Below are 48859 nucleotides of genomic sequence, written 5' to 3'. Positions count from 1 at the left end.
GCGAGGGGACGATCCCCTCGCAGGCCCTTTCCGCGTTTAGGGTGCTGGCGCCTTGCACAGTGGCATCCTTTAATCGGGTAGTCGCGGTTGTTTGCTTGGTGAGGATGTCGCTCGATTTTATATATGTGTGTAGTCAAATAAGCGTCGACACTTTCGGCAGCAGGTTTTCGACGCTAAACGCAAAGACATGCCGACCGCCTTCGAAGGTGCCTAATCTGATAGATGCTTCGGTTTCTACTCAGAAAGACAGGAAAGGCGATGATCAACATGTCCACCGTCAATTCTATACGCCAGCATCGCCGCGACGGGTTCAGCATCTCGGATATCGCCAAGATGAACGGCGTATCGCGCGACACCGTCTACAAGTACCTCGCCCAAGACGACTTCTCCCCGAGGCCGTCCGCGAGGAGGAGCGCCCCGAGCAAGCTCGACCCGTACAAGCCCGTCATCCGCCAATGGCTCGAGGACGACGCCCGGAACTGGCGCAAGCGGCGCCACACCGCCAGGCGCATATGGCGCAGGCTGGTCGACGAGCACGGCGCCGACGTCAGCGAGTCCACCGTCGGCCGCTACGTCGCCGAGCTGAGGAGGCGGGACCGCACCAGGGCGAGCGGTTCCTCGACCTGGTGCGGGAGCCCGGCCAGGCCCAGGCCGACTTCGGCGAGGCCGATTTCTACGTTTCCGGCGTCCGCACCCGCCTAAGCTTCTTCGTGCTGTCCTTCCCATACTCCAACGTCGGCCTCGCCCAGGTGTTCCCCGGCGAGAACGCCGAGTGCGTGTGCCAGGCGCTCAAGCAGATATTCGAGCACGTCGGCGGCGTGCCCACCAGGATCGTCTTCGACAACGCCGCCGGCGTGGGCCGCAGGGTATGCGGCGGCGTGCGCACCGCCGAGCTGTTCGGCAGGTTCGCGGCCCACTACGGCTTCGCCTACTCGTTCTGCAACCCGAACTCCGGCCACGAGAAGGGGTCGGTGGAGAACAAGGTGGGCTTCGTCAGGCGCAACCTGCTGGTCCCCACGCCCCAGCTGACCAACGCCGAGGTGTTCAACAGGAACCTGCTGGCGAGGTGCATGGAGCCGGCGCGCAAGCCCCGCTGGATCAAGGGGGAGCCCGAGGAGCAGCTGTTCGTCGAGGACCGGTTCGCCATGCTGGGCCTGCCCTCCAAGCCCTTCGAGGCCGTCCGCTACCTCAGGCCGGTCGCCGACAAGAAGGGCAAGGCGAAGGTCGACGGCCCGCACTTCTACTCGACGAGCCCCGCCTTCGCCGGGCAGGAGATGCTCGTCGCGCTCGGCGCCACGAGCATCCGCGTGTTCGACGTCGACGGCGCCTTCGTGTGCGCCCATGCCCGCGCCTACGGCGGCGCGTCCACGGATTCCACGGACCCCGCGTCCCGGCTCCACCTGCCGTGCCAGAAGCCGGGCGGATGGGCGAACTCCCGGGTGAGGGCGTCGATGTCGGACGGGCTGAGGGGTTATATGGACTCCCTGGGCAGGGACGAGCTGAAGGCCGAGCTGCGCCTGATGCGCGACGAGGCCGCGAGGACCGGGTGGTCGGCGACGCCGCAGGCCGTCGAGCTCGCGCACGCGGCGACGAGCCGCGTCGACCGCGCCAGCGTGGCCGTCAGCGCCGCCCGCATCGCTTCCGGGGAGGGCGCCATAGCCTACGACGAGCCCATCGACCTCGCCGAGTACGACGTCGTCTTCGGCGGGAAGGGGGCGTAGCCGTGGCGTACATCAAGCAGGACGACGCGGCCGCGGTCAGGGCGCTCATGAGGTCGATGTACTTCTCGAACGGCACCATCGACGGGCTCCTTGCGACGGCCACCGCCGGCCAGGCCTCCGCCGTGCGCGGGCCGATCGCCTCGGAGCTGGAGCTGCGCGACAGGAGGAAGAGAGAGCGCCTGGTCAGGAAGGCGAGGTTCCCGCAGGTGAAGTCGTTCGAGGGCTACGACTTCTCCCAGGTGGCCCTGCCGGAGGGCTACGGGGTCGACGACCTGAGGTCGCTGGGGTTCGTCGAACGTGCGGAGGACCTCGTCTTCCGCGGCCAGACCGGCCGCGGCAAGACCCACCTCGCCATCGCCATGGGGATGGCGTGCGCGCAGGCGGGAAAGGAGGCGAGGCTCTTCACCGCCGCCGAGCTGGTGCTCATGCTGGCGAAGGCGAGCGGGGAGAGCTGCCTGGAGCCCCTGCTGAAGGACATCGCGAGGGCGAGGCTCGTCATCGTCGACGAGCTCGGCTACGTTCCGCTCGACCGGGAGGGGGCGAGGCTGCTGTTCCAGGTGCTGGGCGATTGCTACGAGAAGCGGAGCCCGGTGATCACCACCAACGTCGAGTTCTCCAAATGGGGCGTCGTGTTCGGCGACGACAAGCTCGCCTCCGCGCTCATCGACCGCATCATGCACCACGGCAGGCTCGTCGAGTTCAACGGGACGAGCAAGAGGATGGAGCATGCGCTCATGCTCGGGAGGGCCGCCGACTAGGCGGCACGGACACGGCGGTCGGCAGCTTTGCAGACTGCGTCGAAACCAGGACGCAGAATTTGTCGACAAGAACTTGACGAAACACAAGGCATACTAATTGTTTGGCAACACAATCATGTTTCGGTGTTGCTTTGTTTAGATGAGGAGTTGCTATGACCGAGCATATGGGCACTACGTGTGTGCAGGGTGGTTATCGTCCGGGCGATGCGGAGCCGCGTCAGATTCCGATTTATCAGTCCACTACGTGGAAGTACGATACTTCGGAGCATATGGGTAAGCTGTTTGACCTGGAGGAATCTGGCTACTTCTATACTCGTTTGCAAAATCCGACCAATGATTATGTTGCTGCGAAGATTTACGAGATGGAGGGCGGCACTGCTGCAATGTTGACTAGCTCCGGTCAGGCTGCCAACTTCTTTGCTGTATTCAACATTGCCGGTGCTGGCGATCATGTTGTTGCTTCCAGTGCTATTTATGGTGGCACCTATAATCTTCTTGCTCATACTATGCACCGTATGGGTCTTGAGTGCACGTTTGTGAGTCCTGATTGCTCTGATGAGGAGCTTGAGGCTGCTTTCCGCCCGAATACTAAGTGCGTGTTTGGTGAGACGATTGCGAACCCCGCGCTGGCCGTTCTGGATATCGAGCGTTTTGCGAAGGCGGCGCATGCTCATGGCGTGCCGCTGATTGTGGACAACACGTTCCCGACGCCGGTGAACTGCAACCCGATTAAATGGGGTGCGAACATCGTTACGCATTCCACCACTAAGTATATGGATGGTCACGGTGCGTGCGTGGGCGGCTGCATTGTTGATGCAGGCACGTTTGACTGGATGGCGCATGCTGACAAGTTCCCCGGGCTCACGACTCCGGATGAGAGTTACCACGGGGTTGTGTATGCAGAGAAGTTTGGGCAGGGCGGTGCGTTCATCACGAAGTGCACCTCGCAGCTTATGCGTGACCTCGGCTCGATTCAGAGCCCTCAGCATGCGTTCATTTTGAATCTTGGGTTGGAAAGCCTTCATGTTCGCATGCCTCAGCATTGCAAGAATGGCCAGGCTGCCGCTGAATTCCTGCAGGCGCATCCGAAGATCAGCTTTGTTAGGTTCCCGGGTTTGGCGGGCGATCCGTACTATGAGTTGGCTCAAAAGTATATGCCCAATGGTACGTGCGGCGTGGTGTCCTTTGGTTTTGAGGGTGGTCGCGTTGTGGCTGAGCAGTTCATGAAGAGTCTGAAGTTGGCTCAGATTGCCACGCATGTCGCCGATGCTCGCACATGTGTGCTGCATCCGGCTAATGCTACGCATCGCCAGATGAATGACGAGGAGTTGGTGGCTTGCGGCATCTCTCCGGATATGGTGCGTTTGAGCTGCGGCATCGAGTCTACCGAGGACTTGCTGGCCGATTTGGAGCAGGCGCTCGCAACGGTGTAAGGCGGTTTTAAGGTGTCAGCTTGCGGGGGTTTGTGCCGTAATGCTGCGTTAATTGCTTGACTTGTGTCAGTGGGCAGTTGTTTAAGGGTTTCGTAGCTTTGCGTGATTGCTGTATTGGCAATGTCGTTGTTGATGTCGTTTGCAGCTTTCCCGCTTGCGCTCGATTCTCTTGCTTTGCGTTAAAGGGCGTTTTGTTCGAGCTCTTGTAGTCGCGAATTTGCGCCGCTATCGTTTCGTAGGCTTTCCCGCTTGTTCTTGCAATGGCTCAATATGCTTGTATATTTTGAAGGCGGTCTGCCGGTACTGTCCGGCAGACCGCCTTTTGCATAGGTTGGAGCGTTCTGGAATACTGCATGTGGTGCGTATCGGGAAGCCACAGTTTGCGAAATATTCCAAGAGGGATGTTAGTAATGGCTTTCGGCTTAGATCCATGCTTGCTGGCTTTATCGGCTTGTAGAATCAACGGCGGGGCCAATTGATGGCTCGGGGAAAGCACAGCTGCAGCGTGGTTTATGGTGATGTTATTCGCGGTACCGGCGATTTGATTCGGGATGCGAGATGGGTTGATTTCTTCCTGAGCTTGTTTCTGGTGTTTTGCCATGCGGTTTGAGTTGAGCCGTGGTACCGTTGGCAGGATAGTTGAATTTGAGCATGAATAGAGATTGGTGAGCCTGATGAAGAAGTTGCTGTATATCGATAGTTGTGTACTGCGTGAGACTTCGCGTACGAAGCGGATTGCTGATGCTCTGGTCGAGCATTTGCTGTCCACTGGCGAGTACGTTCTTGAGCAGCTTGTACTTGAAGATCTTGGTCTTCTTCCGCTGACGTCGAAGACGCTGGCGCGTCGCAATGAGTTGCGGTATGCGGAGCAGTATGACGACGCCATGTTTGACTTAGCTCATCAGTTTGCCGAGGCGGATGAGATTGTCATTGCCGCGCCGTTTTGGGAGGGTGCTTACCCGGCGTTGCTGAAGGTGTATTTCGAGCACATTAGCGTGGTGGGCATTGTGAACCGCTATACCGATCATGGCCCTGTTGGCATGTGTCGGGCTAGCGAACTGCATTATGTTACTACGCGTGGTGGTTTTGCGACCGATGAGCAGGACCTGGGCTGGCAGAACGTGAAGGGTTTGGCGAAGGTCTACGGCATCGAGCATGCTGACTGCATTAGCGTGAATGCCACCGACGTACCTACGACTGATGTTGATGAAGCAGTAGCCGCTGCGATTACCAGTATTCCTGCGCTTGTTGGGGAGTAGGATTGGCCTGAGCTCGGTTGGAAGCTGCTATCGGGCAGGCTTGGGATATCTCTCAGTGCGTTCGTTTGAGCATTGGGTGGTCTCATACGTGCTGTCTTTGCGTGGCGGGGTCATTTGAGTGCGCGAATTGCGCTGTGGCTCTTCTGGAGCATTTGCCCAGGTTGCGGTGTGAGCGTTGATATGCCGCTATCCAGACTCTTTTTTCTGCTGAGATTGTGCTTCTCTGTGGCTACATGATGTTGTCGCCGATGGATTTGCGGAGTTGGCTGCTATCGAAAGGCATCTATGTTTTAAGCGCAGCACTAAAACCGTTTGCCGGAACGCTGGTGGTACGGGTTGCGCGTAGCGGGGCGAAGAATCATGATGGATGCAACCAACTTGTTGATACCGCTGCTGTGCTATGCGAATGGGGCTGGTGGGATATGAATTACTCTGAGATCAAATATTTCGATATCGCCAACGGCGAGGGCGTGCGCACAAGCCTGTTCGTGTCGGGGTGCCGTCATGGGTGCCCGGGTTGCTTCAACCCCGAGCAGTGGGATTTTACGGCGGGGAAGCCGTTTTCGCCTGAAGTGCAGAATGAGATTCTCGAGAGCCTGGCGCCGGAATATGTTGACGGCTTGAGCCTTTTGGGCGGCGAGCCCATGGAGCCGGAAAATCAGCGCGCCTTGGTCGATTTCGTCGAGCGAGTTCATGAGGCGTATCCTGAGAAGACGATTTGGTGCTACACGGGCGACCTGCTTGAGGATTTACAGAATCCTGAGAGTTCGCGCCACACCGAGGTGACCGATCGTTTGCTGGCGGCTATCGATGTGCTGGTGGATGGCCCGTTTGTGCAGGCGCATCATGATATCACGCTGCGTTTCCGGGGATCCTCGAACCAGCGCATCATCGATCTGCCCAAAACCTTGGCTTCGGGAAAAGTTGCTCCGTGGCGCGACGACCCGCAGTTCGTCAGCCACGTGATGGTGGCCAGCGACACGGAGGAGCCGCAGGAGTAGCTCTTTTATCTTCTTGCCTTTAACGTTGCGAGTGCGTCGGTGGGCGTGAACGTGGCGACAGCCGCGTGCTTGATCAGCTGCTCGTCATTGGTGACAAGAAGCGTCGGGCTTTCCTTTTCCGCAGCGACAAGAGCCAGGTTGTCCTCGAAATCGCCGTGAACGGTGCGCGGCTTTGCGGCACGCCACATATCGGCGCGCACGATGCTCGCTGCAACGTTGCTCTCGCGCATGCGGTTGACTGGGCTTCAGGCGAATTCGTTAGCCACGGCGGCATCGTTTTGCACTAGCGTTCTCTTCTGCTGGCGGATGCGCCCTTTGCATCATCGCCAACCATCAGATGGTATGCGTCTTTGGTGATGCGAATAACTTTGAGAGCCTTGTGCGCTGTTCATTAGAAACCGGTCGCCGTCTTACACCGTCTGTGCAGTACAGCATCACCACGTAAAATGGCAACAAGAATTGCAGGGCGACCGCGTAGCGTTCCCAGTACCAGATCGGGGAGGCGACCAGCAATGTGGCGATGATCGCGGCGGTTGGGACCAGTGAAACGAACCATGCCGATTTCTTGCAGTTGAACAGGGCGATTACCGCGGAGAGGGCGAACCAGGAGAGCCATCCGATGGGAATGAAACCCTGGTCGGTGCACAGCAGGCTATGCACTGCGTCATTGCCGAGCTTGTTTTGTGGATAGATTTCCCATGCTTCGAGACTTGCCGGATCTTGGCTGTTACGCGGTACCCCGGCTGCGATGTTCCTATTGTGCGATAACACCTGCGGTTGATTAATGGACCAATAGCCCACGGTTTGCAGTTCCCACGATTCGAGATACGTTACCGGGTTTTCGATTCCCATGGACAGCCAATGTCGCCAGAAGCCGTCCGACAAGGCCTCTTCGTTGAACTCGGGGTTCCATTTAACGGAATCCACGCATGTTGGCGTGTAAACGGTTTCATAGAGCTCCAGGGGAAGCAGCTCGTTGAGGTAACGCTTGTCTTCGTCCGACATGATTCCACCGGTTGCGGCGACGCGCGCCATTTGGTTGAGCGGGATGCCGACCCCCTCTGCTTTTGCGGCGGGTGTGACGCCCAACGCGGTAAAAACAGGCCCGGTGAGCAGCAGCGCCGCGATCGCCGTTGCCGCACCGATGGCAGCGGGTTTCTTGTATGCGCTCCGGCTTCGCAGCGCCATCGCGGCCAATACGACCGCGAGCAGTATCGCCGCCAAGATCCCGTTGCTTCTGAACAGGCATGCGACCAGGCACGAGAGGGCGAATGCAGGCAGCCAGGCTTTTTCGGTTTGAAGGACGTGCCCCTTCGATGCCGCCAGGTCGAAAATCAGCAACGTCAACATCAACACGGCCGCGGAGAACAACGGGTCCCTCCACATGGCAATGGTGTAAGTTGCGAAATAGGGGGGTATGCCGAAAAACGCTAGCAGGACGAAACGCCATATGCGGCGGCATCCCGTCCGCTGCATCACCCATTGGACGGTCGTCGCGAAGCACAGCGAAAGCACCACCATCTGGATGATGGTGAACAGCGCGCAACCTGCGGAATTCGACAAGCCCAGCATGTGCGCTACGAACAAGCATGCCTTCACGCATAGGGTGAAGGCCAACGGATGGTGATTGCTATAGTCGGAAAAACCCAAGGATTGCGACAGCGACGAGACGGAATCGCCGAATATCAGGCCCGGCCAATATGCCAGAAGATAAGGCAGATAGAGGGCGAACAGAATGACGCTCATAAGCAGGATCGGCTTTCGGTTGAGCCGCGCGACTTCAAGTGAGGGATTTTTGCCTTTGTAGGCTTCCGATGTCGGGAACAGCAAGGCTAGCGCCAGCGTACCGATAGTGAAGCACAGAATGAATACGAATGCGAACAGGGCTAGGTCGCCGTATCCGTAGGGGCTGATTCGGTTGACTTCCCAGGTGCTGTATTCCCCGCCGTCGATAACGATATGGTCCGACGCGATGACCGACAGCGACAAAACCGCCGAGTAGAGAAATAACATTTCCCAGGTGAGCGGCCTCACGCGTTTCCGAATGGAGCCTATCGAGATCATGCGTCTTTCGTCCTTGCTTTGGTGTGGGCTTTCCCGGTGCGCGGGCCGCGCTTCCGGTTCTTGCTTTTATACTAGTGCAATAATCGGAATCACGCATTGGGGAGTATATGAAGCGAATCTCGTTTTTAGGCTTGTGCCGCGGGTATGGCAAGGCGCATTTCGCGTTTTGCGTAGCCTTTGAGGGGAAACTGGTCGCGCGCGCCTTCGCGAAGGGCGGGTCCGACGTTCCGCGAGAGCTTCGCGTGTTCACCCCAGGCGCGTTTTGCCCTGCAGATACGCGGATAGCCATCGTTTCCGTCCCTATGCTCGCGATGTCCGTGACGGTGGAGCTTTCCTCGCCCGCATCGAACGACAGTGCCAGCGTGAGTTGTCGTGCGGCGTATAATCCGCGGCTTTCCGCCGTCCAATCGAAGTTGTTCTCTCATTCGAATCATGAGCTTGCGGAGCTGATGAGAAGCCTTGACGACCGTCAGGTTCCCGGTGAGCCGTTCGCAAGGTTGACTGGCGTGTACCCATTCGAAGGCAGGAACGTGTGGCGGTTCGTGTGCCGTTTCCCGCGATGCGATGCGCGCGATGCCATTGCCGTGCAGGTGGTGGATGGGCGGATGCAGGCTGTAGATTGCGCTCCTGTGATCATGGAGGATCACGTTGTGCCTGTCTCCGCCGCCAATGGCGCTTTGGAGCGGATCGTGAGTGTTTCGGTGCCGCTGGATGCTTCCATCGAGCATGCTTGCGTGACGTTTGCGCCACAGGGTGCGCCGGAAGCAGGTGCTTTTGCTTGCGGGTATCCCAGCGATGTGCGGGCCGCGCGGGGCTATAGCACCTGGCTTGCCTCGGGGGTGTGCGCGTCGAAGAACTATCGTCTGTGGTCGGCGGCACATCGCGCGACGGGCGCTGAGCTTTCCCTGCAACGTTCCACGCTTGGCGCGTTGCCGCATCCGCTGATCAGCATTGTTGTGACCGTGTTCAACCCGCCGCTTAACTTTTTGCGGGATTGTGTGGAATCGGTTAAGGCGCAATCCTACGATAATTGGCAGCTTGTGCTGATGAACGCCAGCGGGGAAAACGAGGAGGTCGAGAGTTATTTGGCTTCGTTGGATGACGCTCGCATTGTTATACAGGCGATTGCGAACCGCGATATCGCAACGAACACGAACAAGGGCATCGAGCTGGCCGAAGGCGACTACGTGGCGTTTCTCGATCATGATGACGTGCTCGAGCCCGACGCGCTGTTTCGCTATGTTGCCGCATTGTCCGATAACCCTGATATCGATCTTTTCTATTCCGATGAGGACCGCTTGCACGAAGGCGAGCTGCGCAATCCCGCCTTCAAAACCTATCCGAACCTCACCAAGTTGTACGCCTACAACTACGTGACCCATTTCCTGATGGTCAGTCGATATGCCCTTAAGCGCACCGAGCGGTCGCAGCCGGATGTTGCGGGCGCGCAGGACTACGACTTGACGCTGAAATGCTTCGAGGTCGCCCGTCGTATCCATCACGAATCGAGGGTTCTGTACCATTGGCGCGAACATGAGGGCTCGACTGCCGGGGGGACCGACCAAAAGCCCTATGCGCACAAGGCGGGCCAGTTGGCTCTTAAGCGGCATCTGGAAAGAAGAGGTTTGCGGGTGGTCGTGAGCGACGGGGTGCTGCCCTATACCTATGATGCAAGGTTTGCGCTACCCGACGAGAAGCCGCTGGTGAGCGTCGTTATCCCGAGTAAAGACCATGCTGACTTGCTCGAGAGGTGCGTAAGGTCGATTCTGGATCGTTCGACGCATGAAAACCTGGAAGTGATCATCGTCGAGAACAATAGCAGCGAGGCGGAGACGTTCGCACTGTACGAGCGTTTAGCCGCCGACGCGCGCGTTCGCATTGAAACCTGGAGTCCCGACCTCCTTGTCGAGGGTGCTCCTTGCGAAAACGGGTTTAACTATTCGAGTATCGTTAATTTTGGCGCGGCCTGCTCCAAGGGCGATTTCCTTGTGCTGCTGAACAACGACACCGAGGTGATCGAACCTGCCTGGATCGAGCGTATGCTCGGCGATCTGATGCGTCCCGAGGTTGGCGTTGTGGGCGCAAAACTGCTGTTTGAGGATGGTCTGATCCAGCATGCCGGCATGATCGCGAACGGGAATGGCGATTTTGCGCACGTGAACCGAGACCTGCCCGGTGACGCGCTCGGGTATGCGTATTCCGCCGGCATGCCGCAGGAATACTCCATGGTCACCGGTGCGTGCCAGATGGTTTCCCGCAAGCTGTTCGACGAGCTGGGAGGCTACGACGAGCAGCTTGCGGTGGGCTTCAATGATGGTGACTTTTGCCTGCGCGTCGGGGAGGCGGGCAGAGTGGTGGTGTACGAACCGCGCGCCGTTTTGCGCCATCGCGAGTTTTCCTCGCGCGGCCGCGAGTCGACCGACGCGCGCCTGGCGGCAAGGTTGCTGCAAGAGAAAAGCCGCATCATCGCCAAGCACCCGGCGTTTTTCGCTAGCAACGATCCCGCGGTGAATCCAAACCTCAACCAGCTCAGCGACTGGTGGGAGTTGGGGGATTGGCGGGGATAAGGCCGCACGACCGGGAAACGGGGTCCGTTCGCACGGTTGCGACAGTGTTTTTGTGCCGTGATGATGCGCCAGCGCGACGCCGCCGGGTTGCTCGCTCTCCGGGCGGGGCGAGGTTCGGGCCGGTTTCGCGGGTTGCGGGGCCGGTCCATGCGTCCTATTTCCCCAACCGATCTTTGACTTTTGCGAACGGGGAGACCAGCTTTTCGCCAACCTTGAATGTAGTGGAGGTGCGGATTTCCGAGAGTTGCGTTTCCAGGTCGTTCATATGCCTGCGTTCAAGGACGAAATAATGGAAGGCGATTTCCGCGAGGTCCTTTTCGGCTATGCGCATGCAGCATTCGTGTCTGATTGGGACGAATGCTTTTTCGATAGGGAAATTCGTGATGTCCAGACGTGCGAGCCCTTTGCTCTTCATCGCGTCGACGATTGCCGCGAACGATTCGAACGATTTGGCGCGGTAGACGTTCATGGCTACGGCTTCCTCGGCCCAGTTCACGAATGAGTCATGATAGAGCTGCCAGGTCCCGTTGTCCTCCAGCGATGCACGCAGCGCCAGAAATGCCTGGTAGAAGTCAAGGGGGCTTGCATCGGCGGTGTAGAGCGCGCTGTTCTGGTTGTTGCAGCGGTAGAAGTGCAGCGACTCGTCGAGCAGCGAGATCCGTTTGGTCTCCGAAAGCGCGCGGCAGGTGAACAGGATGTCTGCCATGCGCTTGACGTGCTGAAAAACCAGATTGTGCTCGTGGACGAACGATGCGCGGAACAGTTTGTTGTGCACCCAGTTTTGAAACGAGTTGAAAATGCGCTCAGGGTTGTCAGCGGGGGAGAAGACGCGCCTGCTGGCATCGGCCCAGTTGCGAATCCATGAGGTATCGAAGCATTCGGGGCAAGGGCGGCGCTCGCTGGTCTTGTCATCGAGGTACGTGGTGCGGAATATCACGATGTCGGAATCGTCCTGCTCGCCTTGGTGCATGGCGTGCTCGAGCAAGGTCGGCTCCATGATATCGTCGGAGTCCAGGAAGTAGAGCCATTCGCCGCTTGCGAGGGCTCGCCCGTGGTCGCGCGTCGGGCCTTCGCCTGGCTCGGATTCCTTTGCGAGAACGATGCGATGGTCTTGGCGGGCGAGCTCCTTGAGGATTTTGGGAGTGCCGTCGGTAGAGTTGTTGTCAACGCAGATGACCTCGATGTCGCCCATGGTTTGCGCAAGCGCGCTTTGAACGGTATCCGCAAGGTAGCGCTCTGCATTGTAGCAAGGGATGATGATTGATACTTTGGGCATGGGTCCTCCAGTCGGTTGATGCAGTGCTTATGATACTAGATGCTGCATATGCTCATGCGCTACGCATGCTATCAGGCGTTCGTGTCTAATGCGTATTTCAAGGGGAATGCATCACGGCCTCGCAGTTCTGATACTGTATACAGGAATGGCGTCAACGCCGATTCCCTTTTCGAAGGGTTAGTTCAGTACGCGATTAAGGTGGCTACGTCCATGGCTTTGTGCACGAAGCAAGTTAAACGCGATTGGTTTATCCTGCGTTCGCTTGTGTCGAAAGACTTCAAGTTAAAGTATCGCCGTAGTATGCTCGGCGTTCTTTGGTCGGTCCTTAACCCTCTTCTTATGATGATCGTCCTGACGGCTGTGTTCTCTACGGTGTTCCGCTTTAACATCGAGAACTTCCCGTTGTATTTGATCTTGGGTCAGACGTTGTTCACGTTCATGTCTGATGCTACCTCTTCCGCAATGAGCTCGATTATCGATTCGGCTCCGCTTATCAAGAAGATTCGCATTAACAAAGCATTGTTTCCTCTGGAAAAGGTGTCATTTGCGCTGGTGAACTTCATGGTGTCGCTTATCGCTGTTGTAGCGGTTATGCTGTTCTTCAAGGTCGTGCCAACCGTTAACATCCTTTGGCTTCCCTTCCTTTTGCTGACGATTTTCCTATTTAGTCTTGGAATTGGTCTTTTGCTGGCTGCCTTGTCGGTCTTCTTCCGCGATGTTATGCACCTATGGAGCGTGCTGCTAACCGCTTGGACTTACGCTACGCCGCTGTTTTACCCCGTTGAGATTTTGCCGGAATGGGCCGTTCCGATTATGAATGCAAACCCTATGTACTACTATGTGTCGTTCTTCCGTGAGATTGCACTGTACGGCTCAGCGCCAACTCTTGAGCAGATTGCCATTTGCCTTTTTTGCGGTGTCGGTGCCCTTATAGTGGGTTTTGCAGTTTTCAAGAAGCAAGAAAAGAAGTTCATTCTTTACGTTTAGGAGTGGGTGGCTATGCCGGAAAATGTGAACACGAGCGTTCTTTCTTCCGATCAGCTGCCGGCTGAGGAAGAGGATAATCGCCCGGTTATGATCGATGTGGAGCATGTCTCCATGTCGTTTAATATGGCAAGCGAGCAGTTGAATAATCTGAAGGAGTATGCGATTGCCATTGCGCGTGGCAAGCTGTTCTTTGAGGAATTCAAAGCGCTGGACGACGTTTCTTTCAAAGTGCGAAAGGGCGACGTTTTCGGCATCATGGGAACCAACGGCTCAGGCAAGTCGACTATTCTGAAGATAATTGCGGGAGTGCTTGAGCCCTCCAAAGGAAAATGCACGGTCAATGGCAATATCGCCCCGCTGATCGAGCTTGGTGCTGGTTTCGACATGGACCTGTCGGCGCGCGAGAACATTTACCTTAACGGTGCGTTATTGGGCTATTCAAAGGACTTCATCAACGAGCATTTCGATGAGATCGTCGAATTTGCAGAGGTGGAAAAATTCCTGGATATGCCGCTTAAGAACTACTCCTCAGGCATGGTGTCGCGCATCGCGTTTGCCATCGCTACGGTTATCGTCCCTGAAATCCTCGTAGTGGACGAAGTCCTCTCCGTTGGCGACTTTATGTTCCAACGAAAGTGCGAAAACCGTATCACGCAACTTATTGAAGAGCACGGGGTTACCGTTCTGATCGTCTCGCATAGCAATGATCAGATTGCCCGTTTGTGCAACAAAGCTATCTGGATCGAAAAGGGCCATACGCGGTTGATGGGCGATGCCGGATACGTTGCTCGAATTTATGGGGGCTTGGGAGGACGCACCGGCAGCAAAGAATCGGAAGAGTGTGTGCTCGATGCTCTTAAAACTGCATTAGCTAAAGACGATGACGAGTTGAAGAGTCGCTATTCGGTTGTCGAAGGCGAGAATTCTGGGAGCAGAAATAATCGAATGATGCTGCAGTCCTGGAAGGGCCGTGAGGCTTCCTCTGTATGTTTGGTTGGTGATTCGACGCATGCAAATGCTGTTGTTGCAAGTGGGTTTGCTGGTGCCCTAGGGGCCCCAATTGTCGCATGCGGGGGAAATGAGAAGTTATCCGAATCGGCAGAGCATGCATTGCTTGAGCTTCATCCCGATAAGATTTTCGTTTTCAGGTCCGATGGCCCGGAAGATAAGGTTATCGACCAGCTGGAATCTTATTCATGGAAGCCAACAGTTATTTCGTTCGGCGAGGGCGTTACGGCGACTGACCTATCTCAACAAGCATTCGACTATGGTAGGGATTATGGCTTATGGGGCGACGAAGCGTATGTGGTCGATTTCACCGACAATTCCCAATCGCTTTTGCTTTCGCCGATGACGTATGCCAAGCATGCTCCTGTTTTCGTGCTGAATCCATGGCAGGAAGATTGCTCTGCCATCATTGCCTCATTAACATCAGCGAATATTAATCGCATTGCGCTTGTTGGACCCGGAGCATCGAAATTCCAGGACAAATTCGATTCAGCGGGCTTGCGTACCAATCTAATTGCTGCTGGTGGGGGAGATACTTGCTTCGAGGTCTTTAAGATGGTCTTCGACTTCATGCCCTCTATCGGGCGATCGGGTTCTGGAATGGAGTTGATGATTGCCTCTCGCGATTTCGATCAGTGGCCTGAGCTATTAACTGTTGGGTGCTGTGGTGGTGCGAATCATTCCGCGCTAATGATGATGGATAAAACCAACCTTGATAGCGAGGCGGCATGTCTTGACTATCTCGCCTCTCATGCAGGTTCCGTTTCTCGGTTGCTGTTTGTCGGCGGTCGCTTGGGGCTTGGCGCCGAGGAGCAGGCCATGCTTGCTTCTTCTATCGCATAATTAGTTGTTTGATTGCTATTTTTCTATAAGGATTCGATCACATGCATATCTCATTTGGGAAAATATGCCGCGGCGATGGCATTGCTTATATTGAAACGATTGTCCATTGCAGTCAGCAATATGCGCATGCTCGCTTCTTGGCGCGCTCTGAAGACGGGGTCCCGTTGCCAATTGAGTCCTACAGGTATCAAAAAGCGGGAACCTACGTGCTGGCAACGCCTTTGTTGGATACGGATAAAATTATCATTGAGTCTGTGGTGTTTGATGATAAAGGTAACGAGATAGCCAAGACCGAAAAATCTATTAGTCGATTCATGATTAAATGGCTATCGAGGCTTAACTATAGACTTGATTTTAAAACTGTATCGGCATTACGTGACATAGATGATTACACCTACTCGGATCAAATCCATATTCGGTTGACCACGTTTGTTGAATCCTACGAAAAACAGCAGTATATTATCAAAGGCTTCGTTTGTGCTCCTGTCAACGCTAGTGGACTCTCTCTGTCGTTGTTAGATAACAAGGGATGCAAGGTAGACGCAGCGGATATCGTATTCGGCAGGACCTCCTCTACGGTTGCCTTGGGTTTGAAGCGTACCGAGATTGATTTTACCCTTCGTCTTTCCAAGGAATGCATTTCTTATTGTTTGGTAGCAGCTGCGGACAACCTCAGCAGATCCGGCTTCATTTGTTTTGATCAATGCTCTATCGATTTGTTTTCTGATCGATATAACCCGTTGTTCTATCGATGCACTGGTCCAGTTGCCTATGAGAGGAGCGTTGAATCCAGGAAACGCTTTTCTCGGGGTTTAAAGCCAAATGATTTTGTTCGAACGGGTAATACCGCATTTAGCGTTGTTGTCCCGTTGTTCCATACTCCTCTTCGCTTTCTTAACGAGATGATTCAGTCCGTTGAGGATCAGATATATACGAATTGGGAGCTGCTCCTGGTGAATGCAACACCGGAAGACCAATCACTCTGTGCAGCATTGGAAGCGCTTCAAGATTCTCGAATAAAGGTTATAACGCTAGAGGGAAATCTTGGTATCGCCGATAATACCAATATTGGTATTGAGGCTGCTACTGGCGATTATATTGCGCTCTTTGATCATGATGATGTGCTGGATGAACGCGTGCTATATGAATATGCGAAGGCGATTGAAGCCAATCCGCAGATTGATGTTCTTTATTGCGATGAAGATTTTCTTACTGAATCCGGTACGTATGCTTCGCCGCATTTCAAATCAGATTTGAATATTGATTTGTTGAGATGCCATAACTATATTACGCATTTGCTTACTGTGAGATCGGAGCTAGCAAAGAACTTAAAGCTTCGAAAAGAGTTCGATGGTGCTCAAGACTATGATTTCGTGCTAAGGTTAGCAGAGCTTACGGAGCAATTTCACCATGTTCCGGATGTCTTGTATCACTGGAGAATTAGTGATACCTCTACGGCTAAGGATGCTGGAAACAAATCATATGCAACTTTGGCGGGACAGAAAGCGCTTCAGCAGCATTTGAATCGACTGGGGATCCGTGCAACTGCCTGTGAAACCGATAAACCTTGTTTCTATCGAGTTGAGTATGCTGTTTCCGGACAACCTAAGGTGTCCATCGTTATACCAAACAAAGATTGCGCTAAGGTACTCACGCGGTGCGTTGATTCTATCGAAAAGAAGACAACCTACTCGAATTTCAATATTTACATAGTTGAGAACAATAGTACCGAAAGCTCTACTTTTGACTGCTATGAGCGTTTGATGTCCGAATACCCTAACATTAAGTTGCTGAAATGGGAAGAGGAGTTTAACTATTCCGCTATCAATAATTTTGGCGTTGGTCAGGCGGATGGAGATTATATTCTCTTCCTTAACAATGACACAGAGGTTATAGCTGGAGACTGGATTGATTCGATGCTGTCGATCTGCCAAAGGGAAGACGTCGGTGCGGTTGGCGCAAAATTGCTCTATCCCGACAACACTGTTCAGCATGCTGGCGTTTTGATGATAGCATGTCAGAGCGTTAATGATGTCGCTGGCCCAATTCATGTGTTCAACAATATCGATGCAGATGATCCCGGCTACATGCGACGTGCTGTTCTCACGCAGGATGTTTCCGTGGTAACTGCTGCTTGCATGATGGTGGAGAAGCGGTTGTTTGAGGAATTGGGCGGTTTCGATGAGTATTTTGCAGTTGCTTTCAATGATGTTGATTTTTGCCTGAGGGTTCGCGACACCAATCGCCTTGTCGTGTTTACCCCAGATGCGAAGCTCTATCATTACGAATCTATCAGTCGAGGATATGATTCGTCAGGGAATAATATGCGTCGTTTCATAGAGGAACAAGGCAAGCTCAGGACTCGTTGGAGCAAATATTATTGCAGCGGTGATCCGTATTTCGGGACAGCTAGCACGTCGGTTTTCTATGTTCCGAGCTGGTGCAAAATATAGCAAAGCGCGCACTTCTATTCGAATGGATACGGATTTAGATAATGATTAACGCGAGAAGCGAAAAGAAAACTTTTTATATAAAGATAAGCAAGATTGTATTGTCATCAGCGGCAATCTTGCTGATTTACATGTATTACTATGCTAATTGCCATTCGAGGATGTATCTAACCATTTTTGGTTTAATTGCTATTGGTGCTATCACACTCATCGCGTTGGCGCTATTTAAACGTATCACGCTTGAATCAACAAAATTGTTCGCTGCGGTGCTGCTCATTTCTGGTATATTTTTCACTTTTGCGTTTACTCCTGGATCTGTACCAGATGAAACGTTTCATTACTGGTCTTCATACTATTACTCAGATCTCATACTTGGTGGTGAGGTTGATTACGAAAACACCATGCTGGAAATGCGGCAAACTGATGCTGACTTGTATATAGCGAATGAGCTTTCTGCTGATATGTATTCCAAGACGATAGCTTCCTTGGGTGAGGCGTCTGGTAGTCATGAGACTACCATGGTGTTGGTGAGTCCTGGGGCATTAAATTCAGCACAAAATCCGTTCTATATCAAATTGCCTTCAGTACTTGGAATTTGTTTGGGAAGACTGGCTGGTTTTGATGCTGTGGTTACCTTCTATTTAGGGAGGGTATTAAATTTCATTCTGTTCGCTGTCTTGGCTCTTATGGCTATCAGGCTGACTCCCGTCGGCAAAAATGGATTAAAGGTCATTTGCCTTCTTCCTATGACGCTTCATATCTGCGCGTCCTATTCATATGATGCAGGCACTATCGGCCTATCATTTTTGTCGATTGCGCTATTGCTGCGGCTATGGATAAGTGAAAACCAGGCGACTAATAAGCTCCTGGCCTTCATTGTGATACTGCAGATATTGCTCGTTCCCTGTAAACTCGTGTATTGTGCTTCGTTGCTTATTGGATTATTTGCTCCTCGGCGTTGTTTTGCTAGCCGCAAGCAAATGCTTGCTTTCAAAGTTGGTATTTGTGCCGGAGTTGTTTTCCTCTTTGTGCTTACAAAGCTTAATTCGGTTTCGTCTATGGCAACAGGGCCTTCTTCTGGCCTGGATCAACGCGGGGATGAATTTGGCCACTTTTATACGCTTCAAAGTGCATTGGCCGATCCTGTAGCCACTATCGGATTATTTTTGGGATCTATGTTGTTGACAGGGGATTTTTATGTTCAAACGTTAGTTGGGGGCTCTTTGGGCTGGTTTCAGAACACTATCGTAGCGCCAAGCTACATTGTGTTTGCCTATCTCGCGATTTTGTTTCTGGCGTATATTCGATGCGATCCTGATCAGGAAAGATGTGTGGAAGGACGATTGAGAATTCTTTGCCTGATTGTACCTCTGCTGGCTTGGTTAGCAGTAATGGTTTCCATGTATCTCGGTTGGACGTTTGATACGGAACCAGTGATCCTCGGGATTCAAGGGAGATACTTTTTACCAGTTTTACCACTGTTCATGTTAGGGTGTCGGTTTAACTCGCTGTCATTTAAAATCAATAGCGCAAATCTTATGATTGGTTCAATTGTCGTTCTCAATTGCCTTTATATGATGAGAACCTTTTCTATAGTTTTGCAATAGCTCTAACTTGCCAATGTGGTGGCTGGTGAATACGCTAGAAATTTCACCAGCCACCACATGTTCTATATCAGCGAGAGTTTGCCTTTTGGCATGCTTGCAGTACTTTTTCTGCTGTTCTTTGCCACGAGAATTCTGCGCGAACCCTTGCTCCGATGTTTCGCGCTAATATTTTATTTCGTTCGAGATTTTCCTGAATGCTGACGATATCTTCTGCAATCTCGGTGCTTGATTGACTTTGGAGAATAACGCCATATTCTTTACTCGGAATCATTTCCGGCACACCGCCAACGTTGGTGATGATGGGTGTCGTGTAGCATGCTGCCGCTTCGAGAAGCGAGGTCGAGAACCCTTCTGATCTTGTTGGCAGGCAAAAAATGTCACTTGAGATCAATAACGCGGCAATATCTTCAGCCGGTAGTTTTCCAAGAAGTGTAAGGTTTCCAGGGTTATTGTTTTCGAGCATGCTCATCAAAGGGCCATCGCCTGCAAGCGCGAACTTTATATTTGGCCTGTTGCGTAACTGCCTCGCGGCATCTAACAATTCGTTAATGCCCTTTTCGGGAATCAAACGGCCTGTGAATGAGACCAGGAAATCATCATCAGCTAGTTGAAGCTCGTTTCTGAAATCTCGATTTGACGCACTTGCGTAATAGCTGTCAGCGTCAATCGAATTGTTCAAGACACCTTTTCCTTCAATCCCAAATGTTTTGAGCCACTTAACGCTTTCATTTGAAACGCCATAAAAATCAATTGGATGGCGCTTCAGTAAGGCGGTAATCATATGCTCGTGGGCCTTTACAGCAAGGTCGATTATGGGATTTCCCAATGTCAGATATGCAGATCCATGATCAATCACAATTGGCTTTATATTGTGATTTTCGGCATGCTTCACACCGAGAAACGTGTGAGGGTAAAACCTGGTATTGATAACTAAATAGTCGGTCGGTTGAGAATAGATTCGCCTCAGAAGCTTGTCGAAAGTAGCATTTCGCCTTGGAACAGGAAGCCTGCCTCCAATTAGGGGATGGCAGGGTAGGCGGTATACGGTTGCTCCGCTTTCGAGCGTCTCCTCTTCTGCGAGGTTGAATACGTTGTTCGTAACAATGCACGCGTGAACTCCCAAGTGCTCAAGCTGGTTTGCCAGATTATGGGTATACTTCTCGACTCCGCCAATATTCGGTAAGTAATTAGCGGAATATATGAATAACGTTTTGCGCATGCTCTCTCCGAGTAATTACTAACGATTATTTCGCTGCTCTGCTTTAATTGCATCAACTTCTTTGCGAAGCAAAGCTACCTCTTGCACGAGTGTTTTCGAATATGCGGTTTGCTTGCTGGCGATCACGCTCAAAGAAAGGCATATCACTAACAGGCAAATGATTCCGATTATGAAGATAAAGTTAGACGGAAGGGCAATACCGATTGCGTCTGCAAGCCAATATATCGGAGTAGGGAATAAGGCACATAATGTGATGATAACTGCAAGAAACACCCACAGCAGCGAATAACTTAGCAAGAGTCTCTTACTAGAGACCAGGCGAATGATGTATATCAACAGCAGTAATCCCAGTATTGCTAAGATTATGGATGTATGTGTGAGCATTGCCACTCCTATTTTTCTGAGCGCTTTTCTATGCGGCACATCGCAATCGCCAAGCTGACTTTGATCATGTAATACACGCTGCTAAACACTTTAATCGATGAGGTGCCGCCGGCCCGCTCTTTCATTTCTACGGATACTTCGCTCACCGTTAGCCCGTGGTTTAACGATTCAGCTATCGATTCCGGTTCGGGGTAATCGATGGGATAAGTTCGTGAGAACAGCTCCAGTGCGCGTCTTCCGCTCGCTCTGAAACCAGATGTAGGATCGGTGATGTTCTTCTTGTACAGAAGCTTCAACATGAACGATAGCCATTTAATGCCAATTCGGCGCATTGCGGTGGATTGAAAGCCCTCGGTTTGAATTAAGAACCGTGATCCTATAGCCAAATCTGCTCCAGCTTCGATCTCCTTGATAAGCAAAGGTATGTAGCTGATATCATGTTGGCCGTCACCGTCAACCTGAATGTCAACGTCGTAACCGTTCCGAAGGGCATACTTGTGCCCCGCTTGAACCGCTCCGCCAATCCCGAGATTTCGCGGAAGGTCCAGGACGTTCAGGTTGCTCTCCTTGCAAATTCTTAGAGTCGAATCCGTTGAACCGTCGTTCACGATAATGTAATCATAGCCGGCAGATTCGATTTTTTTAGCAACGCTGAGGATGCAGTCTTCTTCGTTATACGCTGGTATGACGAGCAGCGTTTTCAGCTTTGGCGTTGCGCTGCTGTTGCACTTATCCATGAATATCTGCGTACTCCCTTGTAGCTTTAGCATTTTCCCTTGTTGAAGTATGACGCAACTTGCAGCATATTGCGAGTTTAGGCTTGCGTGCACGTTTGGTTTGCTAGGTCTTTTCATAACAAACGCTGAAAACTGGCTGAAAAGGGGGTAGGCTTTTCGTGCGATTGGAGCTTTAATGATTACCTCGCATCTGCGAAACGATAAGATAAGAGTGTTATGGATGATGCTATTCATCCATGGCATTTCTTCGGGTGCCGCCATCGTGTTCGATGGCGGTATTTATGGTGCTGGTTATTGCTGAGGAGGATTTATATGAAGGGTATTATTCTTGCCGGCGGATCTGGCACTCGTTTGTATCCGCTTACGTTAGTCACGAGCAAGCAGTTGCTCCCCATCTATGACAAGCCGATGATCTACTATCCTATGTCAGTGCTTATGATGGCTGGCATTCGTGACATCCTTGTCATTTCCACGCCACAGGACCTGCCGAACTTCGAGCGTCTTTTGGGAGACGGCTCCCAGTTCGGTGTGAAGTTGTCCTACGCTGAGCAGCCTAGCCCTGACGGTCTTGCGCAGGCGTTCATCATCGGTGAGGAGTTCATCGCCGGCGAGCCTTGTGCGCTGGTGCTTGGCGACAACATCTTCTACGGCAACGGGCTGGGGGACCACCTGCGCAGCGCCGTCAAGGCCGCCGAGTCCGGCAAGGGCGCCACGGTGTTCGGCTACCACGTTGACGACCCCGAGCGCTTCGGTGTGGTGGAGTTCGACGAGAACTACAACGCCGTGTCCATTGAGGAGAAGCCCGAGCATCCCAAGAGCAGCTACGCCGTCACCGGCCTGTACTTCTATGACTCGCGCGTCTGCGAGCTCGCCAAGAAGGTTGAGCCCTCTGCGCGCGGCGAGCTGGAGATCACCGACCTCAACCGCATGTACCTGGAGGACGGTACCTTGTCCGTCGTCACTTTGGGACGTGGCTTCGCATGGCTGGACACTGGCACCATGGAGAGCCTCTACGAGGCAGGCGAGTTCGTGCGTGCAGTTGAGCGCAGCCAGGATATCCCTGTTTGCGTGCCCGAGGAGATTGCTTGGGAGAACGATTGGATTGACACTGATCAACTGCGTGAATGTGCGAAGAAATACGGCAAATCGGTTTATGGCCAGCATTTGAAGCGTGTCGCCGAAGGCGAGTTCGTTAATAAGCGTCGTTAAATGTTATCTGAAACGCCCTCGCTTTGTGCGGGGGCGTTTTGCTGTATATGCAGTGCAATTCTGCCAAGCTGCTATGTTGGCTGGTATTCTATTGAAGATTGCAAAGATGTAAATTTCCCAATAGAGGGTTTCTATTCAAGGAGGATGGCGTGGCTGAAACTTTCGAGCCCAAAAACATCATCGTCACGGGCGGCTGCGGCTTCATCGGCAGCAACTTCGTGCACCATGTGGTGCGGGAGCACCCCGAGGTGCACGTGACGGTGCTGGACAAGCTGACCTATGCGGGCAACCGCGAGAACATCGCGGGGCTGCCCGCCGACCGCGTGGAGCTCGTGGTCGGCGACATCTGCGACGCCGAGCTGCTCGAGAGGATCGTCCCCGGCCACGACGCCATCGTCCACTACGCCGCCGAGTCCCACAACGACAACTCCATCGCCGACCCGGAGCCCTTCCTGCGCACCAACGTCGAGGGCACCTTCCGCCTGCTCGAGGCCGTGCGCAAGCACGGCATCCGCTACCACCACGTCTCCACCGACGAGGTCTACGGCGACCTGGCGCTCGACGACCCGGCGCGCTTCACCGAGTCCACGCCCTACAGGCCCAGCTCCCCGTACAGCTCCACCAAGGCGGCCTCCGACATGCTCGTGCGCGCCTGGACCCGCACCTACGGGCTTCGCACCACGATCTCGAACTGCTCGAACAACTACGGCCCCTACCAGCACGTGGAGAAGTTCATCCCGCGCCAGATCACCAACATCATCGACGGCGTGCGCCCCAAGCTCTACGGCAAGGGCGAGAACGTGCGCGACTGGATCCACACCGAGGACCACTCGAGCGCCGTGTGGACCATCCTCACGAAGGGCCGCACGGGCGAGACCTACCTGATCGGCGCCGACGGCGAGCGCAACAACATCACGGTCCTGCGCATGATCCTGGAGATGATGGGCAAGGACCCCGGCGACTTCGACTGGGTGCGCGACCGCCCCGGCCATGACCGCCGCTACGCCATCGACTCCACCAAGCTGCAGACCGAGCTCGGCTGGCGCCCGGCGCACAACGACTTCGCCGAGGGCCTCAGGCAGACCATCGGGTGGTATCGCGACAACGAGGCCTGGTGGCGCCCGGCCAAGGCGGCCACCGAGGCGCGCTACAAGGCGCAGGGCCAGTAAGGGGGCGGCATGTCTGAGTTCGAGTTCGAGAAGCAACTGAAGGCCCAGAACACCAACATCCCCGGGATGCTGGTGTTCGACCTTCCCGTGCACGGCGACAACCGCGGCTGGTTCAAGGAGAACTGGCAGCGCGCCAAGCAGATTGGCATGGGCCTGCCCGATCTGGGCCCCGTGCAGAACAACATCTCCTTCAACGCGGAGCGCGGCGTGACGCGCGGCATCCACGCCGAGCCCTGGGACAAGTACATCTCGGTGGCCACGGGATCGGTCTTCGGCGCGTGGGTGGACCTGCGGCCGGGCAAGAGCTTCGGCGAGGTCTACACGTGCGTCATCGACCCCTCCAAGGCCATCTACGTGCCCCGCGGCGTGGGCAACTCCTTCCAGGCGCTCGAGGACGGCACGGCCTACACGTATCTCGTGAACGCCCACTGGTCGGCCGAGCTCAAGAAGACCTACACGTTCGTCAACCTCGCCGACCCAGAACTCGGCATTGACTGGCCCATCCCGCTCGACGAGTGCGAGCTTTCAGAGGCCGACAAGCACCACCCGATGCTCGAGGACGCGATCCCCATGGCGCCCCGCCGCACGCTCGTCACCGGCGCGAACGGCCAGCTCGGCCGCGCGGTGCGCAAGCTCGCCGAGGAGCGGGGAATCGCCGATTCCTTCGACTTCGGCGACCGCGACGAGTTCGACTTCTCGGACCCCGCCGGCTACTCCAAGGTCGACTGGACGCTCTACGGCGCCGTGATTAACTGCGGCGCCTACACCGCCGTCGACGCTGCCGAGACCCCTGAGGGCAGGAAGGCTGCATGGGCCGCCAACGCCCAGGGCCCGGCGCTGTTGGCGAGAGTCTGCGCCGAGCACGGGATCACGCTTGTGCACGTCTCGAGCGACTACGTGTTCGACGGCACCGTCGAGGAGCACACGGAGGACGAGCCCTTCAGCCCGCTGGGCGTCTACGGCCAGACCAAGGCCGCCGGCGACATCGCCGTTGCCAACTGTCCCAGGCACTACATCGTGCGCTCGAGCTGGGTCATCGGCGATGGCAAGAACTTCGTGAAGACCATGGCGGCGCTCTCCGACCGCTGCGCCGACCCCGGCGACGCGCTGAACCAGGTGACGGTGGTTGACGACCAGTTCGGGCGCCTGACCTTCACCCGCGACATGGCCGAGGGCATCTTCTGGCTGCTCGGCTACCGCGGTGGCGACAAGGAGCCGAGCAGCCCGTGCGAGCCCGGCACGTACAGCCTGACCGGCTCCGCCCGCGTGGCGTCCTGGGCCGAAGTCGCCGCGAAGGTGTTCGAGCTGCGCAACGGCAACGGTGACGCTGTCAAGCCCGTATCGACTTCCGAATACTACGCCAGCGCTAAGAGCCCAATCTCTCCGCGCCCGACGCATTCGGCGTTGACCCTGGACAAGCTGGCGGGAACCGGCTTTATCCCGGCTGATTGGGAAATGCGGATGACGGAGTACGTCAAATCGCTTTAACCTGTGATTGCTGATTTGCTATTGGGCTGCTGCGTTGTGTGGCGTAGCAGCCCAATTGTGTCATGGCTAATAATTGATGGGAAAGTGGGCGCCATGCAATACGACCCGAAGGTGTTGAGGAAGCTCCAGCTTGTTGAGTTGGGCATTTTGAAGGATGTTGATAAGGTTTGTCGAGAGAATGACATTACCTACTTTTTAGACTCAGGTTCGGTTCTTGGTGCCGTTCGCCATGGAGGATTCATTCCATGGGATGATGATATCGACATTGGAATGCCACGCGAGGATTATGATCGGTTTGTGGCTATTGCTCAAGATGAGCTTGGTGATGGGTACCTCGTTTCCAACCCTGAGAACAATCCGTACCAATCGGCTCAATTTACCAAAGTTATGCTGAAGGGAACTCGGTTTGTAAATGATGAAACTGAGGATGCCGGATTTGAGATGGGCGTATTCATCGATGTGCTTCCATATGATGCTTTGAGCTCGAATGCGACGCAAGAGAAAAAGCAAAGGCGTTGCTGCTTTTTGTGGCAAAGTTTGTCTTATCTTCGCTGCTCAGGTCATATCGTCGTTCCTCACCAAGGAGTTCTTGGGTCGATCGAGAAAGTCTTATGCCGATGTGCTCACTATGTTGTTAAGCATATTTTCTCGGCTGAGGCGATTAATGCAAAATTCGATGAGGTAGCTAGAAGTGCGAATACTGATGATCACGCTAAGTGCCTTCTTGTCATGTCGTATGCGCTTTCAAAGGCCTACCCTGAGACAATGATGCTTCCGCCTAAGCCCATCATTTTTGAGGGGGAAGAGTTTTTTGGACCGGCAAACCCGATTGGTTTTCTGGAATCGCTTTATGGCGATACTTGGAACCAGCTTCCTCCTGAGCACTTGAGAAGAAATCATGCGCCAAAGTTGCTAGAGTTTGAATCTTAGTTCTGCGCGATCATTTGGTGATAGACGAAAGGTGGTTTTGTGCAAAGCGATCTCCAGAAGGGTCTTTCTTTAAAAGCTAATATGTTCTGGAACTCTTTTGGATCAATTGTCTATTTGGGCTGCCAATGGCTGATTACTATACTCGTAGTGCGCCTGTCAACTGGATATGAGGATGCTGGGGCGCTTGCACTCGGAATGGCTGTATCTAATGTTTTCAGTCCTATTGGTTACTTTAAAGTCAGAACCTATCAGGTTTCTGACGTTAACAATCGATTCTCTTCGGGTGACTATATCGGTATGAGGATTCTGACCGTTACAATGTCGCTTGTCGTTATGCTCGTGTACGGTTTTGCAACTTGTTCATATTCTGATTTGCCAGTGGTGTTTTGCTACGGTTTATTTTCGTGTGGCCCGATTATCGTTGATGTTTACCACGGAATTGACCAAAGACATATGCGCATGGATATTATCGGCAAGAGTCTAATCATGCGTGGTGCTTTTTCGCTGATCTGCTTCGTAGGCGGCATGGTGTTGTTTAGGAGCTTGACTGCTGCTTTGTTGCTGATGACGATTTCGACATTCATGATTATTTTCTTATATGACATTCGTCAGTGTCGACAGTTTTCTGAGTCGTTGCGGCCCAATTTCTCTAAAAGCACCATACTTGAATTATTCGGGATTTGCTTTCCGATGGTAATTGCGCTGTTATTTTCTAGCGCTGCTCCATCGATACCTCGACAAATGCTTGGAGAAATGTATGGGCCATCGATTCTGGGCATTTACGCTTCAGTTGCAGCTCCAGTAGCGATTATTCAAATGGGTGCACAGTATGTTTACGCTCCTTTGATTGGCGTTCTTGCTGAACACTTTGCCGATAGAAATGTATCGAAATTTATAGGAACTATTGGTAAGGTTCTTCTGGCAATGGGCGTTATCATGATAGCTTCGATTTTACTTTTCGTAGTTATTGGAAAATCGCTGTTGGAGGTGTTGTATGGAGCCGATATGGCAAATCATGCAGACCTTTTGATTCCGCTCATTATCTGTACTGTGATTACTGCCCTATCTTGGTTCGTTGGGGATGTCTTAATTGTGATTAGACGCACAAAAGCAAATTGCCTGATGTATGCGATTAGCTTTTTTGTGTCAATTGTTTTATCTTATTTTTTGATTTGGCCGTTTGAATCCAATGGAGTTAGTTTTGCTCTTTCGATTGGATTCGGTGCTGGCCTGCTGTATGGATGTCTCTGCGTTCTATTGGCATGCCGACAGTTGCGAAGGACTGAGCAATCCTTGGTAGTAGGAAGAGATTAGAGTGGCTAAACCTTTTTTTTCGATTATTATTCCTGTATATAATTCTGAAAAATATCTCAGTGAGTGTCTCGATAGCATCAAGAACCAGTCTTTTACTGATTATGAGGTCATTCTAGTTGATGACGGTTCTTCTGATGGCAGCCTATCCATTTGCAAAGCTTACAGTTCTGAGGATTCTCGTTTCATTACGATTTATCAGGAAAATGCAGGAACATCGGCTGCAAGAAATACTGGTATACGCAATGCTAATGGAAGTTATATCACGTTCATTGATAATGACGATTGTTGGGTATCCTCGGCTGCTTTACAGTCGCTGTTCGATGTTTTGAATGAGTCACGAGCTAATCTAGTTGCATTTCAATCATTCGTATTCTCTGGTGCCGTCCCAAACGCTCCGCTCGTTGAAAATACGTCCTTATCTCAGTATGTTGACTCTCTTTCCTATGCAGATGCGTTGAAGATTTTAACCTCTAAAGGGTATCTGTGTTCTGCTGTTTGGACGAAAGCCTGTTCTTCAAAAATTGTGAAACCTTCGAATGGCGATTGGATTTTATTCCCCGAAGGGATGAGAAACGAGGATACGTATTGGACGGGCAAAGTAATTCAGCGGGCGAAATCCATCGCATGGTGTGACAATCCGTTTTACGCGTATAGAAAAGGGCATGAATATGCGCAAACCTCGAAGCCTCTTTCTCTTCAACAGGTTGATGATTTAACTAGTGTTTGCCTCGAGCTGGCGAGTGATATTAATGTCTTAGACTTGACTGAAGATGTGAAAATAGCGCTTCGATCCTTTCTCGCGTACCCTTATTCTGTTTGGATTGGGCAAAGCTCCATCGTTCATATTCATCCCAGCGATTCTGACTATAAGAAGATGAAGTCATTGTTGCCGGTCTTAGCCTGTTCTGATAATCCATCGGTTGTATTTGTTAGGAGAATCGTAAAGGTATTTGGTTTCAATATCGCAAGACACCTGTGCGCATTGTTTTTAAGATTAAAATACAGAAATATCGCTGGCTAATCGGTTGGCCCGTTATTTGAGCAGGTGGTTAATGGGCCATGATTAACCACCTGCTGTTCATTTCTGATTATTTTCCTTCGCGCCTGCTTCGTTTTACTAGGTAGTTCTTTGTTGCGAAGAAAGTGTTTACCAGTCCAGTGTTCTTGAGGTTGTATACGCCTTGGCCAACTAATCCTGCCATGTGGGGGAGGGGGTTGATCTTGGGGCAGGGGATGCCGCGCAGACCTGCGTACAGACGCTTCATGCCGGGAGACACCTCGTTGTCTGTGAATACCAAGTTTGCATCCATGCGCTCAAACATGTGCTTAGCGGCTTCGCGCACATCGTCATGCGTGAGGTCGACTTCCTCGATGATGCCCGACAGATACGTGAACCCACGGCTGTTGTGCGCGCGCAGGATGCGCTCATCGGTAACGTTCAGGCGCTCTAGGACGTCCATCATATCGTTCCAGCGCTCAAGCGGCAGCAACGTGTTCGTGTGAGCGAATTTTTTGGACTTCTCGGGCGTTTCCTCGCGATAGCAATAGTAGGCGGTGTCGAAGTACCCGATGCGGTTGGTTTGGCACAGCGTTTCCACCAAGAAGGGGTTGTCGGCCCAGCCGGCACCGGGGATCTCTTTGAAACGGATGTTGTGCTCGTTCAGAAATGACTTGCGATAGACGGCAGACCAGATGGATGGATGGTGGCACAGCAGATGCGCAGCGTCCGCGATTGCAAATGGCTGATGGTCGGGATGAATGCGGTTTTTGTAGCTGCAGTTCAGCTTTTGTTGCCCCTTGGTGTCGGGCATCCAAATACGCCAGTACGGCGTCTTTACGATGTCGAGGGGCGTGCCCTCGTTAGCGAACTTTTGCGCGAATGCCAACATGTCCTTGTACATGTTCGGTTCGATCCAGTCATCGGGCTCCACGATGGAAATCCACGCGCCCGTAGCTTCGGCAAGTCCGCGGTTGCATGTGGCGCCGTAGCCTTGGTTTTGTTTGTCGATGATCTTAATGCGCTCATCCGAGACCGCGTAGCGTTGCATGATGGACAGCGAGTCATCGGTGCTGCCGTCGTTCAGCAGGATGATTTCGAGTTCCCTATGCGTCTGCCCCGTGATGCTGTCAAGACACTGCTCCAGATAGGGGCCTGCGTTGTAGATCGGCACGATAACCGATACAAGCGATTCGCTCATGTTCGTCCTTTTCCACTTGCGTTATTTAAAGCGCAATCAGTTGGTAATTTGCCAAACTAAGTTAATCATAACGTAAAATATACGTTTGCTTGTTAATCACCATAAGGAAGGCTTTCCCATGTGGGGTTTGTTTTTTATAGCAGCGGCTATCGTCGCATTGTCGTTGTTCCTGCCGTCGTATCTTGTATTGCGTGGTTTTCGGATTGACGGAATCGTTGCAGTTTCAAGCGCTCCGTTAATCTCGGTTGCGGTCTACGTTCTTCTCGGCTTGCTGTATGCGCAGTTCGGCATCTCTTCTTCTTGGGTATCTTTGTTCCTGCCCTATTTGGTCGTCTCGGTGGTTTTGTTCGCTTGTGGAGCTCGCAAAAGCGCCCAAAGTAAATCTCTTCGATTGGGTCTTTCAGAATGGGGCCGTTCGTCTCGTTTTCCCAGGATAAGCACAGATACTCTGACCCTTATCGGGTATCTCGCTGTTGGAGTCGTAGTCTCTTATATTTTGTTTATTTGGTTTCTGGGATCTCCGGATAATTATGCCCAGGAATACGACAATATCAGTCACCTTGGCTCGATTCAAAGTTTCGTACGTTCGGGTATTTGGTCGCCCTTTTCTAGCTCTTTGTATTCGTCGGCGGACGATTTAGCCATTGCGCCTTTGCCAGCTGGTGGGTTTTACCCGACTGCTTGGTATTCGATTGCTGCTTTGGCCGCTACTGCTACAGGGGTTTCAGCTGCATTTGCAGAAAATGTGGCTAATTTCGTATTCGTTGCGTTGGTGTTCCCCGCAAGCGTTTTTCTGTTTATGCGTGTAGCTTTTGATGGGAGCAAGCACGTTGTGTTTGCCGGTGCGGCGTGCATGATGATATTCTCTGCGTTCCCTTGGATGTTTTTGTATTTTGGCCCTCTGTATCCGAATCTTTCTGCGTTCAGCATGGTCCATGGTTCCGTGGCCTTGTTCCTTTTGCTTCTGGGGGAGAATGCATCAGCAAAAGACCGGGTCATCTCAGGCTGTCTATTTACCGTCTCTCTGTGCTCACTGGCTTTTGCGCAGCCAAATGCAGTGTTTACGTTAGCGGTCATCTTGTCTCCTTTCTGCATTTGGAAGGCTTCTCAGATTCCCTTGCGTTTCCAGAGGATGAAAAATCATCAGGGTGTCGTCTGTTTTCGAATCGCATTCGCTTTGCTTGCGCTTGTCGGCATTGTTGCGATTTGGATGACGTGCTATCACGCCCCATTCCTGCAAGCAGTTGTGCAACACGAATGGCCTGCGCAATTTACGCGACACGAAGCTATGGAGGATGCTTTGGTCCTTGGCTTTATGGCAGATGGCTCGCAAATCGTGCTGGCGTTTTTGGTGTTGTTTGGAGTCGCGGCAACATTGATTTACCGCAAATATCTTTGGGTTTCATTCTCGTACGCTTTTGCTTGCGCGATTTACGTTGTCAACTCGTATTCCGATGGTCCTTTGCAGCACATCCTTGGAGGCTTTTGGTATACGGATCCCTGGCGATGTGGCGCCATGGCTTCGCTTGTTGGTATGGTGTTGGCAAGTTTAGGTTTGTGGGCATTGGCGCATTTACTTTTGAAGATGGTCACCAGATTAACGCGTTTCACCGTGAGCTCGAATTGCAAACGGGTAGGTGCGATCGTAATAGCTGCAATGCTTGTTGCGGCAACGGTTTATCCTGGAGTCGCAGCACCTGGCTCTCAGTCAGGTGATGTCGCCTTTAAGACGGTTGCTGAAGGTATACGAGCCGTGAACAACGGACTTGCTGTGTACGATGCAGGCGAGAAACAGTTCGTTCAACAGGCCAAGGTTCTCATCGAGCCAAACGCCCTTGTGATAAACGTTCCCGACGACGGGTCTGCGTTTGCGTTCGCTGCTGATGGGCTGAGGACGTACTATCGCTATACGCGCGAATACGATATCCCCGACGAAAAGCCCGAAAGCAAGACCATCAGGGATGGTTTGTATCGAATCGCCGATGACGATGCCGTCAAGGATGCTGTGCGGGCGATTGGCGCAACCTACGTTATCCAGCTTGACCAAGGTGAGCCGTATCTTGATCGCAAGTATCTGTTTACGTATGAGGGTGGAACAAAATGGAAGGGCATCGACGCCATACGCGACGACACCCCTGGCTTTGAAGTGGTTTTAGAGCAAGACGATATGCGGCTGTACCGAATTACTGCTGTATAGCTTTGCCAGACAGTGTTTTATTGCGGAAATGCGATCGTGTCGGGAAAGTTGGTGTAAGCGAAGCGGATCGAGATGGCTTTGAAGGGAAACGGCCTTCGCCCTAGAATCCGGAATTGCGACATAACGGATTCTTGGAAAGGACGAAGACCGCAATGGAGGGGTCTATCAGAAAGCGTGCGGGAGCAGTCGGCGATGCCGAGGTTCTAGAACGAGTCGGTGAACCTGAGGGAGCCCATGAGGCGCATCGCCGAGGACGTCGCGAACGCGATTAGGGACGCCAAGGCCGACCAGCTGTGCTCGGGAGGCGCCAACAGCCGCAACGGCTACCGCGAGCGCAACCCGGTCAGTGCGTCGGCGACATCACGACGAGGATATCGAAGCTGAGGCCGGGCAGCTTCTCCTCGGAGGACGTGGTCGAGCGCTACCAGCGCGTCGACCGCGCGGTCGTGTCGGCGGTGGCCGAGATGTACGCCACCGGCACCTCGACGCGCAAGGTGCAGCGCATCGTAGAGAAGCTGGGGATATCCAGGCTGTCGAAGGACCAGGTCAGCACCATAGCGAAGGGCCTCGACGCCGACGTGGCCGAGCTCATGGGCCGCGATCTGGCCGATGCGCGCACCCCGTACCTGTGGCTCGACGCCACCTACGTCAAGTGCCGCCGCGACGGCCGCGTGGCCTCCACCGCCGTGGTCACCGCGATCGGCTGCGACGAGGGCGGCTGGCGCCGCGTGCTGGGTCTGTCGGTGGTGGACACCGAGTCGTACGACTCGTGGCTCGGGTTCCTGCGCCGCATCAAGGGCCGCGGCGTCCACGGCGTGCAGCTCGTGACCTCCGATGCGCACAAGGGCCTGGTCAACGCCGTCGAGGAGGTGTTCCAGGGCGCCTCCTGGCAGAGATGCGCCGTCCACCTGATGCGCGACTGCATGCGCGAGGCCGGGTCGCGCCAGCTCAAGAAGCGCGTGGGCCGCATAATGTCGCCGGCGTTCCGGGCCAAGGACGCGGCGACGGCGCGGGCAATGTACCACGTGGCCTGCGACATGCTCCGCGATTGCTGCCCCAAGGCCGCCGACGTGGCCGAGGGGGCCGAGCCCGACGCGCTGGCCTACCTCGCCTTCCCGCCGTCGCACTGGAAGCGGCTGCGCACGAACAACGTGCAGGAGCGCGCGAACCGCGAGATAAAGCGCCGCAGCCGCGTGGTGCAGGTGTTCCCGTCGGAGAGATCGCTCGAGCGCCTGGTCGGGGCCGTGATGTGCGAGCTCGACGAGCAGTGGTCCGAGTCGCGCTACTTCGCATACGGCAAGATCCAGGAGCTGTGCGACGAGAAGCGGAAGAAGGAGCCCGAAGGGGCCGGCAGGCCCGCCGCCGACCTCGCCGAAGCGGCCAGGAAGATGACCATCGCGAGCTTGGAGCTTGCGGAGAAGGTGGATGCGGCGTAGCATGGCCGCTTGGATCCCGGGTTCGGGAGAGGGCCGGAGCCCCCTCGCCGTCCCGATTCGCCGTTCGCTCGGGCCGCCTTCGGCGGCGCGTCGCCAGAACGGCTTACACCAACATTCTCGACACTACCGAAATGCTTGCACGTGATGTGGCATGCGGTCATGCACTTTGAAGAAGCATAAGCAACCCCCGGCATTGGATTGCTCCGATAGCCGGGGGTTGCGGTGTCAGGCGTACTCAAAGGACGTTAGCTCTTACATGCGCCAATATGGACCAAATGAGCCATAAACCGTTATGCGGCTTGCTGCGTGTTGTGGGTTGCATCCGTTGCGTCCCACTTTCCGTTTTCGTCAACATGGTACTTGCCGATCCACTGATTAGTTGCCATAGCGCCGTTGCTAAGCAAGTAATAGTTTCCGACCCATTGAGAGGCAACCATTGTTCCAGACGAATTGAGGTAATACCAGCTTCCATCAATAAGCTGCCAGCCGGTTTGCATTGCACCTGAACCATCGAAGTAGTACCAATCGTTGCCGATCTTCGTCCAATCTCTGGCCATTGCGCCCGATGCGTTTAGGTAGTACCAAACGCCACTGTCTAGCATCCAACCGGTTTGCATTGCTCCGCTATCCGCTAGGTAATACCAATTACTCGATGCGAACTTCCAGCCGGTTTGCATGGCGCCGCTATCATCGAATAGATACCAGGTGCCGTTAATCGCGTTCCATCCGGTGGCCATTTCGCCTGAATTGTTGAACCAGTACCAACTACCGTCGATTAAAGCCCAGTTCGTTTGCATTGCTCCACTTTGGTCGAGCCAATACCAATTGTCGTTAAGGTTGCTCCATCCCGTTTTCATCGTTCCATTGGTATTCAATAGATACCAGATGCCATTGATTTGCTGCCATCCTCTTTGCATGATTCCGGTAGTATTGAAGAAATACCATTCGCCATCTTTGAGGGCCCAGCCTATCTGCAACTTTCCATTGCTCATGAGATACCATGAACCGTTGTCGAGGACCCATCCATTGTCGATGATCTTGCCGTTAACGTAAGGAACCCAGGTATCGGGCGAGGAACCTTCCCATTTTACAGTCGAATCTCCGGTCTTGGTTCCGACCAGTTTGTAGGTACTTTCGCTGGTGGTCTTGTAATAAGAGAGGGTGTTTCTCGTGTACGAATAGACTGCAAAGTTGTAATCGGCAGTTTGCAGAATGCTATCGGAGAACTCAACCAAGTAACTAGATTCGCCCGGTGCGCACAATGATTGATATGCAGAGTTCTGAGAGTTGCTTATCGGCGTGGCGAACCAGTCCATAATTGAATAATCGATGGAGCTAGTAGGGGAGAGCGCCTGCGCTTTCGTTTGCCCCCATAACCCACCTGCTGCATCTGTCGTGGTGGAGTTATACGTGCTTGAGCTGTAGCCGGACAGGTTAAGCGAAGGATTGAAGAACAGGATTAACTCAGCGGCAACCGAAGAGTCTATGTCTTCGATATCCAGAAGATCTAGCTGCTGCTGTTTTTCAGGCCAGAGCGCCGTCGGCGTGTTTGGGTGGCCCTTGTAATAATATTTGTACCCGTCGCCAAACATGGTTTCAGTTAGGCTAGCGTATTCTTCGAAGTCTTTTTCAAGGTAAACATAGGTCCCTAACAGCATCATTGCCTTTTTGCCTTGAGCTTCGGCATCAGTGAAGTAGCCATCATTAAAATTGTACAGGGCTTTAAGCTCTTGCACGGTTTGCTCGCCCTTGGCGGAAACGCCGTTCAACATCGTTGCGACGTTCTTTTTCTTGACGCCCGGATCGGTCGCTATGGTGCTTGCGAAAGCGTTGTTGTCTCCGCTGGTGAACAGATTAGTTCTGGTCATCCACCACTCCGTTCCCGGCTCGATGCTCAAGAGCGCATACATGGAGTCCCAGTGGTCGTGATAGCCGGAATAGCCTGCTGATACCGTGCCAGTTTTGTATTCAGCAGTTTTGGCGCTGTTCCATTGATCAATGAGGGTTTGATTTTTGGAAGCCGGATCCGATACGTTAAAGGCATCATTGGTGAACACGTAGGTTGCGGTTCCGTCAGAAAGAAGCGTGATCGAATAATTGCCCTCTGGAATTTTGTTTGCATATATCATCCTATGCACAAGAGAGCAGGTGATGTCGTTGACATACAAGTGGAACTTCGCGTTTGGGTTGATTTGGTACAACGCAGCAACGTAATCTGCGAACGCCGACCAGCTGCTGGTGGTTCTATTCTGCTCTGCGGTGAGGAAAGGCATGGCATGCATACCGCTCGGCAGACTGTCCCAGTTGTACGCGGATGGCCTATCAAGCATGACGATTGACGGGATGGCATTTCCTGTATCAGAGGTGCTGATATCCCAGTAAGAAAGAGAGTAAAGAACTACCGGGAAGGAGGCGCTCAGCGGTGCGAGATTGTATTCGCTTGCGGAAATGCCGATGGAATAGGTTGAGCTGTTGACCGTTTGCCCGTTTTTCAGATACGCAACGGCCACAGAAAATGGACCGTAATCTTGCAGGTCAACTTGAAACTCGTTGCTTGCTAGCGTGCTCAAGGCTGCTTCGCTGCTTACGCTGCGCGTTATGGCGTCGTTGTAGGTCATCGCGGCATTTACGCTAATCGTATCGGCAATTCCGTTGTCTACAAGTGTGCTTGCCGAATCAATTGCAATAGAGATTGCAGTTGATTCGCCTATTTGTGAAACACTTGAAGTGAATGGCTGCGATTCGTTTACGTTGCTTCCTTCTGCTTTATCGGCATAAGCCGATAACGGAAGCATTGCGATCGCCGCTGCTGCTACGATTGCAGCGGCGATCGCGAACCGTTTCGCCACATTTGATGGTGACATATGACTCCTTTCGCCCTTGTTTCCCTTCGACTTTTATTGTAAGGAAGCAAGGATGAAATGGAGTGCGTTTTTCGGCTGATGGATGATGCCGTTTACCCAGCTTCATCCATCAGCAATTCATTCAATATGCCGACGGATCATATCCTTGCCGAAATCGTTTGCTGCGTAGAACGTTTGCAGTTCCCCTTCGGCGTCAAGCTTCCAGTCGCACTCGTTGAGTAGGCCGTTTTCTTTTGCGGTTGCCAAGGCCTCCTCGATATCCTTTCGGGTGAACAACTTGTAGGAGCCGTAGTCGGTACGCAGATCTTGCATGACTCCCTCTGCGCAATCGGGTTTGCCATCGGCGAAATGCCGCATAATCGCGTAGTAAAGAGGTAGTTTGCTGGTCATTGCCTATTCCTCCTGCTTCTTTCGAACGATCTCAAGCGGATTCGCGGCAATGCAGAAGATGCCGATAACCATAACGATGGCGCCAATCCATTGTGCGCTCGTTAAGGGCGGGTAATCTGCGCTCATGCCGCCGATGTTGAGTACGCCAAGGGTGATCCAGATGAACAGCGGTCCCCAGAAGGCGTACATGCCGTTGCATGCCATCCCCAAAGCGGTGCCGCACATGGAGTTGCCTTTATACCAGAAGGAATATGCCGGCATGGCGAACAAGCCTGAAATGGCGAAGATGAGCAGTACGGGGCTTGTGATGGCGGCGCCGAGCAATTCAGGAACGCTTCCAATACCTCCGCCCATAATCGCGAGAACGGGGAACGCGATCAGCAGCTCCAGCAAGCCTGCGGTGACTTGACGGATGGCAATGCCGATTCGGTAGTCGATCAAGATGGTTCCGAAGCCGGCGACGCATCCCTCGAAACCCCAGCCAAACGCGGCCAAGAACGCGAACACGCATCCCAAAAGAGCGTCGGGGCCCATGGTCGCGAAGCTTGCGCCTCCAATCATTGCAGCGGAAGCCAAGCAGACGAGGATGCCGACGACCTTGTGCGCCTTGAGCTTCTGCTTAAAGAGGATGCGTCCGAGAATCGCGCCGATGGCGCAGTTCAAAGCCGCAATGGGAACGATTACTCCAGGGTTTCCCGAAGCCGTCGCCGAGTTGAGGCCGATCACATAGCAGATCGTCGCGAAGGGGCCGCCGATTATCGCGCAGAGCATCATCACGCGGCCCGGTTTGGTTTTCAGGGTTTTCCGGAAATCGCCAAGCTGCCGGTTCTTCGCGCAAACCGCGATCGACCATATGCCGCTGAACAGGTCGTTAAGGCCTGCTGCCAAGGCGGCAAGCGTGAACGTGATGGTGAATGCGTTCAGCGCCGCATTGCCGTTGCCCCATTCGGTGCCCGCAAACCAGTCGCCCCATACTCCTTGGGTTTCCGCCAAGGTGAGAAAGCCCGTGTATAAGCCGTAGCAGATGCCTGATGCCACGGCAAAGGTGATGCCCCTCGTCATGAACCTTTTTCGCCGCTGGTTGCGTAGCGTTTCGACTTTTGCCTCCATCGGATTCCTCCCTTAATCTCGCGGTCCGTTTCGAGAGCTATTGCTGCTTGTACAGGTCCAGCGCCTTCTTCAAATACGTCTTGCCGTAACGGTAATAGATATAGGCCCACTCGCCGACGTTTTCGCCTTCTGATTCTTTGAGAAGCGACCACGCGTACCAACACCAGCCTGCCATTCCAACCTGGGCAAGATTATGCCGCCATTCGGCATCTGTGGGCGTGCGCCCGAAGTAGTGCGTGAGCGCGTGGTGCATTTCTTCCTCGTCAAGCTGATCGCATACGCAGAAGGTTCCGAAATCGTTCGCGTAGTCGCTCATCCCGGCGTATTCCCAGTCGATCAGGCTGACGTTGCCGTTTTCCTCAACAAGGAAATTAAGGCTGAAGAAGTCGTTGTGGCACAACACCGGTTCGCCGCTTTCCGCTTCAAGCAGCTTGTGGAGCTCCGTTGCCTGCGCTTCCATGTCTGCCCAATCCGTAACATCGATGGGACCTCTTGCCAAGAGCGATTGTTCGTAACCTTTGCCTTCGTCGTAGAAGCTGAAGCGGCGTTCGACGGTAGCGTCAGACTCGTGCAACTGACGTGCCATGGTCATTGCTTTCTGCAGCTGGGCATCGTTTTTCGGGTCGAGGTTTTTGCAGTCGGGAATGAACTTTGAGATCTTCCAACCGCGTCGAGGATTTTCGAAAACGAAGGTGTTGTCAAGCCCAAGCGTTCGCGCGGTTTCGAGAGCGGTTTTCTCCGCTGCGCGGTCGATGAGCAGCTCTGTTCCTACGCCGGGGTGGCGATATACCCATTCGCCATCATTGGTGGAGAAATGGCAGCTGAGGTTCGTGAGTCCCTGCTTGAGTGGATAGACGTTGTGAATTTCCGACTTATCACAGCCGAGAACCGCAACGATGTTGTCGAAGATCTCGGAATCAAGGTTCTCGAGAAAGAGCGGGTCGAAATCTCGTAGCTCATCGAGCGAGTCGAACTCATGGATGATCGGCTGGTCATATCGCCTGATTTGCATATCGAACTCTTTGATATGTTCGACGTACAGGTCTTCCCAGAGCTTGTCGCAGGTTTGGGGCAGATCGTACTCGGCCTCAAGGATTTCGCGGAAATGTGCGGAGAATGCGCGGTCGAAGAACACGTGTCCAATCATGTACCACGCATCGGTTCCGCCGACAGTTACCTTTGTGATTCGATCATGCGATCCGGTTTTGATGCACCATTCCTTTGTGAAGCCCTCAGCGTACTCTGCGGAGTAATACGCTTTCCACACATGGCTTTCGAAAGGGTTTTTCTCAAAATAGTTATCCGAAGAGCAGATATAGGTGTTGTCGAGGATCTCGCGAACCAGCATGAGCGAGGAGTTGTTGTTGCGGGATGCATACTCGCGATTCACAACAATCTTCACCCCATATTTGTCCTCGAGGTAGAAGAATGATTCCTTTTTATAGCCAACCACGACAACGATGTCGCGGATCCCTACGGCCTGAAGCTGTTCGATTTGGCGTTCAATGAGGATTTCGCCGCGCACCTTAAGCAGCCCCTTAGGGCGCTCGTAGGAAATAGGGGCGAAGCGCGACGAGAGGCCGGCTGCAAGGATAACCGCATTGTCGACAGCGTAGGGCTTCAATGCGGCTATGCCTGCAATAGTGAGTCGGCCGCTTTCGATCAAGCTGGCGGTTTCGCACTCTTTGCAGGTGGCGTTGACCGTGGCAAGGCTAAGACCGGTCTCGCTCGCAAGCTCTCTTTGGGTAAGCTCGCTTTGCTTGTTGAGCGCATTGATTACCTTGAATTGGTTTTGGGATAGCATTGCTGAAGTGCCTTTCGTTGTTCGGATAACCGAATCATAGCAAGAATAATGAACAATGGAAGGTATTGTTCAGAATCATCACAAGTACGTTAAAGATTGAACGGCAGGGTAATTTGCATATCTATCGAACTTTGCCTATTGCATAAGGTTGGATATGAGGGAGGGCTCACGTTCCTGGTTCGAACAAGCATAATAATGCGCTTAATTCGAGTGATACATGCTTTATGAAGAGCTTGTGAGGGGGGATAATACGGTTGGTAGGTTTCTCGTAGGAAAGGGGTAGTAATGGGAAAGAGGTTTCAATCGAGGCCGCCGTCGCGGGCCGTTAAGCTTGGGTTGTCGGCTGTGCTCGCCGTTGGGCTTATGCCCTGGGGCGGCGTGGCGGTTGCCGCTGAGGAGGAAGGCGGATCGGCGGACGCCGTTGCGTCTTCTTTTGCGAGTGTTTCCGGTTTATATGGATGGACGTCGACCCATTATTCGTTTGATGAGAATGGATATCCTCTGTATGACGAAAACGGAAATCCTATCCAGGAGCTTTATTCTGTCGATATTAGGGATGCCGATTTGTCGGGTGATACTCTGGTAGTTCCTAAAACATTCGATATGGAGACGAGCCAGGGCAATTCCGGAAACATTACTCCGAAGAACCTTGATATAGCCGGTGACGAACGCGATGGCAATGCACTTGTGGGTGTAAAGCACCTGATCCTCGAAGATTCCTCGAATCTAGACTCACTATATGTTCGAGGTATGCCTTCGCTTGAGTCGATTGAGGTTCGCAATGCCGATCATTTGACGCAGCTGATTGTCAGCGAATGCGCCAATCTTAGTTCGCTGGATATCCCGGTCGATAGTATTCGCGGCTTAGGGCTGGTTAAATGTCCCAAGTTGAACCATGAGAGTGTTCTTGCAAAATGCAGCAACACGTTGACTAATTTATCTTTGGCGTTTTGCTCAGGGGCTTTGAACTTTGATGGATCATCGTTTCCGAATTTAGAGCGTTGCTCATTCAACTCTTCTGATTTGTAATCGTATGATTTCCTTCCATGCAGCAAGTTGGAGAGTCTCAACTTGTATTCATGCGGCTTGGATTTTGTTGATCTGAGCAAGATTCCCCAATCGGTAACCAGCTTCAGCTGCCAGGGTAATCGAATCGCTGATACAACACCGATTGTTGAGCGTTTCGGCGATGGGGCGAAAGTTGACGGCCAGTTCTCCAATATGAGCACGGAGCCAAACTGGGGAATTCATGTTATCGATGATGAATGCGCCAATGGCTACCTGATGCCAGGTGCCTCTGTTGCTTTTGGCACCGCTGACACCTATCTTCCTACTATGGATAAGCGTGGCTGGCTTTCCGAGGATCGCGTGGCAAGGAACGCCTTGTCTAACTACTCGGTCGAATCAAGCGATTCCTCGGTCGTTTCATGCAAACTGGACGAAAATGGTAGCGAGTCCGGCATCGGCGGGCGCTTGATTCTGGACGCCTTGGCTTCCGGTACTGCAACGATAACGGTTCATTACTCGTTCCAGGGTCAATATCGAACCTACGAAGATGATCAGGTTGTCAATGTGGTCGTTTCCGCCGAAGAGAATCCCATTGCATCCATCAAGAGTGCTGATTCCCTGTCCTTCAACGCGGTTACGGATTGCGCTATTTGCAAGGCGGGCGGCGTCGATCACGTGGAACAGCTTGGAACGCAAGCATATGTGTTGGTGCGTGGTGCTGATTCGGCTCATGCGTTCACGCTTGGGCAAGATGTGCGTGTTTCCTCTTCGGATGAATCTGTCGTTTCCGCCTATCTTAGCCGCAACCAGTTTAGCGCCAATGCTAATCTTGAGGTTCGCGTGGGCGACCCTGGCGATGCCGTGTTAACGCTGACTGCTTATAAGGACGGTAATCCGACGGGCGTTGAGAAGAAAATCGCCGTTCACGTTGGCGAGCAGGTGAATCCAACATTGGTTGTTGAGCCTGAAGCGACGATTTACATGGAGAAGAACATCACGAAGGGGGCGAGCATAGTCGCTCGACCGAACTCGTCAGGAACTTACCTCTCTTCATACGAGGCAAATGGAGCTATTGAGGCTCTAAAGCGACAGCATGTTCAGTTTGACTACGGAGTCACCTCGTCTGGCTCCCCGGACTATGTTCCGTATGTTACCGCTACTAGCGATAATCCCGAAGTGGCTACCATCAAAGATGGGTGTCTTAGCGAAAGAAGCGCAGGTGTTGCCAATATCACTATCAGTGACATTTGGGGCAATCAAGGCACGTGCAAGGTCACCGTTGTCGATCGAGATGATATTGGCGCAAAGCTGAGCTTGACGCAGGATGAGCTGACCGTTGAGCAGGGTAAGCAACTTGATATGTCGAAGTACATTGCCGGTTTGGACAAGCTTACCGAATCGGAACGCAGTGCGTTGCAGCCCTTGGTTTTCAAGACGGGCAATACCGGCGTAGCCGTTTTCAAGAGCGCCGACGGAACCGAAGGTTTGAACAATCAAGATGTTTTGCAGATGCTTGCTCGAGGCGTTGGGGATACGACGGTAACGCTGTGCTATCCTACCTCCTCGCGCCATGGCTCTTATGTGCAGGATGTTAACAATTGGGAAGTGAAAGAGCTTGGCTCCATGACGATTCGCGTTATCGAGCCAAAACCGGATGAGAGGCAATCCGTTGAGGCTCCGTCAGCTCCGCAAGGGCTGGCGTACACGGGTGCTGAGCAGGTGGGAATCAAGGATTTCGATTTCTATACGGTCGAAAACGGCTCCGCCACGAACGCCGGCTCTTATGCGGCAAAGCTGTCCCTGAAGGATAAGGAACATTGCGTCTGGGCTTCTACCGGCACCTCTGATGATCTTACCGTTGATTGGTGCATAGAGCCCGCTTCCATCTCCGAGGTGGAGGTTTCCGGTATCGATGAAACGTACGCCTATACTGGTAAGGCGATTTCCCCAAATGTGAAATGCACGTTCAACGGGAAAGAGCTGAAGCGTGGGACGGATTACGTGTTAACGCTTTCCGATAACGTCAAGGTTGGGACGGCAAAGGTCTCCATCGCGGGCAAGGGCAATTTTTCCGGCACCCAGGATAAAACCTTTGTAATCGAGAAGAACCCGGCAAAATGGATGAGCGATTCGCGTGGCTGGTGGTACAGCAACGGCGACGATACCTATCCTTCTTCCTGCTGGAAAGAAATCGATGGCTCTTTCTATTATTTCGATGCGTCTGGATACATGAAGACCGGATGGGTGTCAGACGGTGGAAAGTGGTATTACTGCAACGGCTCCGGTGTCATGCAGACCGGCTGGCAGGCTATCGGCGGCGCATGGTATTGGTTCGACGTTGACGGTGAAATGGCGACCGGATGGCGTATCGTTGATGGCGCGTACTACTTGTTTGCAGGCTCTGGCGCCATGCAGACCGGCTGGCAGCAATCCGGTGGCGCGTGGTATTACCTCGCAGGTTCGGGTACCATGGCAACCGGCTGGCAGGTCGTCGGCGGCGCGTGGTACTGGTTTGCCGATTCCGGCGCGATGGCTACTGGCTGGTCGAAGATCGGCGGCACGTACTACCTGTTTGCTGGCTCCGGTGCTATGCTCACCGGCTGGCAGCAGTCTGGTGGCGCGTGGTATTACCTTGCGGGTTCCGGCGCCATGCAGACTGGTTGGCTGCAACTTGGTAGCACCTGGTATTGGTTCGATGCTTCAGGTGCGATGGCTACGGGCTGGAGAATCATCGGCGGTGCTTATTATTACTTTGATGGTTCCGGTGCGATGGCGACCAATCGCTGGGTTGGCAACTATTACGTAACCGGTTCCGGTGCAATGGCCACAAACCAGTGGGTTGGTGGCTACTATGTGGGCGCTGATGGTCAATGGCAGTACGTCTATTGGACGCCAGGCGGTGGTAGCTATCACAGAACTACCGGTTGTCCTACGCTAAGCAAGTCGACCACGATACTTCACGGCACGTGGTATGACGCCGGCAATCGCAGCATGTGCAAGGTTTGCTGGCACTAGCATCAGCTGGCTAAAGTAAGGGAGGGTTGCCATGAAAGGCAACCCTCCCTTTTTGCTATTCAGAATTTAAATCTGGGTATCTACCAGACCAATTCGCTATGTGCTCGATCGATGGCATTTACCAGGTTTGCCATGCACCAGCTGTTCTCATGGATGTTGTCGGACATGATCGCCACAACATAGGGGTGGTCGCCACGCATGACCAGATAGCCCTCATTGTGCGAATTAACATAGCCGTTTACCCATCCTGATTTTGCATAAACCGTCGATCCGGTCCAGGATAGGGCGCCGCGTGAGGTGATATGGGAGTTGTTGCCCATAACGTTTTGCAACCATTCGGCGTTCTGGCCGCCATTGATAAGGTAGTCTGCTACATCAACCCACATTTTGCAGAGATCTTTGGAGCTGTAATACCCGTAGTCGCCGTCCCAAGCGAATCCGCCAGCACCTACTTCGCTGACCATGTAATCTAACGGGAAATGCCCATAGCGATTGCAAAGGTTGGCATACGTGAAGTTGCTGGAAACATCAAGCGTGATGAACATATCGGATTCGGAATTCGCCAACTCCCAAGGCCATAACTTGTTCAGTGCCACGACATAAGGGCCTTTGATGGTGGACGCACTGTTGTGGCGCCAATCGGCATTGTACGCAACGCCAGCGCCTGTGGTCAGGTCAATCATAGTGAATCCGACAGTGCATCCCATATTGGAATAATTGTTAATGGCATTTTGCAGTTCATCCCAAGCGCCGCTTGAAATCGAGCGACTGGTATTGAAGGAATTGAGGCTATTGAATCCAAAAGAGTTCAATGCCCACACCATATCGTTGATTTTGAAAAGGGCACCATTTGCCTGAAGGAAGTACCAACGGCTTCCATCCCATATCCAGCCCGTGGCCATAGCTCCGTTTTGGCGAAGATAATACCAGGCGTTGTCCCATATCCAGCCCGTAGCCATAGCTCCGCTATTGTTGAGGAAGTACCATGCGCCGCCTTCTGAAAGCCAGCCGGTTTTCATGGCGCCGCTTGCGGGGCTAAGGTAATACCAGGCGTTTCCGATCGATTGCCAGCCAGTTTGCATGATTCCGTCATGGCCGAGGTAATACCAATAACCATCAACGTGGGTCCAGCCTGTGCGCATGCTTCCCGAAGAGGCGTCTAGATAATAGTATCCTTCATTTTGTTTCAGCCAACCCGTTTTGGCCTGATGCGTGTCGGGATCGACGTAAAGACGCGTGCCGCCAAGCTCCACCCAGCCCGACAAGGCGTTTCCTTCGCTGTCAATGATGATGCCATTTGCGTCTTTTCTGACAACACTTGAAATAACGCCATCGGTTCCTGCGAAGGAATAGAACCCCGATTCATCTATGGCTACCCATGCGGCAGTTTGCATTTCGCCAGATGGGCCAAACGAGTATTGCTTGTCATCTATAGTTGCGAGACCGGTGGTCATAGGATGCTTGTCGTCTTTGGGGTCAAGGTAGTATTTCGCCGCTCCTTTGGTAAGCCATCCGCTTGCCATGGCGCCCGATTTGTTGGCCCAATGCCAGTAGCCGTCGTTATCGTAGACCCAGCAATTTGACGCCATGATGCCATCGGCGTTCATCCAATAAAACGTACCACGATCGTCTACCCAGTCTGCAGTGGTCATCTTGCCGGTCTCGGGGTCGAGCCAGTACCAGGACCCGCCCCAGGGCAGCCAGCCCGAGCCCATGCGGCCCGACGCGTCGACCCAGTACCACGACCCGCCCGCGCCGGCCACCCAGCGGTTGCCGGATAGCCTGCCGTCGGGCGCCAGGAACCACCATGTTCCGGCGCCGTCCTGGGCCCACCACGTCGCCATGGCCCCGCTCTCCGGGTCCAGCCAGTACCACGCGCCGTCCCACAGCCAGCCGGCGTCCATGCGCCCGGAGCCCGCCAGGTGGTACCAGCGCCCGCCGGTCGCCTGCCAGCCGGTGAGCATGCGGCCCGAGCCGTCCGCCAGGTACCAGTCCCCGCCGCCGTCGCGGAACCAGCCGGCCGCCATCTTGCCGTTCTCGGGGTCCAGCCAGTACCAGGCGCCGTCCCACAGCCAGCCGGTGGTCAGCGCGCCCGAGGGGCTCGTGCGGTACCACGCGCCGTCCCAGGCCCAGCCCCGCCCGGTGAGCAGCGCGCCCGAGGCGGTGGCGTGCCACAGCGACCCCTGCGCCTCGAAGGTGCCCTCGGCCATGCGCCCGTCCTCGCCCAGCCAGTACCACGAGCCGCGGTCGCTCACCCAGCGGGCCTCTGCGGCGCAGGGGGAGCCGTCGAACCAGTACCACGCGCCCTCGAAGCTCTTCCACCCGCTGGCGGCGCACGGCTCGCCGTTCTTGGTCCACGTCAGGTGCGGGGACGATTCGGACGGCACGAGGGCGTAGACATCCTCGGCGGGGGGTGCGGGCTCCGCTTCGCTGCCGCCTTCGCCGGCGGCTGAGTTCGCGTCCGCTGCAGGTATGGTGGTAGCCGAAAGAGCGCTTTTGTTCGATTTGTCGGTTGTGCTCTCTTTCGCGGTTGTATCGACCCCAGGCGAAGATTCTTCGACTGTCGAAACCTGTGCGGTGGTTGATTCGCTGTTTTGAACCGGCTCTTCGGCGATTGCTGGAGACGTGTATCCCATGCACAGTGCTAGGCATGTTGCCGTCGGTAAAACGGCGAGTTTTCGCCATTGAAACGGATTTCGGTGCTTTCTTCTGCTCATAAGATGCTCCTCTCCTCTATAGTGGTGCTACTTACAGTTCCGAATTTCTAAGTTCAGAATAGCGTATAGGAGTGTGTTGGTCTTGTTTAATCGGGTGACTTTGCCTTTGATTTGTGCGTTAGCGGTGGCGCTGTCGCTTGTTGTTCCTGTTTGCTCGTTTGCCGATGTTGCTGATGATGTATGCGCCGAGCGCGAGTCGGATGGATTTGCTAACGAATATGACCAAGGCTCCGGTTCGTATGCGAGTAGTTGGCGTTACGGAAACTCCGATGCCTATGGAGAGGGAACCGGTTTCGCGTTGTTTGCAAACCGGCTTAATTCGTGGTGGAATGAGGGCGGCGTTTGGTATGGCTCTAACGGGACGATAGTCAATAGCGCCGTGGGATTCGGTGTTGATGTTTCGGAGCATCAGGGCTATATCGATTGGTCTCAGGTTCAGTCTTCCGGTGTGACGTATGCGATTCTTCGATGCGGCTATGGAAGCGATTATTCGAATCAGGACGACAAGCGATTTCTGAGAAATGTTCAGGAATGCCAGCGTTATGGAATTCCTTTTGGCGTGTATCTGTATTCATATGCTACCGATAATGCAATGGCCCAAAGCGAAGCAGAGCATACCTTGAGGCTTTTGCGAGAAGCCGGCCTTAGCCCTTATGGCCTTTCTTATCCTGTTTACTATGATATGGAAGACGAGAATCAGCAGGGGAAACTTGGCTCCGCGGCTTTAGGGAGTATCGCTTCGACATATTGCAATGCTATTGCTGCTGCTGGATATACGCCAGGTGTGTACGCGAATACCAATTGGTGGACTAATCGTTTGACCGACTCCGCTTTCTCCTCTTGGCCTCGTTGGGTCGCCCAATATAACTATAAATGCACGTATTCCGGCAAATATGGGATGTGGCAGGCTGACAGCAATACATTGATTAACGGCATTGCCGGGGGAGTAGATATCAATTTCGATTTTGCGGGTCCGATTCGTCATAAAGATACATGGGTTTTCTCTAATGGCTCTTGGTGGTATCAGTATAAAAACGGGAGCTACCCGTCAAATGGTTGGGCCTATATCGATGATGCATGGTATTACTTTGATTCCGCTGGTTGGATGCAGACCGGTTGGGTGCTTTCGAATGGCAGTTGGTACTATTTGAACTCATCCGGTGCCATGCTGAATGGTTGGCAGTGGGTTAATGGTTCCTGGTACTACCTCAGCCCCGCAAACGGCGCGATGGCAACCGGTTGGCTGAAGGATGGCCAGAACTGGTACTGGCTGACCTCGTCCGGCGCGATGGCCATTGGCTGGGCCGATGCCTGGGGGACGTGGTATTACATGGGCGGAAACGGTGCCATGCTTTCCGGTTGGCAGTTTGTGGGGGGAGCTTGGTACTACCTTGACCCCGCAAACGGCGCGATGGCAACCGGATGGTTGAAGGATGGTCAGAGCTGGTATTGGCTAAACGGATCTGGGGCTATGGGCATCGGCTGGTTGTTTGTAAACGGTTCTTGGTATTGGTCGGATAACTCGGGGTGCCTGAGAACGGGTTGGAATCAAATCGGGGCTAACTACTATTATCTCGACCCTACTAGCTGCGCTATGCATATTGGTTGGATAGACGATGAAGGTACCTGGTATTACTGCGACGGTTCTGGCGCGATGGGTACGGGGTGGCAGTTCGTGAATGGCAGCTGGTATTGCTTCTCCGATGCAGGCAAGATGTTGGTTGGGGAGCAGATTATCGAAGGCGTTGCGTATCGATTCGCGTCATCTGGCGCAATGGTTACGGGTTGGTTTAACGACGGAGTTGCCTGGCGTTTTTATTGCGGTTCTGGAGCGATGAAGTCATCTTCGTGGGAAGGGGATTACTACCTTCTTGAAGATGGCGCTATGGCAAAAGACCAGTGGATCGGTTCGTATTATGTTGGATCGGACGGAAGATGGATTCCTGGATACTAGATTGATGCAGTTGGCCGGCTGGAAATGGCCGGGCTGCGCTTAGCGTCTTCCTCTCATACAAAAGCAGGCCGGGTCGCTTTGGCGGCGATCCGGCCTGCTTTGTTGTTTGGCGTGGCGTTCGCGTTTCGCGCGCGGGTCTTCGCTCCCTACCTTCCCAGCACCTCTCGCAAGGCTCCTACTGCCTTTGCGTATGCCTCGTCCAGCTCTGGGAGCAGCTTGGTTGCTGCGGCTTGGTTGCCTTCCCTGAGGGCGTCGTTCATGCTTTTCGCCAGCTTGTGCACGTTGGTGAGCGAGAGGTTGCCGGCTACGCCTTTGAGGGCGTGGGCTTCCATCTCCGCGGTGGCCAGATCGCCTGCGGCAAACGCCCGGCGGACGTTGGGCATGTGGAGGTCGTCGAGGAACAGTTCGGCCAGTTTCAGGTACAGCGATTCGTTGCCTTCGAAGCGGTCGATGATGTCCTCGTAATCTATTTCGGCGTTTTGCAACGCGGCAATGTCTTTTTCGTCCATTGTGCCTCCCTGGGTTTCGGACGGGTTCGTCCTTGGAAGTATAATCCGGGCCATGACGAATCGTAATCAACAGTATCATGACCCTTTCGAGCCGGGCGTTTCCTCGCCCGAGTTCGAGCAGTACGCCCGCGAGAGCTATGCCTCCCGCGGCGGGCGCGGCGCAGCGCGCCCTAGCGCTCCCGGCGCAGCGCGTCCCGGTACCCCCGGCGGCGCCGGCCCGGCATCGGCTCCCG

General features: G+C 53.6%; 34 protein-coding genes and 2 pseudogenes. 23 read left to right on the top strand and 13 right to left on the bottom strand.

The features are described 5' to 3' along the window. Positions 1-222: 222 nt before the first annotated feature. The 6 genes and pseudogenes from DW178_RS11720 to nrdG all read left to right on the top strand — a co-directional run. A pseudogene (locus DW178_RS11720) lies at positions 223-528 on the top strand (helix-turn-helix domain-containing protein); the annotation flags it as partial. After that, entirely contained in the window at positions 456-1721 is a 1266-nt protein-coding gene (gene istA / locus DW178_RS08750; RefSeq protein ID WP_286168621.1) for an IS21 family transposase, read from the top strand. The pseudogene DW178_RS11720 and the gene istA, both read left to right, overlap by 73 nt. Before the next feature lie 47 nt (positions 1722-1768). Continuing rightward, a complete protein-coding gene (gene istB, locus DW178_RS08745) occupies positions 1769-2479 on the top strand; it encodes an IS21-like element helper ATPase IstB (protein ID WP_118350614.1) in 711 nt (236 codons plus the stop codon). Positions 2480-2631: 152 nt separating this feature from the next. Then, positions 2632-3912 (top strand): O-acetylhomoserine aminocarboxypropyltransferase/cysteine synthase family protein, encoded by a 1281-nt coding sequence (locus tag DW178_RS08740; RefSeq protein WP_118350606.1) that lies wholly within the window; start codon positions 2632-2634, stop codon positions 3910-3912. 674 nt (positions 3913-4586) lie between these two features. Further along, entirely contained in the window at positions 4587-5171 is a 585-nt protein-coding gene (locus DW178_RS08735; RefSeq protein ID WP_147363851.1) for an NAD(P)H-dependent oxidoreductase, read from the top strand. A 422-nt stretch (positions 5172-5593) separates the two neighbouring features. Next, the gene (gene nrdG, locus DW178_RS08730) at positions 5594-6172 is read left to right on the top strand and encodes an anaerobic ribonucleoside-triphosphate reductase activating protein (RefSeq protein ID WP_118350602.1); all 579 of its coding nucleotides are present in this window, start codon (positions 5594-5596) and stop codon (positions 6170-6172) included. Between the two features lie 5 nt (positions 6173-6177). Here the strand turns inward: nrdG and DW178_RS08725 are convergent, their stop codons facing one another. Together DW178_RS08725 and DW178_RS08720 are read right to left on the bottom strand one after the other, a co-directional pair. After that, the gene (locus DW178_RS08725) at positions 6178-6402 is read right to left on the bottom strand and encodes a hypothetical protein (RefSeq protein ID WP_118350600.1); all 225 of its coding nucleotides are present in this window, start codon (positions 6400-6402) and stop codon (positions 6178-6180) included. Between the two features lie 103 nt (positions 6403-6505). After that, positions 6506-8236: a DUF6020 family protein gene (locus DW178_RS08720; RefSeq protein WP_118350598.1), complete on the bottom strand. Its 1731-nt coding sequence runs from the start codon at positions 8234-8236 to the stop codon at positions 6506-6508. A 530-nt stretch (positions 8237-8766) separates the two neighbouring features. Here DW178_RS08720 and DW178_RS08715 point away from each other — a divergent pair. After that, entirely contained in the window at positions 8767-10803 is a 2037-nt protein-coding gene (locus tag DW178_RS08715; protein ID WP_286168620.1) for a glycosyltransferase, read from the top strand. Between the two features lie 154 nt (positions 10804-10957). Here the strand turns inward: DW178_RS08715 and DW178_RS08710 are convergent, their stop codons facing one another. Beyond that, on the bottom strand, positions 10958-12079 hold the full coding sequence (locus DW178_RS08710) for a glycosyltransferase family 2 protein (protein WP_118350596.1): 1122 nt from the start codon (positions 12077-12079) through the stop codon (positions 10958-10960). Positions 12080-12289: 210 nt separating this feature from the next. Between DW178_RS08710 and DW178_RS08705 the strand changes: the two genes are divergently transcribed. The 4 genes from DW178_RS08705 to DW178_RS08690 are packed head-to-tail and all read left to right on the top strand — an operon-like array spanning position 12290 to position 18974. Beyond that, entirely contained in the window at positions 12290-13066 is a 777-nt protein-coding gene (locus DW178_RS08705; protein ID WP_118350610.1) for an ABC transporter permease, read from the top strand. 12 nt (positions 13067-13078) lie between these two features. After that, a complete protein-coding gene (locus tag DW178_RS08700) occupies positions 13079-14917 on the top strand; it encodes an ABC transporter ATP-binding protein (RefSeq protein WP_118350595.1) in 1839 nt (612 codons plus the stop codon). A 41-nt stretch (positions 14918-14958) separates the two neighbouring features. Then, positions 14959-17370 carry a glycosyltransferase family 2 protein gene (locus DW178_RS08695; protein WP_118350594.1) on the top strand — a complete coding sequence of 804 codons (2412 nt, stop codon included), beginning with the start codon at positions 14959-14961 and terminating at the stop codon, positions 17368-17370. 41 nt (positions 17371-17411) lie between these two features. After that, positions 17412-18974 (top strand): DUF2142 domain-containing protein, encoded by a 1563-nt coding sequence (locus DW178_RS08690; RefSeq protein ID WP_118350593.1) that lies wholly within the window; start codon positions 17412-17414, stop codon positions 18972-18974. 67 nt (positions 18975-19041) lie between these two features. Here DW178_RS08690 and DW178_RS08685 read toward each other — a convergent pair whose 3' ends face one another. From DW178_RS08685 to DW178_RS08675, 3 genes are read right to left on the bottom strand one after another with little or no spacing between them, the layout of a single operon-like run. Beyond that, a complete protein-coding gene (locus DW178_RS08685; RefSeq protein WP_118350592.1) occupies positions 19042-20193 on the bottom strand; it encodes a glycosyltransferase family 4 protein in 1152 nt (383 codons plus the stop codon). Between the two features lie 18 nt (positions 20194-20211). Beyond that, entirely contained in the window at positions 20212-20577 is a 366-nt protein-coding gene (locus DW178_RS08680; protein ID WP_118350591.1) for a DUF2304 domain-containing protein, read from the bottom strand. Positions 20578-20585: 8 nt separating this feature from the next. Beyond that, on the bottom strand, positions 20586-21314 hold the full coding sequence (locus DW178_RS08675) for a glycosyltransferase family 2 protein (protein ID WP_118350608.1): 729 nt from the start codon (positions 21312-21314) through the stop codon (positions 20586-20588). A 312-nt stretch (positions 21315-21626) separates the two neighbouring features. Between DW178_RS08675 and rfbA the strand changes: the two genes are divergently transcribed. The 6 genes from rfbA to DW178_RS08645 all read left to right on the top strand — a co-directional run bounded on the left by rfbA (position 21627) and on the right by DW178_RS08645 (position 28445). After that, positions 21627-22523, top strand: a complete 897-nt coding sequence (rfbA, locus tag DW178_RS08670; RefSeq protein WP_118350590.1) for a glucose-1-phosphate thymidylyltransferase RfbA — start codon at positions 21627-21629, stop codon at positions 22521-22523. 149 nt (positions 22524-22672) lie between these two features. Then, positions 22673-23692 (top strand): dTDP-glucose 4,6-dehydratase, encoded by a 1020-nt coding sequence (gene rfbB, locus DW178_RS08665; protein ID WP_118350589.1) that lies wholly within the window; start codon positions 22673-22675, stop codon positions 23690-23692. Between the two features lie 9 nt (positions 23693-23701). Continuing rightward, positions 23702-25180 (top strand): sugar nucleotide-binding protein, encoded by a 1479-nt coding sequence (locus tag DW178_RS08660; protein WP_118350588.1) that lies wholly within the window; start codon positions 23702-23704, stop codon positions 25178-25180. A gap of 93 nt (positions 25181-25273) precedes the next feature. Next, entirely contained in the window at positions 25274-26110 is an 837-nt protein-coding gene (locus DW178_RS08655; RefSeq protein WP_118350587.1) for a LicD family protein, read from the top strand. Between the two features lie 39 nt (positions 26111-26149). Next, positions 26150-27424: a lipopolysaccharide biosynthesis protein gene (locus tag DW178_RS08650; protein ID WP_147363850.1), complete on the top strand. Its 1275-nt coding sequence runs from the start codon at positions 26150-26152 to the stop codon at positions 27422-27424. 1 nt (position 27425) lies between these two features. Beyond that, a complete protein-coding gene (locus tag DW178_RS08645) occupies positions 27426-28445 on the top strand; it encodes a glycosyltransferase family 2 protein (protein ID WP_158574140.1) in 1020 nt (339 codons plus the stop codon). 67 nt (positions 28446-28512) lie between these two features. Here the strand turns inward: DW178_RS08645 and DW178_RS08640 are convergent, their stop codons facing one another. Further along, a complete protein-coding gene (locus DW178_RS08640; protein ID WP_118350584.1) occupies positions 28513-29622 on the bottom strand; it encodes a glycosyltransferase in 1110 nt (369 codons plus the stop codon). Between the two features lie 118 nt (positions 29623-29740). On the opposite strand from DW178_RS08640, the gene DW178_RS08635 reads away from it, so the two are divergent. Further along, positions 29741-31819, top strand: a complete 2079-nt coding sequence (locus DW178_RS08635; protein WP_118350583.1) for a DUF6541 family protein — start codon at positions 29741-29743, stop codon at positions 31817-31819. A 192-nt stretch (positions 31820-32011) separates the two neighbouring features. Further along, positions 32012-33255, top strand: a pseudogene (locus DW178_RS08630) (IS256 family transposase). Between the two features lie 290 nt (positions 33256-33545). On the opposite strand, the gene DW178_RS08625 reads toward DW178_RS08630, so the two are convergent. From DW178_RS08625 to DW178_RS08610, 4 genes are all read right to left on the bottom strand, one after another. Beyond that, positions 33546-36119, bottom strand: coding sequence for a cell wall-binding repeat-containing protein (locus DW178_RS08625; RefSeq protein WP_118350582.1), 2574 nt, complete (start codon positions 36117-36119; stop codon positions 33546-33548). A gap of 117 nt (positions 36120-36236) precedes the next feature. Further along, positions 36237-36509, bottom strand: a complete 273-nt coding sequence (locus tag DW178_RS08620; RefSeq protein ID WP_042436045.1) for a hypothetical protein — start codon at positions 36507-36509, stop codon at positions 36237-36239. A 3-nt stretch (positions 36510-36512) separates the two neighbouring features. After that, positions 36513-37571, bottom strand: coding sequence for a DMT family transporter (locus DW178_RS08615; RefSeq protein WP_286168614.1), 1059 nt, complete (start codon positions 37569-37571; stop codon positions 36513-36515). 85 nt (positions 37572-37656) lie between these two features. Continuing rightward, positions 37657-39423 carry a phosphotransferase gene (locus DW178_RS08610; RefSeq protein WP_118350580.1) on the bottom strand — a complete coding sequence of 589 codons (1767 nt, stop codon included), beginning with the start codon at positions 39421-39423 and terminating at the stop codon, positions 37657-37659. 285 nt (positions 39424-39708) lie between these two features. Between DW178_RS08610 and DW178_RS08605 the strand changes: the two genes are divergently transcribed. Next, positions 39709-40452 carry a hypothetical protein gene (locus DW178_RS08605; protein WP_118350579.1) on the top strand — a complete coding sequence of 248 codons (744 nt, stop codon included), beginning with the start codon at positions 39709-39711 and terminating at the stop codon, positions 40450-40452. Between the two features lie 27 nt (positions 40453-40479). Continuing rightward, positions 40480-43446: a PspC-like choline-binding domain-containing protein gene (locus tag DW178_RS08600; RefSeq protein WP_118350578.1), complete on the top strand. Its 2967-nt coding sequence runs from the start codon at positions 40480-40482 to the stop codon at positions 43444-43446. 80 nt (positions 43447-43526) lie between these two features. Here DW178_RS08600 and DW178_RS08595 read toward each other — a convergent pair whose 3' ends face one another. Continuing rightward, positions 43527-46163, bottom strand: a complete 2637-nt coding sequence (locus DW178_RS08595) for a serine hydrolase (protein WP_118350577.1) — start codon at positions 46161-46163, stop codon at positions 43527-43529. A 76-nt stretch (positions 46164-46239) separates the two neighbouring features. Between DW178_RS08595 and DW178_RS08590 the strand changes: the two genes are divergently transcribed. After that, positions 46240-48117 (top strand): GH25 family lysozyme, encoded by a 1878-nt coding sequence (locus DW178_RS08590; protein ID WP_147363848.1) that lies wholly within the window; start codon positions 46240-46242, stop codon positions 48115-48117. Positions 48118-48263: 146 nt separating this feature from the next. Here DW178_RS08590 and DW178_RS08585 read toward each other — a convergent pair whose 3' ends face one another. Further along, on the bottom strand, positions 48264-48626 hold the full coding sequence (locus tag DW178_RS08585) for an Hpt domain-containing protein (protein ID WP_158574139.1): 363 nt from the start codon (positions 48624-48626) through the stop codon (positions 48264-48266). Between the two features lie 52 nt (positions 48627-48678). Between DW178_RS08585 and DW178_RS11590 the strand changes: the two genes are divergently transcribed. After that, on the top strand, positions 48679-48859 hold a 181-nt coding region (locus DW178_RS11590; protein WP_286168613.1), incomplete at its 3' end, for a hypothetical protein.

Origin of the sequence: Eggerthella sp. AM16-19 (genome assembly GCF_003474385.1) — a bacterium.
GTDB lineage: Bacteria > Actinomycetota > Coriobacteriia > Coriobacteriales > Eggerthellaceae > Senegalimassilia.
Note: the sequence above shows the minus strand (reverse complement) of the source record. Positions and strands in the feature narration are given on the sequence as shown.

Coding starts and splice junctions, on each gene's coding strand:
- istA (WP_286168621.1), top strand. CDS start 456: ATGGCTCGAGGACGACGCCCGGAACTGGCGCAAGCGGCGCCACACCGC.
- istB (WP_118350614.1), top strand. CDS start 1,769: ATGAGGTCGATGTACTTCTCGAACGGCACCATCGACGGGCTCCTTGCG.
- DW178_RS08740 (WP_118350606.1), top strand. CDS start 2,632: ATGACCGAGCATATGGGCACTACGTGTGTGCAGGGTGGTTATCGTCCG.
- DW178_RS08735 (WP_147363851.1), top strand. CDS start 4,587: ATGAAGAAGTTGCTGTATATCGATAGTTGTGTACTGCGTGAGACTTCG.
- nrdG (WP_118350602.1), top strand. CDS start 5,594: ATGAATTACTCTGAGATCAAATATTTCGATATCGCCAACGGCGAGGGC.
- DW178_RS08725 (WP_118350600.1), bottom strand. CDS start 6,402: ATGCGCGAGAGCAACGTTGCAGCGAGCATCGTGCGCGCCGATATGTGG.
- DW178_RS08720 (WP_118350598.1), bottom strand. CDS start 8,236: ATGATCTCGATAGGCTCCATTCGGAAACGCGTGAGGCCGCTCACCTGG.
- DW178_RS08710 (WP_118350596.1), bottom strand. CDS start 12,079: ATGCCCAAAGTATCAATCATCATCCCTTGCTACAATGCAGAGCGCTAC.
- DW178_RS08705 (WP_118350610.1), top strand. CDS start 12,290: ATGGCTTTGTGCACGAAGCAAGTTAAACGCGATTGGTTTATCCTGCGT.
- DW178_RS08700 (WP_118350595.1), top strand. CDS start 13,079: ATGCCGGAAAATGTGAACACGAGCGTTCTTTCTTCCGATCAGCTGCCG.
- DW178_RS08695 (WP_118350594.1), top strand. CDS start 14,959: ATGCATATCTCATTTGGGAAAATATGCCGCGGCGATGGCATTGCTTAT.
- DW178_RS08690 (WP_118350593.1), top strand. CDS start 17,412: ATGATTAACGCGAGAAGCGAAAAGAAAACTTTTTATATAAAGATAAGC.
- DW178_RS08685 (WP_118350592.1), bottom strand. CDS start 20,193: ATGCGCAAAACGTTATTCATATATTCCGCTAATTACTTACCGAATATT.
- DW178_RS08680 (WP_118350591.1), bottom strand. CDS start 20,577: ATGCTCACACATACATCCATAATCTTAGCAATACTGGGATTACTGCTG.
- DW178_RS08675 (WP_118350608.1), bottom strand. CDS start 21,314: ATGGATAAGTGCAACAGCAGCGCAACGCCAAAGCTGAAAACGCTGCTC.
- rfbA (WP_118350590.1), top strand. CDS start 21,627: ATGAAGGGTATTATTCTTGCCGGCGGATCTGGCACTCGTTTGTATCCG.
- DW178_RS08660 (WP_118350588.1), top strand. CDS start 23,702: ATGTCTGAGTTCGAGTTCGAGAAGCAACTGAAGGCCCAGAACACCAAC.
- DW178_RS08655 (WP_118350587.1), top strand. CDS start 25,274: ATGCAATACGACCCGAAGGTGTTGAGGAAGCTCCAGCTTGTTGAGTTG.
- DW178_RS08640 (WP_118350584.1), bottom strand. CDS start 29,622: ATGAGCGAATCGCTTGTATCGGTTATCGTGCCGATCTACAACGCAGGC.
- DW178_RS08635 (WP_118350583.1), top strand. CDS start 29,741: ATGTGGGGTTTGTTTTTTATAGCAGCGGCTATCGTCGCATTGTCGTTG.
- DW178_RS08625 (WP_118350582.1), bottom strand. CDS start 36,119: ATGTCACCATCAAATGTGGCGAAACGGTTCGCGATCGCCGCTGCAATC.
- DW178_RS08620 (WP_042436045.1), bottom strand. CDS start 36,509: ATGACCAGCAAACTACCTCTTTACTACGCGATTATGCGGCATTTCGCC.
- DW178_RS08615 (WP_286168614.1), bottom strand. CDS start 37,571: ATGACGAGGGGCATCACCTTTGCCGTGGCATCAGGCATCTGCTACGGC.
- DW178_RS08610 (WP_118350580.1), bottom strand. CDS start 39,423: ATGCTATCCCAAAACCAATTCAAGGTAATCAATGCGCTCAACAAGCAA.
- DW178_RS08605 (WP_118350579.1), top strand. CDS start 39,709: ATGGGAAAGAGGTTTCAATCGAGGCCGCCGTCGCGGGCCGTTAAGCTT.
- DW178_RS08595 (WP_118350577.1), bottom strand. CDS start 46,163: ATGAGCAGAAGAAAGCACCGAAATCCGTTTCAATGGCGAAAACTCGCC.
- DW178_RS08585 (WP_158574139.1), bottom strand. CDS start 48,626: ATGGACGAAAAAGACATTGCCGCGTTGCAAAACGCCGAAATAGATTAC.